The following is a 41,965-nucleotide window of genomic DNA, read 5'->3' as shown; positions in this document are numbered from 1 at the left end:
TTCGGGCGGCCTCGAACGCGACCGCCGCCGGGTTATGGGGGGTCGGGGGGGCGGGGCTATGGCGGCCAACGCCTCCGGGGCGTCCGCGGTCGCGAAATTGAGGCCCTGGGCCCGCGCCTCCGCCGAAAGCGCCTCCCGCAGTGTGGAATCGGCGCCTTCGTGCAGCAATGCCTTGGTCTGGGCGAGCGCGACCGGCGGTCCGGCCGCCAGGCGCGCAGCCAGATCGGTGACGAATCCGTCGATGTCGTCCGCGGCCGCCACCCACGTCACCAGCCCCAGCTCCCTGGCCTGCTCGGCGTCGATCGTCTCGGCCAGCAGCGCCAGCCGCTTGGCCTGCTGCATCCCCACCAGCCTGGGCAGCAACCAGGAGCCACCCAGATCCAACGACAGCCCCCGCCGCGAAAAGATCTGCGCGAAGGTCGATTCCGGTGTCGCGACCACGAGATCGCAGCCCAGCGCCAGATTCCACCCCGCACCCACCGCGACACCGGTGACCTTCGCGACGGTCGGCTGCGGAAGTTCGTGCAACAGCGCCGCGACATCGGTGAGCGCCCGCATCCGATAGATCGGATGGCTGTTGTCCGGCACCGAAATATCGGCACCGGAGCAGAACGCGCCGCCCGCACCGGTGATCACCACGACACGCACCGAACGATCGGCGGCCACCCCGCGCAGCTCCTCGGCGAGCGCCGCCCACAGTTCCGCGTCGATCGCATTCCTGCGTTCCGGCCGATTCAGCGTCAGCGTCCGCACCCCGTCGCGATCGTCACGCAACAACACGTCCCCGCCGGTCATCGCCACTCTCCCCGCCGCAATGTCCTACTTCTCATCGACGCTCCCTATCACGCCGGTATCGCGAAGTTGCGCGAGTTCCCCCGGGGTGCAGCCGAACTCGGTCAGCACCGCATCGGTGTGCGCGCCGAGGGCCGGGACGGGACCCATCGGTGGGTCGTAGCCCTCGAGAACGGCGGGTGGCAGGAGGGAGGGGATCGGGCCGCCGGGGGATTCGATGGTGCGCCAGCGGTTTCGCTCGATCAGCTGCGGGTGGTCCAGCACCTCGCTGGGACGGTTGTAGCGGGAGTTGCCGATCCCGGCGTCGTCGGCGGTCTTCTGAATGTCCGCCAGGTCGTGCCGTGCGCACCACGCGCCGATCGCCTCGTCCAGTTCGGCGCGGTGCCGGACCCGGCCGGGGTTGGTCCGGAAGCGTTCGGCGGCAGCGAGATCCGGGCGCCGGAGGATGTCGGTGGCCAGCCGCTGCCATTCGCGGTCGTTGGTGGTGCCGAGCACGACCGTGTGCCCGTCGGCGGTGGGATAGGCCCCGTAGGGCGCGACGGCGGGGGAACTCATCCCCAGCGGCTTTTGGTCCACGCCCGCGTGCCGGGCGTAGGTCAGGTGGTAGCCCATCATCTCGGCCATGGTGTCGAACAGGCTCACCGAGAGGGTGCCGCCGTGGCGTGTGCCCTGCGTGCGACCGTGCAGCGCGGCCAGGATCGACAGGGCCGCGTACAGGCCCGTGGTCACATCCGCGACCGGGGGGCCGGGCTTGGCCGGGGCGTCGGCGGTACCGGTCACCGCGCACACGCCCGACTCGGCCTGCACGAGCAGGTCGTAGGCCCGCTTGTGCGACAGCGGGCCCCCGGCACCGAATCCGTCGATCTCCACCGCGATCAGGTCCGGATACCGCGCGGCGAGGTCGACGGGCGCCAAGCCCAAACGCGCGGTGGCTCCGGGCGCGAGGTTCGACACCAGCACGTCGGCGCGCGCGAGCAACCGGTGCAGAAGTTCCACTCCCGCATCGGATTTCAGGTCTAGGGCGACCGACTCCTTGCCCCGGTTCACCCATACGAAGTGGGCGGCCTGCCCGTGCACGACCTCGTCGTAGTGGCGGGCGAAGTCTCCGCCGACCGGATTCTCCACCTTGACGACCCGGGCGCCGAAGTCGGCCAGGGTGCGGGTGCACATGGGCGCGGACACCGCCTGCTCCAGGGCGACGACCGTGATCCCGGCCAGCGGTCCCCCGGTGGGCCCCGCCATCAGATCACCGTGCCGCCGTCCACCGGCAGCACCTGCCCGGTGATGAACGACGCGGCATCGGAGGCCAGGAAGACGAACGCGCCCGCGACCTCCTCCGGTTCGGCCCAGCGGCGCAGCAGGATTCGGTTGAGCATCTGCTCGGAGAACTTCTCGTTGGTGCGGATGGTCTCCGTCATCGGCGTGGCGGCCAGCGGGGCCAGCGCGTTGACCAGAATGTTCTTGCGCGCCAACTCCTTTGCCAGGGATTTGGTGATTCCGATGATCGCCGCCTTGGCGGCCGAGTAGTTCACCTGTCCCAGGGTTCCCACGATCCCGGCGGCGGAGGTCACGTTGATGATCCGCCCGGTGCCGTCGGTCGGAACGAACGGCAGCGCGGCCTGCGTGCAGTTGACGGTGCCCAGGGCGTGGATGTCGAACAGCCGCCGCACCGATTCCGCCGTGGTGTCGGCGAACATCGCGGGCGCGGTGACACCGGCATTGTTCACCACGATGTGCAGCGCACCGCCCGCCAGGCCCGCGGCCCGTTCGGCGGCGGCACCCGCCGCCTCACGATCGGTCACGTCCAGCGCGAAATGCGCTGCGGTACCGCCGTTTCCGGCGATCTTCTCCGCCACCGCGGCCGCCGCGGCGCCGTCGAGGTCGGTGACGAGCACCGCCGCCCCCGCGGCGGCCAGCGCCTGCGCGACGGCCGAGCCGATTCCCCCCGCCGCCCTGGTGACCAGGGCCGACCGGCCGGTGAGATCGAACAGTGTCTGATTCGCCATCAGTAGCTCCTCGGCAATCCCAGGGTGTGCGAACCCAGGTAGTTCAGGATCATTTCCTGGCTGACCGGGGCGATGCGCATCACGCGCGCCTCCCGGAAGTAGCGCGAGACGTGATACTCCTCGGAGTACCCCATCCCGCCGTGGGTCTGCAGCGCACGGTCCGCGGCGGTGAACCCCGCGTCGGCGCACAGGTATTTCGCCGTATTCGCCTCGCGCCCACAGGGTTTGCCGTTGTCGTAGCGCCAGGTCGCCTTGCGCAGCATCAGTTCGGCGGCATCCAGGCGGGCCAGCGAGTCGGCCAGCGGGAACTGGATGGCCTGGTTCATGCCGATGGGACGGTCGAAGACCACGCGTTCCTTGGCGTAGCGCACGGCCCGGTCCAGCGCGACGCGGCCGAGTCCGAGCGCCTCGGCCGCGATCAGCATCCGCTCCGGATTGAGACCGTCGAGCAGGTACCGGAATCCCTCGCCCTCTTCGCCCACCCTGTCCCGCACCGGGATTCGCAGATCATCGATGAACACCTCGCTGGAGGTGACGGCATTGCGGCCCATCTTGGCGATCGGCCGGATGTCGACGTGGTCGCGATCGAGATCGGTGAGGAACAGCGTCATCCCGTCGGTCTTCCTGGTGACGTCGTCGTAGCTCTGCGTCCGGGTCAGCAGCAGGATCTTCTCCGACTCCACCGCCTTGGAGATCCACACCTTGCGGCCGTTCACGAGGTAGTGGTCGCCGTCGCGGCGCGCGAAGGTCTTGATGCGCGGAGTGTCCAGTCCCGCACCGGGTTCCGTCACCCCGAAGCAGACGTGCAGATCGCCGGTGGCCACCCGGGGCAGCGTGCGCCGCTTGAGCTCCTCGGACCCGTGCACGACCACCGGATGCATGCCGAAGATCGACATGTGGATGGAACTGGCGGCGTTCATGCCGCCGCCGGAGCGGGAGACCTCCTCGGCCAGCAGGGTGGCCTCGGTGATCCCCAGGCCGTGACCGCCGTACTCCTCGGGAATGGTCAGGCCCAGCCAGCCGCCGTCGGCGATGGCCTGGTAGAACTCGGACGGAAATTCGTGCGCGCGATCCTTCTCCATCCAGTAGTGGTCGTCGAACTTGCGGCACAGCTCGGCCACCGACGCGCGGATCAGCTGCTGATCCTCCGACAGGTCGAAGTTCATGCCTTCGGCATTCGTGTCCTCGGACACCTGCACACCTCCCTCTCCCCGGCTCACGGCGTCGAACCGACACCGTCCAGCCGAATCTCGCTGCCCACCACCCGATTTCCGAGCTCGTCCAGGTCGTGGGACTGCCGTGCCAGCCAGAACCGCAGGAAGTTGGTCAGCGAATAGCGCAGGAACAGCGCCGATCCCACCACGCTCACCGCGACCCCGCCGAGGGCGAGCGTGATGGCGTCGCGCTGGGCCAGCGGGTCGGTGGTGCCGTGCGCCAGGAAATACGCCAGCACGGCCACCACGGGCCCGGCCACCATCAGCGCCACCCCGAGCCGCAGCCACAGCGCCGAACGCCCGGCCGCCGGATCGGGGATCTTCAACTCCTGCAATTCGCGGACGAACCGCTCCGCGCGGGTTTCACTCATGTCGAACTTCCTAGGTAGAGGGCTGCCAATTCGTCGCGGATTCCGTCCGGACTGCCGTCGCGCCGGACCTGGCCGCGCACCAGCACCGCCGCGCGGTCGGCGATATCGAGGACCGCCGCGGCGAACTGCTCGACCACCAGCACCGCGACCCCCTGGCGGGCGATCTCGGCCACCTCGTCATAGAGCTGCCCGACGACCAAGGGCGCCAGGCCCATCGACAGCTCGTCCAGCAGCAGCACGGCCGGGTCGGTGGCCAGCCCGCGGGCCAGTGCCAGCATCTGCTGTTCGCCGCCGGACAGGGTGCCCGCGATCTGACCGGAACGCTTGCCCAGCACGGGAAACCGGCCGAACGCACGCTCCTCGATCTCCGCCCGCGACCGTCCGGTGAACGTCATCATCAGCAGGTTGTCGCGCACGGTGAGATTCGGAAACACCCCGCGCCCCTCCGGAATCAGGCACACCCCCGCCCGGGCCAGATCGCGCGGGTCGGCACCGGTCACATCCCGCCCGCCCAGCACCAGCCGCCCGGAGGTCACCGGATGCACGCCCGCAACGACCTTCAGCGCGGTGGTCTTGCCCGCCCCGTTGGGCCCCAGCAGCGCCACCACCTGCCCCGCCCCGACCTCCAGATCCACACCGTGCAGCACGGTGATCCCACCGTATCCCGCCCGCACCGCACGCAGGGCCAGCAGGCCGGGCGCCGCCACGTCGGCTGCCGCCGTGACGGTTTCGGGTATGTCACGCACGCTCACGCCGCTCCCTCCGGTCGGTCATATGTCCCCCAGGTACGCCGCCCGCACGACCTGGTCCTCGCGGATGACCGCGGGCGGACCCGAGGCGATCACTTTGCCGAGGTCGAGCACGTACACCTCGTCGCAGACGTTCATCACCAGGCCCATATCGTGTTCGACCAGCAGTACCGCGGTGCCGTCGGCGGCCAGCGAGCGCAGCAGGTCACCGAACAGTGCCGTCTCGCTGTGGTTCTGGCCCGCGGCCGGTTCGTCGAGCAGGATCAGGCTGGGGCGTGCCGCGATCGCGCGACCCACCTCCACCAGGCGCGCGGTGCCGGTCGGCAGCGCGTCGGCGGAGGTGTCGGCCACCTCGTGCAGGCCGAGCCGATCGATGATGCCGGTGACGATCCCCGCCGCCTGCCGCCGATTCCCGCCCAGCTCCGCGGCCACCAGCAGGTTGTCGCGAACGGTCAAGCGCCCGAACAGTTCCAGGCGCTGGAAGGTGCGGGCCAGCCCGTGCCGGGCCCGGCGCGCCGGGCCGCACCGGGTGACGGCGCGGCCGGCGCTAGCCCCCCCCCCCCCCCGCCCCCGGCGCTGGACGGGGCGCGCCCGCCCGCGCGGGGCCCGGCGCGCCGGGCCGAACCGGGTGACGTCGCGGCCGTCGATCGCCACCCGCCCGCCGGTCGGCCTGCGCAGCCCGCAGACGACATCGAACAGCGTGCTCTTACCGGCGCCGTTGGGCCCGATCAGCCCGGTCACGGCCCCGCGTTCGGCCCGCAACCCGGCGCCGTCGAGCGCCCGGTTGCCGCCGAAGACGACGGAGACATCGTCAACTTCCAGTAGCGACGGCACGGTCGAGCACCTCCCCGTCCTTCGCGGTCCACGGGCGCGTGATCCCCCACCACTCCACGGGCACGTCGGCCGGTCCCGACCGCGTCCGCGCACCGTGCCAGATGCGGCCTGCCACGACGGCTACCACCGCACCGAAGGTGAACTGCCACCCATCGATGGCGTCGAGCACGCGCAGCCCCCACAGTCCGAGTATCGCCAGCACGAGCACCGGCGTCACGATCCGATCCCGCAACATCGGGAACCACTCGCTGCGCATCGGCGCGATCGCCCCCTCCCGCAGCACGCCGCCGCCGAACGCGATGCCGCCCAGCGACGGCAGCACCTGCGCCAGGTTCTGCAGCCCGGGCCACAGCACGGGAATCACGTTGAGCGGACCCGCGAATACCAGTCCGGTGAACATGCCCGCACCGACCGCGCCGAGCCCGGCGATGGTCACGATCAGGAAGATCGGCAGCCCGGCAACCAGATTGAACTGCTCCGGCGCCACGGCCCGCAGCTGCATCCCGTACAGCGCCCCGCCCAGCCCCGCGATGGCGGCCGCCAGGGCGAAGACCAGCACCCGCGCCGCGATCAGGCTGCCGCCGAGGGTGGCATAGGCGGCTTCGCTGTCGCGCAGCGCGATCAGGCGCCGCCCGAACCTGCTGCGCCGCAACGCCGCAACGGCCAGCCCCACCACCGCCAGGCACACCGCGGCGAAGACGGTCACCTCGGCGGTGGAGTCCAGGGCCAGCCCGAACAGCCGGGGCCCGGCCAGGGATATGGAACCCTGGTCGAACAGCGCGACCCGCACCCCGAGCAGTTCGAACGACGGCAGCGTGAAGATCCACCGATCCAGCACCACGGCGAAGGCCGCCGTCGCCAGCGCCATGTACACCCCCGAAAGCCGCAGCGCCGGAACGGCGATCACCGCGCCGACGATCCCGGCGATGCCCATGGCCGCGAGCAGGGCCCACCATTGACCGTCGGGCCCAAGATGCGCGTAGGCCACCGCCCCGATCCCGGCCAGGCTGAGCTGGCACAGCGAGATCTGCCCGGCGAACCCGAGCAGCGGCACGTAGGACAGCGCGATCATGCCCCAGGCGAACATCGCGCCGTAGGTGATCAGATCGGCCTCGCCGAGCATGGTGGCGAGCATGAGGCCGAGCACCACGACCGCGGCGGCGAAGGCCACCGAGCCGTTGACCGACGGCAGCGGAACCGATTTCAGCGTCCGGTCCCGGCCGCGCAGCCGCCCGTGCGGAAATACCAGCAGCGCCACGAACAACAGCAGCGCGGGCGCCGCCAGCCGCAGACCCGGCAGGTACTCGTTCTGCGGGAGGTACCCGGTGAGGTAGCTCTCCAGCAGCCCGACCACCACCGCGCCCGCGAAGGTCATCGGCAGGTTCCGCAGCCGGCCGAAGATGGCCGCGGTGTAGGCGCTCACGATCAGCAGCGACAGCTGCGCGGCGTCCAGCGCCACGGTCGGTGCGATGAGGATGCCACCGATCGCGGCCAGCTCGATGCCCAGGATCCAGGCGATCCTGTTGGCCCGCCGCGGATCCGCGCCGGTCAGCCCCGCCAGGGCGCGATCGTCCACGGTCGCCCGCATCTCGGCGCCGGTTCTGGTGCGGTACAGCAGAATTCGCAGGCCGACGGCGACCGCGACGGCGACGGCCATGGTGAGCGCCTGATGCCAGGTGATCGTGACCGGACCGACATCGATCGACGGCCGATCCGCGAAGAACCGTGTCAGCGACCGTGATTCGTTGGGGTCCCAGATCCACCGCGCCAGCACGATCAGGCCGCTGAGCAGCGCGATGGTCATCACCAGCTTCTCGGCGTCACCGAGTCCCTGCGTCGGCGCCAGCGCCTTGCCGAATACCAGGCCGAACAGCGGCGCGAACACCAGCAGCACCGCGACGATCGCCATCGGCACCGGCCAGTCCCAGCCGACGGTCAACTGCCAGTACACGAATGCCGAGATCATGCCCGCCGCACCGTGCGCGAAGTTGAACACTCCGGTCGTGGTGTAGGTGAGCACCAGCCCGCTGCCGATGACGGCATAGATCGCCGCGGTGCTGAGACCGACGATCCCGAATGCGAGGAACTGCTCCATCAGTGGGACTACCCCGTCACTTCAGATCGCTCATGCTCTTGCCGACATCGGCCAGGGTGGTGGGCTTGCCGAAGTCGCGCGTGTACCTGTAAGCGGTGTAGCCGCAACGGAATACGCCGTTGTTCGGCTTGAAATCGGCGGCCTCCCAGCCGTCCGGGGTCGCCTTCTGCACATTGAAGCAGCGGGTCTGTTCCGACAGCGGCCGGGACAGATCGACGGGCGCCTGCAGGCCGCCACCGGTCCACGCCGTCTCCTTGCTCGCGGCATTGAAAACGCAGGAGCGCGTGAGATCGTCGCCGCAGCTGCTCGCGGACTTGGCGAACAGCAGCCAGGACTGAAAGGCGCGCAGCACCTGGAAGGTGATGTCACCGTCCGGGGCATACTGCTCGAACAGGTCCTTCAGCTGCTGTATCGCGGGGACCTGCGCGGCCGCGTCGAGCGGCGCGGTGCCGCTCATGTCTAGCACGTTGTTCTGCGAAGCCAGCGAACTCTTCACCGCGTCGAGGAACATCCCGTTGTAGGAGTTGGCGTTCGCGTCGATCCAGTCCAGCTTGTAGTTCATGCTGGTGAGCACGTCCTCCAGCTTCGCCAGGTAGCGGAAGTCGCCGAAGAAGATGAGACCCTTGACATTGTTGGCCTTGATCGCCTGCGCGTAGGGAGTCCAGTCCGAGACGCCCGCGATCGGGTACAGCTCGTTGTAGACGATCTTCGCGCCCGCCGCCGTGAGGGATTCGCTCAGCTTCTCGCCCATGACCTTGGTGATGGGTGAGTCGCCGTTGATCATCCCGACCGCACCGGCCGAACCCGGGTATGCCTCCCTGATCAACCACTCCTGGAAACCGCTGTACGGATTCACCGGCTCCGCGGCCGAGGATCCGGCGCCCAGCTGCAGGTCCGATCCGGTGTTGGCGGTCTGGCTGACCTGCGCGGGGAACTCCGGCAGCAGACACGACAGCCGGTCCTTCACCCCCAGCCCGTCCAGCGCCGCGCTGCCACCGACCAGGAAGAAGTCCTCGCGGCACGCGTCCAGCATGCGCTGACGGACCTCCATCAGCTTGGTGTCGCGCAGGTTGGTCACCAGCTTGCGGCCGTTGATCCCGCCCGCCGCGTTGCACCAGGAGGTGAACACCTTCCCCGCGTCGACGAAGTCCGGGTTCTTCGTGAAGCCGATATCGGAGAACATGCCGATCTCGATCTCGGAGGCCGTAACGCCCTGCGCGGAGGCGCTTTTCGCGCTCCCCGGACCACAGACCCCGGACAGGGTGCCGAAGTCGCCCGTCGCGGCGGGGCCCGCACCCTCCGGGGTTTCGCGGGTGCCACCCTCACGACCGCAGCCGGCGGTCACCAGCAGCGCGACCGCCAGCAGGGCAACAACTATGCGGTGCCGTTTCACCGTGGTTCCTCCTCCGTGAGCCGTGCGGGCGATGCCGGTCGTGGCCGTCGCGCCGCGGCCCTATGGAAACTATCTTCTCAGAATTGGATAATCAATGTATGCGTTCTGGAGAGCATGATCTACGCATGCTCATCGGCGGCGCGGCGCCCAACTCACGACGTCGTCGGCCGACCGGAGCGTTGACACCACCCCGGTGGCATGGAAATCTGATAGTTGAAATGTGAGAATGGTATTCTCGCAGGCGGTGCGGCCCGTCGGCCCCGGTGCCCGTCACCTCGCGCGCAGCCGCCGGACTACGAAAGGCAATCCCTTGGCACACTTCACCAAACCAGCGGCGGGGAGCTGGACGCAGAACTATCCCGAGCTGGGCACCGAGCCGGTCGACTACACCGACTCGATCGATCCCGCCTTCTACGAGGACGAACGCCAGGCGATCTTCCGCAAGAGCTGGCTCAACGTCGGCCGGGTCAACCGGTTACCCAAGACCGGCAGCTACTTCACCAAGGAGCTGGCCTGCGTCGGCACCTCGCTGATCATCGTCAAGGACACCAAGGGCGTGGTGCGGGCGTTCCACAACATCTGCCGGCACCGCGGCAACAAGCTGGTGTGGGACGACTATCCGGGCGAGGAGACCGCGGGTACCTGCCGCCAGTTCACCTGCAAGTACCACGCCTGGCGCTACAGCCTCGACGGTGAGCTGACCTTCGTCCAGCAGGAGAAGGAGTTCTTCGACCTGGACGCGAGCAAGTTCGGCCTCAAGCCCGTGCGCTGCGAGGTGTGGGAGGGCTTCATCTTCGTCAACCTCGACCCGAACGCCAAACCCCTCACCGAGTACCTGGGCCCGTTCGCCAAGTCGCTCGAGGGCTACCCGTTCGACCGGATGACCGAGGTGTTCAGCTACCGCGCCGAGATCGGCAGCAACTGGAAGCTGTTCATCGACGCCTTCGCCGAGTTCTACCACGCCCCGATCCTGCACATGAAGCAGGCGGTCAAGGACGAGGCCGACAAGCTGGCCAACGTCGGCTACGAGGCGCTGCACTACGAGATCGCCGCGCCGCACTCGATGGTGTCGTCGTGGGGCGGGATGGCCCCGCCCAAGGACCCGAACATGGTCAAGCCGATCGAGCGGGTGCTGCGCAGCGGGCTGTTCGGCCCGTGGGACCGGCCCGATATCGAGGGGCTGGACCCGCTGCCCGAGGGCATCAACCCGGCCAAGCACCGCGCCTGGGGCGTCGACGAATTCGAGTTCTTCCCGAACTTCTCGCTGCTGTTCTGGGCGCCGGGCTGGTTCCTCACCTACCACTACTGGCCGACCGCCGTCGACCGGCACATCTTCGAGGCGAGCCTGTACTTCGTCCCCGCGACCAACGCCCGCGAGCGGCTGGCGCAGGAGCTGGCGGCGGTCACCTTCAAGGAGTACGCGTTGCAGGACGCGAACACCCTGGAGGCGACCCAGACCATGGTCGCGACCCGCGAGATCACCGAATTCCCGCTCAACGACCAGGAAATCCTGCTCCGCCACCTGCACAAGACCGCCCAGAGGATCGTGAAGGAGTACCGCAATGGCAACGGACGCTGAGACCGAAACACCGCGGCTCCCAGCCGAATTCGCCGATTTCGAGCCGTTCTCGGACTGGATCCTGCCCACCGAGCCGGAGCGCTACCGCAAGCGGCTCGAGTCCTCGATGGCACAGATGCAGCAGCTCTACGACACGGTGTTCCCCCGGCTGCAGGCGGCGCTGGACTACTGCGACAAGTACGACTGGAACGACCTGCCCGACGAGGTACGCAACCTGTTCCACCTGCTGCAGTCGCTGGTGATGGTGTCGTTCCCGGTCGAGGTGTGGAAGCAGCCGCGCGTCCCGGATTCCGGTGCGGCCTACCTCGATCTGGTCCGCGAGCCGGTGGTGTGACCGGTGCCGCCGGTGGACGAGCAGGTCGGCCGGTTCCGGTCGGGCCTGCGCGCCTGGCTGGATGCCAACGACCTGACGCCCGGCCTGGACCAGTCGCTGGACGGGCAGGTCGCGCAGCTGTCGCGGGTGCGGCGCGCACTGTACGACGCGGACTGGATGCGCTACGGCTGGCCCGCCGAGGTGAACGGGCTCGGCGGCCCCGCGGCGCTGCGCGCCGTGCTCGGTGAGGAGGTGGCCTCGCGCGATCTGGCCGAACCCGGCATCTACTCGATGATCGAGGTCCTCGCGCCGACGATGATCTCCTATGCGCGACCGGAATTGGCGTCCGCGACGGTGCCGCTGCTGCTGTCCGGGCGCGAGCAGTGGTGCCAGGGATTCTCCGAGCCCGGTTCGGGCAGCGACCTGGCGTCGCTGAGCACCAAGGCGATTCCGCGCGGCGACGACTGGATCGTCAGCGGGCAGAAGGTGTGGACGAGCCTCGCCCAGTACGCGGCGCGTTGCGTGCTGCTCACCCGGACGGGAGCCGGGCACGACGGCATCACCGCCTTCTTCGTCGATATGGACACACCGGGAATCACGGTGCGGCCCTTGCGCACCATGCACGGCGTGGACGAGTTCGCCGAGGTGTTCTTCGACGATGTGGCGGTGCCGGGCGACCGCATGCTCGGCACTCCGGGCGACGGCTGGCGGGTGGCGATGGATCTGCTGCCCTACGAGCGCTCCACCTGCTTCTGGCACCGGATCGCGTACCTGTTCACCCGGCTGGACCAGGTGCTCGAGCAGACCGCGATCACCGACGATGCCGCCCTCGGCGCCGCCTACCTGGCGCTGCACACCGTCCGCTGCCGCTCCCGCGCGACCCAGCAGCGGCTGGCCGACGGCGCCCGGCTCGGCGCGGAGACCTCGATCGACAAGGTGCTGCTGGCCACGGCCGAGCAGCAACTGTTCGACACCGCGCGCGACTTGCTCCCCGGCGCAGTCGAATTCACCGATCCGCACTGGCGCACCGAGTACCTCTACTCCCGGGCGGCCACGATCTACGGCGGCACCGCCGAGATCCAGCGCAACATCATCGCCCGCCGCCTCCTGGACCTCGGAAAGGAGTGACCGTGGCCGAGCTGGATGGGGCGGAGGTGGAGCTGTTGGCCGGGGCGCTGCGCAAGGCGATGTCCGCGGCCGCCGGGCCGGAACTGGACGCGGCACTGATCGAGCTGGGCTGGCCGGAGCTGCTGGCCGAGGTGCCCGATGTCGCGGTGCCGCTGGTGTTCCGATTGCTCGGCGAGACCGGTTCCCACGCTGCGGTTCTCGTCGATGTGGTCGGGAGTGATGCGCAGCCGGGCCCGGTTCCCGACGACGTCCGGCGGTCGGTACATCACTCGCAGCCGGGCCCGGTTCCGCTCCCGTTCGCCGGAGGGGCCTGGGTGGTTTGGGATCGCGAGGGTGGCTCCGGTGCGGCGGTGGACGAGGAGCTGCCGTTGCGGACGGTCGCGTCCGGGACCGAACTCCCGGACGCCGCGCTGGCCGCCGGACGCCGGGCGCTCGGCTGGTGGCTGCTCGGCACCGGGCACGCCATGCTGGCGCTGGCTCGCCGACATGCCTTGGAGCGCAAGCAGTTCGGCCGTGCCCTGGCCTCGTTCCAGGCGGTTCGCCACCGCCTGGCCGAAACCCTGGTCGCGCTGGAGGGCGCCGAAGCGGCACTGCGGACCGCCGACGGCGAACTCGGAGCCCTCCTCGCCAAGGCCGCCGCGGGCCACGGGGCGCTCACCGCCGCGCGGCACTGCCAGCAGGTGCTGGGCGGTATCGGCTTCACCGCCGAACACGACCTGCACCGCCACGTCCGCCGCACGCTCGTACTCGACGGATTACTCGGCAGCACAAGGGAACTGATCCGCGAGGCCGGTGCCTACATCCGAACGAACCGCACGGCCCCGCGCCTGGCCCAGCTCTAGCACCCCGGATCGACGAGGCGGCCCCGTACTCTCGTGTCATGTCCGCTCGCCAGCAGCACCTGACGATCAGCGAGGTCGCGGCGGCCACGAACCTGCCGACCTCCACCCTGCGCTTCTACGAGCGGGAAGGGCTGATCCAGCCCCTGGCCCGCAGCGCCGGAAAGCGGATCTACGCGCCCGACATCCTGTCCCGCCTGGCACTGATCGACCTGGCGAAGCGGGCTGGGTTCACCCTCGCCGAGACGGCCCGCCTGATGGATATCGGCACCGGAACGCCCCGCCCGGAATGGCGAGAACTGGCCGAACCGAAGCTGGCCGAACTCGACGAGCAGATCGCGTCCGCCCAGCAGGCCAAGGAGATCATCCGGCACGGATTGGAATGTCCCAGACCATCCTTCGCGGAGTGCCCGGTCTTTCAGGAGCTGATCCAGCGCCATCTCGAGACCATGCGGAGCTTGACTTGAAGTTCGGTTCAACGGCAATGCTCGGCGCATGGAAATCAGCAGCACCGATGCCGTGGCCGACGCCCTGGGCGAACTGCTCGACCCGGCGAACCGGCACGACCCCTACCCCCTCTACGCCCGCATCCACCGGGCCGGGCCGACCTGGCTGGAGCCACTGTCCGCCTTCATCGTCCCCGGATTCTCCGATTGCGAGGCGCTGCTGCGTGATCCGCGGCTGAGCGCCGAGCGCGGGACCGCGGACCGGGCATGGATCGAACAGATGCTGCCGCCGGACGCACCACCCTCGGTCCTGCGGCCCTGGTTCCTGTCCCTGGATCCGCCGGACCACACGCGCCTGCGCCGACTGGTCTCCGCATCCTTCACCGCGCAGCGTGTACGGCGGCTCGAGGCCGATATCGCCGAACTCACCGATGACCTGCTCGACGCCGTGGCCGGGCGCGGCGCGACGACCATGGACGTGGTGGCGGACCTGGCCCGCCCGCTGCCGATCACGATGATCTGCCGCATGCTCGGTGTCCCGGTCGACGACGAGCCCCTGTTCCGCGGCTGGTCGGAACGTCTCATCCGGCTCATCGACGGATTCGACACGGAGCCGGCGCGATCCGACGGTCCGCCGGACTGGCTGTGCGCACTCACCGACATGCACCGCTACATCCGCGACCTGATCGCGACCCGGCGCCGCAGCCCCGGCGACGACCTCATCTCCGAACTGTCGGCCGCGCAGCACGACGCGGACGCGCTCAGCCACGACGAATTGGTCTCCACGGTGGTGCTGCTGCTCGTCGCCGGGCACGAAACCACGGTGAATCTCATCGCCAACGGCATTCTCGCGCTGCTGCGCACGCCCCGGCTGCTCACCGAACTGCGCGAGCATCCCGAACTGGCCCCCGCGGTGGTGGAGGAGACCCTGCGCTACGACCCACCGGTGCAGTTGACCGCACGAATCCTGAAGCAGGACACCGCATTGTGCGGCCATACCGTCCCCGAGGGTGCCATGGTCAACCTTCTACTGGCCGCCGCCCAGCGCGACCCGTCGGCGTTCACCGCACCGGACCTGTTCGATCCCCACCGCCGGGACTCCCGCCACCTCGCCTTCGGCGGCGGGCCGCACTTCTGCCTCGGCGCACCATTGGCCCGCCTGGAGGGGCGTATTGCGTTCCGGCGCTTCGCCGAACGAGTCACGGACCCGATCGGGGTACAGGACCCACCGCCGTACCGGCCACACGTCAACCTACGCGGGCCGGAGTCACTCATCGTGCGCTACACCGAGATTCGGTGACTCGCCGAGCGGCCGTCAGCAGGCCGGGGAGGTGCCGCCCTGGATGGCCAGCAGGGCACAGAACGTGGAGGTGGCGACCTTCCACTGGCCGTTCTCCCGGACGGCCTGGCCGGTCTGGTCCGGCAGCATCGGGGTGCCGCCGACCGACAGCGTGTAGGTGACGTCGGCATGGTCGGGGTCGGTCGGCTCGACGGCGGCGACGGTCACCGACGTGCCCTGCGCCTGCGGATTGGCCGCCTGCGCCTCGAGGATCGGGCGGAAGACCTCACCGTTCTGCACCACCGCGGCCTTCTGCTGCGGCGGCGTAGCGCCATTGAAGAATGCCGTGTACACCTCGGTGACCGCCTTGGTGGTCGCCGGATCCGCCTGGGCGGCAGCGGTTCCGGCGGCCGCGGATGCGGATGTCGATGCGGGGCTGGGGGATTCGTCATCGGATCCGCATCCGGCGACCACGCCGACGGCGACAATCGCCGAACCGCAACAGACAGCGATCCGGCTCAGGATGGAGTTGCGCATGAAACTTCCTCGTTTCGGTGTGAGAACTGTGCTGGCACCGCGCGCGATCCGCGTCAGGCCTTCGACTCCGACTTCATCTCGTCCAGCTGCGCCAGGATCGGATAGCCGCTCACGCTGAGCGCGTTGCCGTGACCGGTCTGATGGACGTCGAACACCGACTGGATCGCGGCGTAGAAGCCCTGCACATCCAGCGTCTGGTTGACCGCGCGCTTGGCCTGTCGCAACCCGAACGGGGGCATCGTGGCGATCCGCTCGGCGAGCGCCCGGGTCTGCGCGTCGAGGTCGGCGCGCGGCACCACCTGATTCACCATGCCGACCTGCCGAGCCTCCTCGGCCGACACCGACCGCCCGGTGAACAGGATCTCCTTCGCCTTGCGCGGCCCGAGTTCCCATGTGTGCCCGTGATATTCGACCCCGCCGATGCCCATCAGCACCACCGGATCGGAGAACTTCGCGTCGTCGGCGGCGACGATGAGGTCACACGGCCAGCACAGCAGCAGGCCGCCCGCGATGCACCGGCCCTGCACCGCCGCGATGGACGGTTTGGGAATGTTGCGCCAGCGCAGCGAGTACTCCAGGTAGCGGCGCGCCTCGCTGCCGTAGATCAGCTCCAGGGTGATCTTGTCCACCTGCTGACCGCCACCGGACCGCAGGTCGTGCCCGGCCGAGAAGTGCTTCCCCTCCGCGCGCAGCACGATGACCGACACCTGCTCGTCGTCCCCCGCCCGGACCCACGCGGCATCGAGTTCGTCCAGCAGTTCCCGGTTCTGCGCGTTGGCCGCCTCGGGCCGATCCAGGGTGATGGTCGCGATCCGATCGGCAACCTCGTAGCGGATGTACACGTCGACTCCTCAGCTCCGAACCGGACACCTGCGCCCCCGGTGCGCCTGCGAGAATATCATTCTCATCAACGTAAGGCTAAATCTCCCAGATCGAGATTGGAACCCCAAGTTCGAATAATGTAACTATCATTCTCCGGTACAGTGCATTCATGTTCTCTCCATATGACCGAGGACCGAGGCACCGGTGACCACGTCGAGCGAGAAGCCCGCCTGGAAGCAGCGCGCCGTCGAACGCTCGCTGCGAACCGCGAAGCTGCGCGCCGAGCAGCGCGTGCAGCGGTTCCTCGACGCCGCCCAGGCGATCATCACCGAAAAGGGCACCACGGACTTCACCGTGCAGGAGGTCGTGGACCGCTCGCGGCAGTCGCTGCGCAGCTTCTACATGCAGTTCGACGGCAAGCACGAGCTGCTGCTGGCGCTGTTCGAGGATGCCCTGAGCCGCACCGCCGATCAGCTGCGCGCCACCGCCGACGGACAGCACGGTCCGCTGGACAAGCTGCGGGTGGCCGTCGAGTTGCTGTTCGAGCTGTGCCGGCCGGATCCGGCGGCCCGGCGCCCGCTGTTCACCGATTTCGCACCGCAGCTGCTGATGTCGCATCCCCGGCACGTCAAGATCGCCCACGTGCCGCTGCTGACCCTGTTCACCGAGCTGATGGACCTGGCCAAGGAGACCGGGGAGCTGCGTCCGGAGATCAACTCGCGCCGGTCGGCGGCCATGCTCATGCAGACCGTCATGTTCATCGCGCAGTCCGCCGGGGCCGCGGGCGAGGAGTCCGCACACCCCATCACCGCCGCCGAGACCTGGGAGTTCTGCGCGCACGGGTTCGCGGCCTCCTGACCGAGAATTATATTCTCTAAACCGAGAACATAGTTACACTCGAGGCATGTCCGAACTCTGGAATGACCTTGTCACCTGCCTGACCCTGTCCCCCGGCGGCTCCGACACCGCGGTCGAGGGCCGGAACCTGTCGCTGCCCTATCACCGGGTCTTCGGCGGCCAGGTGCTGGGCCAGGTCGTGCGCGCGGCGGGTACGGCGGTGTCCGACAAGGCGATCAAGTCCGTGCACGTGGTCTTCGTGCGCGAGGGACGCACGGACGAACCGATCCGGTACCGGGTGCACCGCCACCACGCCGGGCGCTCGTTCGCCACCGTGTCGGTGGTGGCCGAACAGTCCGGCGGTGTGGTGGCGACCGCGTCGGTGTCGCTGCACGCCGAGGAGCACGGGCCGCACCGGCAGACCGTCGACCCCGTGCCCGCCCTGTTGTCCGCCGAGCACAAGGTGCAGTGGAACCTGCTGCCGTGGGAGACCCGCGCCACCGTGGACCTGGACGACCTCGGTTCCGCACCACCGGAATTCGAGTTCTGGATGCGCACACCGGACGTCGCACCGGACCTGGCGCCCGCCCTGCTCGCCTATGCCACCGATCTCACGCTGATCGGCACGGCGCTGCTGCCGCTCGAGGGCTATGCGCAGACCGGCAACGGCACCGCGTTCGTCTCGGCGGTCACCTCCCACACCCTCTGGTTCCACCGCCCCTTCCGCACCGACGACTGGCTGCTCCTGCGCCAGCACAGCCCCCTGCTGGCGCACGCCCGCGCCTTCGGCCGCGGCGACGTCCTCACCGAAGACGGCACCCTGGTGGCCTCGTACGCCCAGGAGGCCATGGTCCGCATCCCCGAGCAGGGGAGTCGCGCTCAGCGTTCCGGGGGCACCAGCGCCGCGGCGGCGCGGTAGGCGTCGCACTCGCCCTCGGCGACGGCGGTTGCCAGCCGGTCCAACTCGGCGTGCGTGCGTAACCGGGTCTGAGCCAGCGAGAGAATCTGCGCCCGGGCCCGGGCCGTCCGCCGGGCCGGGGTGTCGGCACGGTGATGGGCCTCGATCGCGTCGATCAGTTCGGTGATCCCCTCGCCGCGGGAGGCGATCAGCGTGAGAATCGGCACGCCGGATTCGGCGCGCAGGTCACGCACGGTCTGCTCCGCGCCCTCCCGATCGGCCTTGTTCACCACCAGCAGGTCGGCCACCTCGAGCAGCCCGGCCTTCGCGGCCTGAACCGCGTCTCCCGCACCGGGATTGAGGATCACCAGGGTGGGATCGGCGACGGCGGCGATCTCGATCTCGGACTGCCCGACGCCCACGGTCTCCAGCAGCACCACGCCGAATCCGAGCGCCGCGAGCAGGCCGATCGCGGCGGGCACCGCGGCCGACAGCCCGCCCAGGTGCCCCCGGGTCGCCAGCGAGCGGATCAGTACGCCGGGGTCATCGATGTGCTGGGCCATCCGGATTCGATCGCCCAGTAGCGCACCCCCGCTGTACGGCGACGACGGATCGACCGCCAGCACGGCCACCCGCAGCCCCCGCTCCCGATACACCCGGACCAGCGCCGTGATGGTGGTCGACTTCCCCGCCCCCGGCGGGCCGGTCACCCCGATCACCCGGACGGGCGCCGGATCGACGGCAGCCAGCACCTCCCCCCGCCGCTCCCCCTCGACCAGGCTCAGCAACCGCCCCACCGCCCGAACCGACCCCGCCCGCGCCAGGTCGAGGAGTTCGTCGACACTCGCCGCGGCGCTCACGCAGCCGGGACCTCGATGACGGTCGCCGAGCCCATGCCTCCGCCCGCGCACATCGCCGCGATGCCGAAACCTCCTCCGCGGCGGCGCAATTCGTGCACGAGGGTGACGATCATGCGTGCGCCGGTCGCGGCCACCGGGTGGCCGAGGGAGCAGCCGCTGCCGTTCACGTTGACGATGTCCGGATCGAGGTCGAGGGCTCGGATGGCGGCGATGGGCACCGAGGCGAACGCCTCGTTGATCTCGATCAGCCGGACGGCCGACAGCGAGATGCCCGCGCGCGCAACCGCCTTCGTGATCGCCTCGATGGGCGCCATCCCGGTCTCCGCCGGATCCACCCCCACCGAGGCCCAGGACCGGATGTGGGCGAGCGCGGGCAGACCCAGCCGTTCGCTCGCGACCGCGAGCGCGGCGGCGCCGTCGTTGGCGCCGCACGCGTTCCCCGCGGTGATGGAGAACCCCTCGATCTCCGGGTGCAGCACCTTCAGCCGGGCCAGCTTCTCCAGGTTGGTGTCGCGGCGGGGATGCTCGTCGGTATCGAACAACCCGTGCGGGGTCTCGATCGGCACGATCTCCTCCTTGAACCGGCCCTCATCGATGGCCGCGATCGCGTTGCGGTGCGAACGCAGCGCCCACGCGTCCAGCTCCGCGCGCGAAAGGCCCGCGCGCACAGCGGCATTCCAGCCGACGGTGATGGACATGTCCATGGCGGGAGCGTCGGGGCGATCCGGGTGGCTCGGCGAGACCCAGGGGTCGATCCATTCGTCCTCACCCACCTTGAACCGCGCCCTGGGCGCGGTGGAATCGGAATTCACCCCGCCCGCGATGACGAGTTCGTCCATACCGGCACGGATTCCGGCGGCGGCCGTCTGCACCGCGGACATTCCCGCCGCGCAGTGCCGGTTCAGCGCCGCGCCCGCGACGCCGGTCAGGCCCGCGGTGACGGCCGCGTGCCGCGCCACCACCCCGCCGCCGTAGCGGCCCTCCCCCAGCACCACATCGTCGATGTGCGTGGCGTCCAGGCCCTCGGCGGCCGCACCCACGACATGGTCGGCCAGGTCGAAGGCATTGGTGTCGCGCAGCGTTCCCTTCCGGGCGGTACCGATGGGGGTCCGCACCGCGGACACGATCACGGCTTCGGGCATTCGATGGCCTCCAATTCGAACGGTGAGAATGTTATTTTCTCAATAGGAGAGTCATAGTTGCAAGATTGGATATCACATGCAGATCAGTGGAACCTCAGCACTCGTCGTCGGCGGGACCGGCGGGCTCGGCGAGGCCACCGTGCGCCGCCTGCACGCCGCCGGGGCCCGGGTGGTGGTCGCCGACGTCGCCGACGACAAGGGCAAACAGCTCGAGGCCGAGCTCGGCATCCGCTACCAGCACACCGACGCCACCGACGAGGACTCGGTGCGGGAGGCGATCGCGGTGGCGGAATCGCTGGGCCCGCTGCGGATTTCGGTCGACACGCACGGCGGACCCGCGACCGGCGGGCGGCTGGTCGGCAAGGACGGCGCCCCGCTGCCCCTCGACGGCTTCCGCACCACGATCGAGTTCTATCTGACCGCCGTGTTCAACGTCCTGCGCCTGTCGGCGGCCGCGATCGCCAAGACCGAACCGCAGGACGAGGGCGCTCGCGGCGTCATCGTCAACACCGCCTCGATCGCGGCGTTCGAGGGCCAGGTCGGTCAGCTCCCCTACGCCGCGGCCAAGGGCGGCGTGGTCGGCATGACCCTGGTGGCCGCCCGCGACCTGTCGCCGCTGGGCATCCGCGTGGTGACGATCGCACCCGGCACCGTCAACACCCCCGCCTACGGCCAGGCCGCCGACAAGCTGGAACAGTACTGGGCCCCGCAGGTGCCCTTCCCCAAGCGCATGGGCCGCTCCGCGGAGTACGCCCAGCTGGCCACCGCCATCATCGAAAACGATTACCTCAACGGGGAAGTCATCCGCCTCGACGGCGCTCTGCGCTTTCCGCCCAGGTGAGAGGTGAACGCGGGGCACGGCGGGGCGCCCCGCGACACCGGCCGCGCGTCACCGGCCCGCGGTGAGCCTGGTGATCACGGCGCGGAAATCCTCGGTCTGGAACGACAGGTCCTCGGCGGTCGTCGCGTAGTCCAGGGTCGCCAGCACCGCGCGCTCGAGATGCAGGTTCAGCAGGCGCTTGGTGCTCTCCACCGCCTGGCGGGGCAGTTCGAGCATGCGCTTGGCGCACGCCAGCGCCTCGCTCACCGGATCGGCGACCACATGGTTGGCCAGCCCCATCTCCCGCGCCCGTTGCGCGCTGATCTTCGCGCCGGTGAGCGCGTACTCCTTGGCCAGCAGCAGGCTGGTGTGCAGCGGCCAGGTCAGCGGCCCGCCGTCGGCCGCCACCAGACCCACCTGAACGTGCGGGTCCTTGAGGTAGGCGGTCTCGGCGAGATAGGCGATATCGCTGAGCGCGACCAGGCTGCAGCCCAGGCCGACCGCCGGACCGTTGACCGCCGCCACCACCGGCACCCGGCACCGCGCCATGCCGAGCACGATGTCCCGGCCGTGCGCGATCGTCTTGGCCCGCAACGCCGCATCGCGTCCCAGCTCGGCGAGATAGGCGAAATCGCCGCCCGCCGAGAACGCCGTCCCCGCACCGGTGAGCACCGCGACGCGGGCGTCCCGGTCGTCGCTCAGGCGCGGCCACAGCCGAGCCAGGCCGGTGTGCAGGTCGTCGTTGACGGCATTGAGGGCGTCGGGCCGGTTCAACGTGATGATCCGGAGCGGGCCGTCGGCCTCGACGAGAATTTCCTGGGGCAGGTCGTACATGGTCACACTCCTAGTCCGAGAATGCGTGCGGCGATGATGTTCTTCTGGATCTGCGAGGTCCCGCCCATCACGCTCTGGGCGCGGCTGTAGAAATAGCTGCCGAGCAGTTCATGGTCGCCGGTACCGGCGACGGCCAGCGCCGCATGCCCGACCGACTGGTCCACCCAGGTCATGAGCAGTTTGTCCAGCGAGCCGTCCGGGCCGTGCACGACGCCGTCCAGCTGTTCGGACAGGCGGCGCCGCACATGCAACCGCAGCATCTCCGTCTGCACGGCCGCCCAGGCCAGCTCGTCCGGCGGGTCGCCGTCGAGCCGGGAAGCCAACTGCCGCACCAATTTTCCGTAGCGCGCGGCGTAACCGAGCGTCGAGGGCTCGCGCTCGTGCCCGACCACGGTCATGGCCAGTTTCCAGCCGTCGCCGGGCGCGCCGACCATCTGATCGGCGGGCACCGTCGCCCCGTCGAAGTGCACCTGGCCGAACTCGCGCGTGACGCCGCTGATCATTTTCAGTGGCCGCTGCTCGACACCCGGCTGTTTCATCGCGATGATGAACGCCGAAATGCCCTTGTGCCGAGGCACTTCCGGATCGGTGCGGGCCAGCAGCAGGCACCAGTCCGCGACGTCGGAGTAGCTGGTCCAGATCTTGTGGCCGTGCACGACGTAGTGATCGCCGTCGCGGGTCGCCGTGGTCGTCAGCGACGCCAGATCGGATCCGGCGCCCGGTTCGCTGAACCCCTGGCACCAGCGTTCGGTGCCGTTGATCATGCCCGGCAGGAAACGCCGCTGCAGTTCCTTGCTGCCGTGCCGCCCCAGGCCCTGCACGAGATAGCCCAGGCTGGGCCGGGGCGGTGCACCGGCGAGAGCGAGTTCCTCGTCCACGATCACGTCGTAGACCGGCGGCAGTTCGTGGCCGCCGAATTCCCTGGGCCAGGACGAACCGAAGAACCCCGCCGCGTAGAGCGCCCGATGCCACTCGCCCTGGCGCGCCCAGTACTCGTCACCGGAGGTCGGGAACCCATCCGCCGTCTCGGTCAGCCAATCACGCAGGCGGGCACGGAATTCGGCCTCCTGCGGGGAATCACGAAAGTCCACGATCGATCTCCTTCAGTGCGACGGGGAACAGTTCGGTCGAGGCCAGCGCCCGGCGCAGATACACATGGGCGAGACAGTCCCAGGTGTTGCCGATACCGCCGTGCACCTGAATCGACCCCTCGCAGACGGTGCGGGCCATCCGCGCGGTGTAGACCTTGGCGATGCGCGCGGCCCGCAGCGCCGCCTCGGGGGCGAGTTCGTCGACCGCCCACGCCGCGTGGCGCAGGACGCTGATCGCGCCCTCGATCAGTGCCTGGTTCTCGGCCAGCAGATGCGCGACCGCCTGGTAGGAGCCGATCGTCTTGCCGTACTGCGCACGGACTTTGGCGTAGTCGACGGCCAGATCCTGGGCGCCGCGGGCGGTGCCGAGCAGGTCGGCGGTCGTCGCGGTGAGGGCCAGCGCGTGCCAGCGCCCCGACTCGTCCGCGGACAGCTCCCCGGCCTGCTCGAACTCGCCCGTCAGCGCGGCGGTCTGCCGGGTCAGGTCGACGCCGGGCACCACCCATCCGAGGGCGGCGGTCAGAATTCGCGCACCGTCGACGAGCAGTGCCCGGCTGCTGCCCCGGGCGTCGACGGCGCGGTCGCCGACCCCGATCGTCCAACCGCGCTCGTCGGCGGGGCGGGTGCGCAGGCCGTCGGCCAGCACCGGGCCGAGGAACGCGACATCGACCAGCCCGCGGCCGAATTCCTCGGCCACGATCGCGACCTCGACACCGGACGCGCCGTCGGTGCGCAGCGTGCGCCAGCCCGCGGTGTGCACCGCGCGCTCGAGCCGGGTCCGGCGCACCTCGTCGTCCAGGTCCGCGACCGATCCGGGGCCCAGATCATCGGCCAGTTTGGCCGCGGCATCGCGCAGCTGCCGCTGTTCGCTGCTCAGGCGCACATCCATGGCACTCCTCGGGGGCTCGGCGATCCGGTGGTGGAGAACATGTTGAGAGATCCTCTCGTGGATGAGAATATAATTCTCATCATAATAGAATCTACCTACCAGGAGGCCGCGGTTCATGGCGAGATCCTCGTTTTTCCAGCGGGCGACGGTGACCCGGATCGTGAAGGAGAGCGTCGATGCCCGCACGTTCGTGCTCGCACCGCACGACGGGCCGATCGCCTACCGGGCGGGGCAGTTCTGCACGTTCCGGGTGCCGGTGGACGGTACCGCGCTGTTCCGCTCCTACTCGATGTCCAGCGCGCCGGAGACCGACGACGAGCTGATGACGACGGTGAAGCGCGTTCCGGGCGGCAAGGTGTCGAACTGGATGCTGGACAATCTGGCCGAGGGCGACGAGCTGCAGATGTCCCGCGCGGCGGCCGGTCGATTCTGCCTGCGCGAGACCGACGTCCCGCTGCTCGGCTTCAGCGGCGGCAGCGGCATCACGCCCATCCTGTCGCTCACCAAGTGCGCGCTCGCCTCCACCCAGCGGCGGATCCGGCTGCTCTGCGCCGACCGGGACGCCGATGCGGTGATCTTCGGTACGGTGCTGGCCGAGCTGGCGCGGACCTATCCGGACCGGCTGGAGGTGGTCCGGCATCTCGACGCGGACCGGGGCTTCCTCGACGCCGCCGCCATCCGCGCCTTCGTCGGCGACGACGGCCACGCCGACCACTACATCTGCGGCCCCGAGCCTTTCATGGAAATGGTGGAGCTGGCACTCCCCGGTCCCGGCCTGGTGTTCAGCGAACGCTTCGGCGCACCCGCACCGGCGGTGAGCACCACGCAACCATCCGGAACCACCACCGTATCCGACTCTGCGGCAACGACGTCCGACCCAGCCGGGGCGGGCACCGTCACGATCACGCTGAACCGCAAGAAGAAGACGGTGCCGCGTAAGCAGGGCGAGACCCTGCTGGAAAGCGCCCGCCGGGCGGGGCTGTCACCACCGTTCTCCTGCGAGCAGGGCAACTGCGCCACCTGCATCGCCCGGGTGACCAAAGGCAGTGCGTCCCTGCGGCACAACGACGCCCTGACCGACGACGAACTGGCCGACGGCTACGTCCTCACCTGCCAGGCGGTCCCGGACACGGAGACCATCAGCGTCGACTACGACTGAGCTGCCGGGCCGGGCTCAGCCGAGCATGTCTCGGCCGTTGTGCTCACCCAGCCGGGGCGGTGGTCCGTACCGGGGACGGTATCCGGCGATCCGGATCGGGTTGCCTACCAAGCGATACTCCCCCGCGCCCACCACGGTGTCCGGACTGGATTCCAATGCCTCCGGGAGTTCGCGGACCGCCGCCGCCGGGATTCCGAGGGGGCGCAGCCGGGCTTCCCAGCCGGGCGCGGTATCGGCGGCCAGGGCGGCGGTGACCGCCGACAGCACCTCCGCGCGGTGCGCGACCCGGTCGGCCATCAGCTCGAATCCCGCGATACCGGCCTCGGCGGCGAAACTCTTCCAGAAGCCGTCGTGGGTGATGAACAGCGCCAGGTAGCCTTCGGCGGTCGGAAACAGCTGTGCGGGGACGTAATACGAATGCGCGCCGAACGGGCGGCGCTGCGGCCGCTTACCGTCGTTGAGGTAGGCGGCGGCGTGGTAGTTGAGCTGGGAGAGCATGACCTCGTAGAGCGAGACGTCGAGCTGCCCGCCGCGGCCGGAGACGATCTGGGCCAGCAGGCCCAGCGCCGCGGTCAGCCCGGTCGAATTGTCCGCCGACGAGTAGCCCGGCAGGGTCGGCGGTCCCTCGGGATCCCCGGTGAGAGCGGCGATTCCGGCGGCGGCCTGGATCACGTAATCGAAGGCCGGGTCGTCGCCGCCGTGCAGGCCGTAGCCGGTGATCGCCACGCAGACGATCCGCTCGTTGTATCGCCGCAGCGCGTCGTAGGTGAGTCCGAGCCGCCGGATCGCCGAGGGCTTCAGATTCACCAGCAGCGCATGCGACTCCGCGACCAGCTCGCCGAGCCGGGCGCGCCCGGGCTCACTACCCAGATCGATACGGACACTGCGCTTTCCGCGATTGAGGCTGGCGAAGTAGCTGTCGCTCACCTGCCGCGAGATATCGCCTCCCGCCGGTTCCAGCTTGGTGACCTCGGCCCCGAGATCGGCCAGCATCATGGTGGCGTACGGCCCGGCCAGCATGGTCCCGACCTCCAGCACCCGAATCCCGGCCAGCGGCCCGGATTCGTTGCGCCCCTGCCGATCCCCGGCCGCTACGGGTTCGTCCGATCTCACGGTGGCTCCTCGGTGTGACGACGACGTCCGGGCGTTGATCCCGGCCAAAAGCGCGCCGGGAAACAAGAAGCGGAACGCACCGGGAAACAAGAAGCGGAACGCACCGGGAAGCAAAGAGCGGAGCGCACCGGGAAACGAACAGCGGAGCGCACGGGGAAACAAAGAATGGAGCGCACCGGGACACAAAGAGCGGAGCGCACCGGGAAACAAAGAGCGGAGCGCGCCGGGAGACGAACAGCGGGGTGCGTCGGGGAGACGAGCGGGGGCATGCTGTTCAACGCAATTCGGTGGCCAGGTGGGCGATGGTGTCTCGGGTGCGGCGTTTGGAGGCGACGAGTTCGTCGCGAGTTTCGCCGATCGGGAGCAGGCGTATCGAGAGGTCGGTGGCGCCCGCGGCGGCGTAGCGCCGCATGCCTGCGGCGATGGTCTCCTCGTCGCCCGCGATGCAGAGGTCGCCGATGTCGCGGGCGTCGCCCTGTTCCAGCAGGCGCTGATAGTTGGGCGAGACCTCGGCCTCGCCGAGGATCCGGTTGGCCCGCGCCCTGGCCGCGTCGATTTCGCTTCGCGCGCACAGGCATACGGGGAGGCCCGCCACTATGCGCGGCGCCGGGCGGCCCGCGTCGGCGGCCGACTTGGTGATCTTCGGCGCGATGTGTTCGGCGATCGCGCGCTCGTCCGCCATCCACAGCACGGTCCCGTCGGCCCGCTCCCCCGCTATCCGCAGCATGACCGGCCCCAGCGCGGCGACCAGCACCGGCACCGGAGCGACCGGCCCCAGCTCGAGCGGATTGTGCACGGCGAAGGTCGCATTCTCCACGTCGACGGGTCCCGGACCGCGCAGCGCGGTGTTCAGCACGTCGAGGTAGTCGCGGGTGTAGGCGGCGGGGCGGTCGTAGGGCAGGCCGAGCATGTCGCGGACGATCCAGTGATGCGACGGCCCGACTCCCAGCGCCAGCCGTCCCGCGGCCGCCGCCTGCGCCGAAAGCGCCTGGCGCGCGAGGGCGATGGGATGCTGCGCCTGCAGCGGCACCACCGCCGTACCCAATTCGATCCGCGAGGTGCGCAGGCCCATCGCCGCGATCGTGATCAGCGCGTCGAAGTCGTTGGGCACCTGCGGAATCCACGCCGTGTCCAGGCCCGCCGACTCGGCCCACTCGATATCGCGCAGCATCCGGTCCAGCTTGCGCGCGGAGTCCCCCTTCTCCGGCCCGATCATCACTCCGATGCGCACTGTTCCTCCTGCCCGGTCAGCTTCCGGATCTCCGCGACGAGCGTGTCCAGCGGGGTGCTCGTCGGAAAGACCGCCGCCGCACCGGCTTCCAGTAGTTTCGGCACATCGGCGTGCGGGATGGTGCCGCCCACGACCACCGCGATATCGCTCGCCGAGGCGGCCCGCAGCGCGTCCACCACGCGCGTGGTCAGCGCGATGTGCGCCCCCGAGAGGATGCTCAGGCCCACCACCGCCACGTCCTCCTGCACGGCGATCGAGACGATATCCTCGACCCGCTGCCGAATTCCGGTGTACACCACCTCGAATCCGGCGTCGCGCAGCGTCCGGGCGACGATCTTCGCGCCCCGGTCGTGCCCGTCGAGACCGGGCTTGGCGACGAGGACCCGGACGGGCGCCGGCGCGGCCATCAGAACACCACCGGCTGCTGGAACTCGCCCCACACCGATTTCAGCGCGGCCGTGATCTCGCCGACCGTGCAGTAGGCGTTGGCGCAGTCGATCAAGTGGTGCATCAGGTTCGCGTCTCCCTCCGCGGCGAACGACAGCGCGGTGAGGGCGTCGCGCACGGCCGCGGAATCGCGTTCGCCCTTCACCCGGGCCAGCCGCTTCAGCTGCCGTTCGCGGCCGTCCGCGTCCAGTTCGTAGGTGCCGATATCGGGTGCGGGCTCGTCGGAGACGAACCGGTTCACCCCGACCACGGGCTGCTCGCCCGACTCCACCGCCTGGTGCAGCCGGTACGCCTCGTCCGCGATCAAACCCTGGAGATAGCCGTCCTCGATGCAGCGGACCATGCCGCCGTGCCGCTCCAGATCGCCCATGATCTCGACGATCCGGTCCTCGGTGGCGTCGGTGAGGGCCTCGATGAAGTAGGAGCCGCCGAGCGGATCGGCCACCCGCGTCACCCCGGTCTCGTAGGCGAGGATCTGCTGGGTCCGCAGCGCCAACGTCGCCGACTCCTCGCTGGGCAGCGCGAACGGCTCGTCCCAGGCGGCGGTGAACATCGACTGCACGCCGCCGAGCACCGCGGCCATCGACTCGTAGGCCACCCGGACCAGATTGTTCTGCGCCTGCGGGGCGTACAGTGACGCGCCGCCCGCCACGCAGCCGAACCGGAACATCGATGCCTTGTCGGTCGTCGCGCCGTAGCGCTCGCGCACGATGGTGGCCCACCGTCGCCGTCCCGCACGGTATTTCGCGATCTCCTCGAAGAAGTCGCCGTGGGTGTAGAAGAAGAAGGAGATCTGCGGCGCGAACTGGTCGACGGTCATCCGCCCGCGCGCGATCACGGTGTCGCAGTAGGTGACTCCGTCGGCGAGCGTGAAGGCCATCTCCTGCACGGCATTCGCCCCGGCGTCGCGAAAGTGCGCCCCCGCCACCGAGATCGCGTTGAACCGCGGCACCTCGGCCGCGCAGAACTCGATGGTGTCGGCGATCAGCCGCAGCGACGGCCCCGGTGGCCAGATCCAGGTACCGCGCGAGGCGTATTCCTTGAGGATGTCGTTCTGAATCGTGCCGGTGAGCTTGCCCCGCGGCACGCCCTTCTTCTCGGCGGCCGCCACGTAGAACGCCAGCAGGATGGCCGCGGTGCCGTTGATGGTGAAGCTGGTGCTGATCTCGTCGAGCGGGATGCCGTCGAACAGCACCTCGGCGTCGGCGAGCGTGTCCACGGCGACGCCGACGCGGCCCACCTCCTCGCCCACCTCGGGATCGTCGGAGTCGTAACCACATTGGGTCGGCAGGTCGAGGGCGACCGACAGCCCGGTACCGCCCTGCTCGAGCAGATAGCGGTAGCGCTGATTGGACTCCTCGGCGGTGCCGAATCCGGAGTACTGCCGGAACGTCCACAGCCGCCCCCGGTAGCCGGTGGCGAAGTTGCCGCGGGTGAAGGGATAGGCGCCCGGCGGGGGCGGATCACCGCGCCGGTCCTCCGGCCCGTAGACCGGCTCCAGCGGGATCCCGGAGGAGGTGTGCACCTTATTGTTCATCATCGAATATGCTACTTCCGAAAATGGAGAATGCCAATATCATAACTGCGAACGCCTGGTCACAGGCGAGTTCCGGACCGAGGAGTGCCATGTCCGACCTGCAATCACTGACCGATCGCACGATGGTGGTATCCGGCGCGAGCCGCGGCATCGGGCTCGCGATCGCCGTCGCCGCCGCCCGGCGGGGCGCCAACGTGGTCCTGCTCGCCAAGACCGCCGAACCACATCCGCGGCTGCCGGGCACCGTGCACACCGCGGCCGCCGAGATCGAGGCCGCGGGCGGCCGGGCGGCCGCCGTGGTCGGCGACGTCCGCGAGGAGGCCGACGTGCGGCGCGTGGTGGATACGGCGATGGAGCGGTTCGGCGGCATCGACCTGTGCGTGAACAATGCCAGCGCGATCGCCACCGAACCCACCGAGCGGCTGTCGGCCAAGAAGTTCGATCTGATACAGGACATCAACATTCGCGGCACCTTCCTGCTGACCCAGGCGTGCCTGCCGCAGCTGCGCGACGCCGCCAACCCGCACGTGCTGACCATCGCGCCGCCGGTGAACCTGAATCCGCGCTGGCTCGGCGCGCATCCCGCCTACACCCTGTCCAAGTACGGAATGACACTGCTCTCGCTGGGCTGGGCTGCCGAATTCGCCGCCGCCGGAATAGCTTTCAACTGCCTGTGGCCGCAAACATTCATCGCCACGTCGGCGGTCGCCAATCTCCCCGATGCCGAGCGCCAGCTCGCCGCGGCCCGCAGCCCCGAGATCATGGCCGACGCCGCCCTCGCCATCCTCACCCAACCCGCCGCCCGCGTCACCGGCAACTGCTTCCTCGACGCCGACGCCCTGTCCCTCTACGCCGGTATCGACGACCTCACCCCCTACGGCGGCGGCGAGCATCCCACCCCGGATTTGTTCCTGGACTGAAGCGGCACAGCGGCATTCGGCGTCAGGCCGACGATTCCGCGACGGGCAGTTCACTTCCCGGATGGATGGGGCGGTCGGTGGCGGACAGCGGCCGGGACGAACCGCCGCGCCGGATGGCCACGATCTCCGCCGCGATCGACACCGCGGTCTCCTCCGGGGTCTGCCCGCCCAGTTCCAGGCCGATCGGCGAATGCAGGTGCCGCAGTTCGTGATCGGAGAGACCGGCGGCGCGCAACCCTCGGCGGCGGTCGCGGTCGGAGCGGCGCGAGCCCAGCGCGCCCACATAGGCCACCGGCAGCCGCAGCGCCTCGGCGAGGACCGGGATGTCGAATTTCGGGTCGTGAGTCAGGACGCAGATCACGGTGCGCGCGTCGACCGGGGTGTGGCGCAGGTACCGGTCCGGCCACTCGCGCACCACCTCGTCCGCCTCAGGAATCCGGGCGGGGTCGGCGAAGGCGGGACGCGGCTCGCACACGGTGACGCGGTAGCCGAGCATTCGGCCCACCCGGCACAGCGCCGTGGCGAAATCCGTTGCGCCGAAGACGATCATGCGCGGCGGCGGCACGAACGACTCGACGAACACGGTGCGCTCGCGATCCGCACAGCCGACGACGCACACCCCCGTCATCCCGGCCTCGAGCATCGCCCGGGCCCGGCGCACCACGGCGGGATCGACCCGGCTCCCCGCGGCAATGCCAGGCCCCACCGCCACCAATGCCCCCGAATCCAGATCGCGCACCAGGGCCAGCGGGCCGCCGGGATCGAGCGCGGCCTCGATCGCCGGGTGGTGCTGGGCGGTGATCCGGTGCACGAAGACCTCCAGCTCACCCCCGCAGGTCAGGCCGACGGCGAAGGCATCGTCGGCGCTGTAGCCGAACCTCCGGCGCACCGGCCGGGCGGTGCCGAGCACCTCCCGGCACAGCTCGTACACCGCGCCCTCCACGCATCCCCCCGACAGGCTCCCCCGCGCATTCCCGAACTCGTCCACCGCCATCGTGGCGCCCGCCGGGCGGGGCGCGCTGCCGCTCACGGCCACCACCGTGGCGAGCGCGTAGGTGGTGTTCGCCGCATGCCATCGCAGCAGGTGTGCGCCCAGTTCCCGCATGGTGACCTCCCGGCAGTCGGCGACTTGCCTGCACATTGGGTGAGAATGCTATTCTCTATTCATTCTAACGTCATACTCACATTCGACATACGTATCGTCGGCACGCTGGCCGGTGTCGAATGAACGAAGGATCAGCCGAATGACTCCGATGACCGGGACCGAAGCCGCCACCGCACACGTCGTCGGCACCCGGGTCCCCCGCCTCGAGGACGCGCGCCTGGTGACCGGCGCGGGCACCTTCATCGACGATGTGACCCGGCCCGGCATGGCGCACGCCTGCTTCGTCCGCAGCCCGCTGGCACGCGCGCGGATCGGCGAGATCGACGTCGCGGGCGCGCTGGAACTCGACGGCGTGCTGGCGGTCTACACCGCGGCGGACCTCAATCCCGGTGCGCACCAGATCTCCTACGACCTGGATATGGCGGGCATGCCGCCGGTCCCGCGGCCGCCGCTGGCCGAGGAGGAGGCCCGGTTCGTCGGAGATCCGGTGGCCCTGGTGATCGCCACCGACCGGTACGTCGCCGAAGACGCCGTCGAACAGGTGATCGTCGACTACGAACCGCTCGAGCCCGTGGTCGACTACACCACCGCGGATACGTCACCGAACCTGGTGCACGCCGGATTCGCGGGCAATTCCGCGGGCGAGATGGGCGGCCGCCCCGCGGCGGATCTGCAGCCGATCTTCGACTCGGCCGCACATGTAGTGCGCCAGAGCATCTTTCAGCAGGCATACCTGCCGGTGCCGATGGAGACCCGCGGCATCGTCGCGGAATGGTCGGCACCGGCCGCGGAGATGACGGTGTGGAGTTCCACCCAGTCGCCGCACGAGGTACGCGCCTTCTGCGCCCGGCTGCTCGGCATCGACGAGCATCAGGTGCGTGTCATCGCCCGCGACACCGGCGGCGGATTCGGGCTCAAACAGCTACCGCTGCGCGAGGACATGTGCGTCCTGCTGGCCGCGCGCAAGCTCGGCCACGCCGTGAAATGGATCGAGGACCGCCAGGAAAACCTCATGGCTTCCGGCATGTCCCGGCACGAAAAGGCCGATGTCGCCATGGCATTCGACGCCGACGGCGCCATCCTCGCCGCATCCATCGCGCACGTACAGAACGCCGGCGCCTATCCGACGCCCTCGCCGATCGTCGGCGGCATCCCGGTCGGGATGCTGTTCCCGGGACCGTATCGGATCACCGACGCCTCCTTCACCGCGAAGTTCGTGTACTCCAATACCGTCGGACGGGTCGCCTATCGGGGGCCGTGGCAGTTCGAGTCCGTCGCGCGCGAGGTCCTGCTCGACCGGGCGGCGCGGCGGATGGGCGTGGATCCGATCGAGCTGCGGCGCCGAAACATGCTGCGCCGCGACGAATTTCCGCGCGCGAACGCGAACGGCATGCCGCACGACAATGTCTCGCCGCTGGAGACGCTGGAGCAGGCCGTCGAGATGCTGGACTACGAGGCGTTCCGCGAGGACCAGCGCCTCGCCCGCGCCCGGGGCCGCTACCTCGGCGTCGGCACCTGCACCTACCTCGAGCCGACCACCGGCGCCAGCCCGTTCCTCGCCACCGAGGGCGCCACCATCCGGATCGAACCGTCCGGCAAGGTCAACGTCTATGTCGCCGGTGGATCGGCGGGCAACAGCCTCGAGACGACCGTCGTGCAACTGACCGCCGACGCGCTCGGCGCGGCCCTGTCCGACGTGCGAACCATCCAGGGCGACACGGCGATCACGCCGTTCGGCGGCGGCACCGGCGGCAGCCGGTCGGGGTCGATGACGGCGGGCGCGATCGAGCAGACCGCCTCGGTGCTGCGGGACAGGATCCGCGCGATCGCCGCCCATCGGCTGAACACCACCCCCGACGAGATCGAGGTCTCCGGCAGCCGGGCGAGCGTGCGCGGCGCGCCCGACAGCGCACTCACGCTGGCGGAGATCGCCGATATCGCCTACTTCCAAGCCGACAGCCTGCCGCCCGGGATGCCGCCGGGGCTGGAATCCAGCGGCCGCTACAAGACCCCGCAGATCGCCATCTGGGCCAACGCGACGCACGTGTGCACCTGCGAGGTCGATGTCGAGACCGGTGCGGTGACGCTGCTGCGCTACATCGTCAGCGAGGACTGCGGCCCGATGATCAACCCGAGCGTGGTGGAGGGGCAGATCTACGGCGGGACGGTGCAGGGCATCGGCGGCGCGCTCTACGAGCATCTGGCCTACGACGACAGCGGCAATCCGGTCGCGACGACCTTCCTGGACTACCTGCTGCCGACCGCGTCGGAGGTGCCGGTCATCGAGGTCGGGCACGTCGAGACGCCGAGTCCCGGCCCGGGCAGTTTCAAGGGTGTCGGCGAGAGCGGTGCCATCGGCTCCACCCCGGCCGTGCTCAACGCCGTCGCGGACGCGCTCGCGCCGTTCGGGGTCGAGATTTCCGAGCTGCCGCTGTCCCCGTCGCGGATCGTGGACATGATCGACCGGGCGCGCGCCGCCGGGAAGGACAACCGATGAAACCGGCGGTCTTCGACTATCACGCACCGGCCACCACCGCGGAGGCGGTCGGGCTGCTGGCCGAATTCGGTGACGAGGCAAAGATTCTCGCGGGCGGGCAGAGTCTGGTGCCGATGCTGGCGCTGCGGCTCGCGGTGTTCGAGCACCTGGTGGACCTGCGCCGCGTGGCCGAGCTGCGCGGCATCCACGCCCAGGACGATGGCGTCCGGATCGGCGCGGCCACCACGCACGCGGCGGTCGGGGCGTCCGAACAGGTGCACCGGACGGTGCCGCTGCTGTCGCGGGCGACACCGTTCATCGGACACTTCCAGATCCGCAACCGGGGCACGATCGGGGGCGCCATCGCGCACGCCGACGCCGCGGGCGAGTATCCGGCCGTCGCGCTGACCCTCGACGCCGATATCGAGACCCTGTCACCGCGCGGGCCGCGCACCATCCCGGCCGCGTCGTTCTTCACCGGCATGTGGACCACCACACTGGCCGACGACGAAATGGTCACCGCGGTGGCCTTTCCGGCGTGGCACGGCCGGTGCGGGTTCGCGGTCGAGGAATTCGCCCGCCGCAGTGGCGATTTCGCGCTGGCGGGTGCGACCGTAGCGGTCCGGCTGGATGCCGATTCGCGCGTGGACCGCTGTGCGATAGGACTTTTCGGGCTGGCACCCACCCCGGTGCGGGCGCGCGCGGCCGAGGCCCTGGCGACCGGCCGTCCCGCCGCGGAGATCGCGGCCGAGGAGATCGGATCTACCGCGACGGCCGGGCTCGACGCGATCCCGGCGGACGTGCACGGATCCGCCGACTACCGGCGCCGGGTCGGTGCGGCCATGGTGAGGCGCGCATGGCGGCGCGCCGTACAGGAGGCGAGCAATGACTGACGTCGACATCGAGGTCCGGATCAACGGCGCCACGCGGCGCGACCGCGTGCCGCCGCGGCTGACCCTGGCCGACTATCTGCGCGAGCGCTGCGGCCTGACGGGTACGCATCTCGGCTGCGAGCACGGCGTGTGCGGTGCGTGCACGGTCCTGCTCGACGGTGCGGCCGTTCGCTCCTGCCTGACCTTCGCCGTGCAGGCCGACGGCGCCGAGCTGACCACCGTCGAGGGCATCGCGGGAGACGACGGCGAACTGTCGCCCGTGCAGGCCGCGTTCCGCGACGAGCACGGGCTGCAATGCGGTTTCTGCACACCGGGTTTCATCGTGTCGGTCACCGCGTACCTGCGCGAGCATCCGAACCCCACGGATGCCGAGATCCGGGAGGCGCTGTCGGGCAACCTCTGTCGCTGCACCGGCTACCAGGGCATCGTGCGGGCGGTGCGCGCCGCCGCGGAGTCCCTCGAAGCGCAATCGGCCGACACCCCCGAGCCCACCACGCAGCAGGCGTGAGCACGAAGGATTCCCATGAAGCTCGACAACACGTTCACCATTCCCGTCCCCGCCGCGCAGGCGTGGCCGGTGCTGCTCGACCTGGAGCGCATCGCGCCGTGTGTCCCGGGCGCCACCATCACCTCGCGCGACGGCGACGACTACCACGGCAAGATCAAGGTCAAGCTCGGCCCGGTCGGCCTGAGCTACAGCGGCGTCATCAAGGTCGTCTCCCAGGACGAGCGCGCCGGGATCGCGGTGCTCGAGGGCCGTGGGCGGGAGACCCGCGGCAACGGCACGGCGAAGGCGACCATCACCTGCACGCTCGTCGAATCCGGTGGCGCGACAGAGGTTTCGGTGGACACGGACCTGTCGATCACCGGGAAGCCCGCGCAGTTCGGGCGCGGTGCGCTGGCCGATGTCGCCGGAACCCTGATCGGCCAGTTCGCGACCAATCTGGCCGATGAGATCACCGGTGCCACAACGCGATCCGGTGAATCGGTGTCCGCATTTCCCGGCGCCGAAGAACACTCGGCACCGGCCGCGACCACCGCCCAGGCGGCACCGTCGCGGAGACCGGCCGAGCCGATCGATCTGCTCGCGGCCGCCGGGGCCGACAACGCCACGCGCTACGCCGGCCTCGCCGCCCTGGTACTCGCCGGACTACTGTTCGCGCTGTTCCGACGCAGGCGGTCGGCCCACCCGCCCTGCTGAGGGCGGGCCCCGGAGCAGCAACGATGCCGTTCACCACCGACCTCACGTCGGTCCGCGACCCCCGCGGGCCGAATTCCGCCGAGCCCCGGCGCATCCGGCACATCCGCATCGAAACCAACGCCTTCGCCCTGGACTATCAGGCGAGCGCCGAGCAGATCGCCGACATCGTCGCGGAGCTGGGCGCGAACGCGGGCATCGCCATCACCGTGGACGACCATGTCCACCCGGATCTGCCGCCCCTCCCCTGCGCCACCCTCTGGGACTGAGGTCCCGGGATTCAACGCACCTGGAAATGACATTCTCGCTTGCCGATCGCCATCGCCTCACCGGATGCACAACGAATATTCCTGGTAGAACATCCATCCAGGCATAGACGAGCCTCTATATCGACGACAGATCGCACCCTGAAAGCCTTGCGACGCATATCACTTGAGAGTAACATTCTCATTCACTGCAAGGGTAATTCTTGCAGGTGGACGGGCCTGAGAGAACGGAAGGTCAGCTGTGGGACGTGTCGAGGGCAAGGTCGCGTTCATTACCGGGGCCGCGCGGGGGCAGGGGCGCAGTCATGCGGTTCGGCTCGCCGAGGAGGGCGCCGACATCATCGCGATCGATCTGTGCGAGGACATCGCCACCATCGGATACCCGCTGGCGCGGCCCGAGGATCTCGAGGAGACCGCCGACCTGGTCGCCAAGACCGGGCGGCGCGCGGTCACCGCCAAGGCCGACGTGCGCAGCGCCGAGCAGCTGCGGGCGGCACTCGAGGAGGGTGTTCGCGAGCTCGGGCGGCTCGATATCGTTGTCGCACAGGCGGGTATCGCCGGTATGAAGGGCGAACCGCAGCTGCAGGCGTGGGTCGATGTCATCAACACCAACCTGATCGGCACCATCAACGCCATCCAGGTATCGCTGGAGCATCTCGGTGAGGGCGCCTCCATCATCGCCACGGGCTCCACCGCCTCCCTGATCGACATCTCGAAGGTCGACCAGCCGGGTAAGGATCCGGGCGGCATGGCCTACGTGCACTCCAAGCGGGCGCTGACGGCCTACGTGTACGAGCTGGCCCGCCAGCTGTCGCCGCGCGGCATCCGCGCCAATGTCGTGCACCCCACCAACTGCAACACCCCGATGCTGCAGAGCGAGCCGATGTACCGCTCGTTCCGCCCCGACCTCGAACATCCGACGCGCGCGGATGCCGAGCCTGTCTTCGGCGTGCAGCAGGCCATGCGCATTCCCTACGTCGAGCCCGAGGACATCAGCAACGCGGTGGTGTACCTGGCCGCCGACGAGTCCCGGTACGTCACCGGCATGCAGCTGCGCGTCGACGGCGGCGGCTATCTCAAGTCCTACGACTACCACATCTGATCTCCCGAATTCCGTGAGCAGCGGAGGAAGAACATCGTGAGCATCGACGAGACACTCGCCGACCGGGACCGTAAGAAGAACCGGTACCACTTCGACCGGCACACCCCCGAATACCGTCATCGGTTCGTGGAGATCACCCAGGAGATGCAGGCCGAGTGCCCGGTCGCCTGGAGCGATACCTACGGCGGGCACTGGGTCGCCGCCGGCAGCAGCGCGGTCTTCGAGCTCGCACGCTGCCCGCACGTGTCCAACGACCACGACCTGCACGGCGAACGCAAAGGCTACCAAGGCATTTCGATTCCCACGGCCCAGCGCACCCAGACCGTCCGGGGCGGCATCCTCGAGATGGACGACCCCGAGCACCGGATCTACCGGCAGGCCCTCAACCCCTACCTGTCCCCCGCCGCGGTCAAGCGCTGGGAGCCGGTCGTGGACGAGATCGTCCGCGCCGCTCTCGACGAGAAGATCGAGAGCGGGCATATCGACTTCGTCGACGATCTGGCCAATATCGTCCCGGCCGTGCTCACCCTCGCCATGCTCGGAATCCCGTTGCAGCGGTGGTCGATGTACAGCGAGCCGGTGCACGCGGTCGTGTACACCCCGGAGAATTCGCCGGAGGCGCCGCGGGTCGCGGAGATGCATCGCGCCATGGGCCTGGACCTGCTGAACAATCTGATCGAGATCAAGGCCAACCCGCGGCCCGGCCTGGTGGACGGCCTGATCAAGTTGCGGATCGACGGCGAGCCCGCACCGGATCTCGAGATCCTCGGCATGCTGGGCCTGATCATCGGCGGCGGCTTCGACACCACCACCGCGCTCACCGCGCACTCGCTGGAATGGCTGTCGGAGCATCCGGATCAGCGCGAGTTACTCAGCAACGAACGCGAGCACCTGCTCGACTCGGCGACCGAGGAGTTCCTGCGCTACTTCACCCCGGCCCCGGGCGACGGCCGCACCATCTCCGCCGATGTCGAGATCGAGAACACCCGCTTCAAAGAGGGTGAGCGCCTGTGGTTGTCGTGGGCGATGGCGAACCGGGACCCGCAGGTCTTCCCCGATCCGCACGAGGTCGTCCTCGACCGAAGGGGCAACCGGCACTTCAGTTTCGGGCTCGGGGTGCATCGGTGCATCGGGTCGAATGTGGCGCGCACCGTGTTCAAGTCGATGCTCACCGCCGTGCTCGACCGGATGCCCGACTACCGCTGCGACCCCGAGGGCACCGTGCACTACGAGACCATCGGCGTCATCCAGGGCATGCGCAAGCTGCCCGCCACGTTCACGCCGGGCCCGCGGCTGGGCCCCGGGCTCGGGGAGACCCTGGAGAAGCTGCAGCGGATCTGCGACAAGCAGGAACTCGCCGCGCCGGTGACGGAACGGCCGGAGCGGGCACGCATCGAGTAGGGGCAGGCCGTGCGAGAAAGGAGGGCACCGGAGTCCGACGACCCGGTGCCCTCCTTCTCTCGTCAATCGCTGGCGGGCAGGGGCTTGGCTTCCTTCAATGCCAGCGGGGTGCCGCCGATACTCAACGTGCCGGATCCGGCCTTGGTGACCAGGATTTCCGCGCCGGAGTCGTCGACATAGCGCTTGCCCAGCTGGTTGCCGTCGGCGAGGTTCGCGTCCAGCTGCGCGCCCGCGGCGGGCTCGTCCCCGATCGGAATCATCGCCACACCGCCCGCGCGCAGATCGTCCAGGCTGTCGGCCGCCCGCACCACGATCACTTCGGTGTCGCACACCTGGCTGCGCAGCCGAGTTCCATTGTTGACCATTTACCCATCCCTTCCCGGCGTCGGCTACTTTCCCGGCGCCGCATCCACCGCGCGGCCGTATTCCTCGACGAGGTTGCGCCGCAAGATCTTTCCGGTCGGGGTGGCGGGCAGGGAATCCCGGAGCACGACCCGGTCCGGCGTGCGCGAGCCGCGCAGTGCCGCGCGGACGTAATCGCGCAGCTCCTGCGCGCCCGGTTCCGTGCCGTCCGCGGGCACCACCACCGCCACGATGATCTGCCCCCACCGGTCGTCGGCCACGCCGATCACCGCGACCTCCCGCACCGCCGGATGTTCCACCAGCACGTCCTCGATCTCGGCCGGGGCGATGTTCTCGCCGCCGCGGATGATGGTGTCGTCGGAGCGGCCGCCGAGGAACAGATAGCCGTCGGCGTCGAGCATCGCGACATCGCGGGTCGGGAACCAGCCCTCGGCGTCGAGCACCGAGCCGATCCCGGCGTAGCGGCCGGAGACCTGCGGGCCGCGGACGTAGAGCTCGCCCGTCGCACCCGCCGGGAGCACGCGGCCGTCCTCGTCCCGGATCTGCAGCTCGATGCCTGGGACCGGCCGACCGACCGAGCCGAGCCGCCGTGCCAGCACCGGATCGGTCGCCGCGCGCGCGGCCCGGTGCTCCTCGGGGCCCAGCACCGCGATCGTCGAACTGGTCTCGGTCAGCCCGTAGGCGTTGACGAATCCCACCTCGGGCAGCAGGTCTATTGCCTTGCGCAGCAACGGAAGTGCGACCTTGGAGCCGCCGTAGGCGAGATTGCGCAGCGTGGGCAGGGTCGCACCGGTGCGCTCCAGCTCCGTCACGATGCGGTCGAGCATGGTCGGGACCACCGTCGCCGTCGTCACGGATTCGCTGCCGATCAGCGCGACCCACCGCGCGGCGTCGAAGACGGGCAGATAGACCATGCGGCGCCCGGCGTACAGATTCGACAGCGCCGCACCCACACCCGCGATGTGATAGGGCGGCACACAGATCAGCGCGGCGTCGGTGGGCGCGGCGGAGTCGAAGTCGACCGTTCCGGTGATGTAGCTCAACAGGTTCTGGTGCGACAGCTCGACGGCCTTCGGCGCGGAGGTCGTTCCGGAGGTGAACAGGACGACCGCCGGGTGGTCGGGGGCCGCGTCCACCGACATCGGATCGGCCGTCTGCGCCGCGGCGACGAACTCCGACGACCGCACCACGCGATCGCCGAATCCGGACACGATGTCGTGATAGTCGTTGTCGCACACCAGCAGCGGATCATCGAGCCGGTCGATCAGGTCGCGCAGGGCCTGCGCGCTGAGCCGATAGTTCAGCGGTGTCACCGGAACACCGGCACCGGCCGATGCGAAGATCAGCAGCGGCAGCATGTGCCCGCCGGTACCGACATAGGCCACGCTGCGGGCGCCGGACTTCGCGATCACACCGGCGCCGCCCCGGGCGAGCGCATGCAATTCCGCTGTGGTCCAGCGGGTTTCACCGCAGACGACCGCGGGCCGATCCGGCCCGCCGGACAGCGCCATATCGAGCAGCAGCGAAACCGTCACGACCGCACCCCATCCCGCGGCAGGCCGAGCACCCGCTCGGCGATGATGGTGCGCTGGATCTCCGAGGTGCCGCCCGCGATGGTGCCCGCGAAGCTGCGGACATAGCGCTCGAACCATCCGGCAGCGAAGCACTCCAGATTCCACGGGCTCGGTTCGGAACTCTGCGCGGGATGCGGGAATGCCTCCGGGCCAACGGAATTCAAGGCCGCCTCCGAGGCCGACTGGACGGCCTCGGAGCCCAGCACCTTGAGGATCGACAGGGCGGGAACATCCTGTTCGCCGCGCGCCTCCCGCGCCAGCGCCGCCGACCCCAGCAGGCGCAGCGCCTCGGAATCCATCACCAGGCGCGCGAAGGCATCGCCGTCGATCGCGTCGCGCGGCCGGAAATCGCGCAGCAGATCGTCCAGCCGCTCGGCGTAACTGACCCACAGCATCGCGCGCTCGTGACCGAGCGAGCCATTGGCCACCGACCAACCCTTGTTCAGCTCGCCGACCAGATTCTCCGCGGGAACCCGGACGCCCTCGAAGTAGACCTCGTTGAAGTCCCGGTCGTCCGGGGAGCAGATCGAGGCGAACGGCCGCCGAGTCACGCCCGGCAGATCGGTCGGGATCAGCAGGACACTGATACCGCGATGCTTCGGCGCGTCCGGGTCGGTCCGGACGAAGGTCAGCAGCACGTCCGCGTCGTGTGCGCCGGAGGTCCACACCTTCTGGCCGTCGACCACGAACTCGTCCCCGTCGCGCACCGCCCGGGTGCGCAGCGAGGCCAGGTCCGAACCCGCGCCGGGCTCGCTCATGCCGAGCGACGCGGTCATCTCGGCCCGCAGGATCGGCACCGCCCAGCGCCGCTTCTGCTCCTCGGTGCCGAACGTCAGCAGCGAGGCGGCGACGATCCCGACACCCTGCGGATTGAAGCTGTGGTAGATCCGCCGCTTGGACAGCTCCTCCAGGTACACATACTGTTGCAGCACGGAGGCATTGCGGCCGCCGAACTCCGGCGGATTGCCGGGCACCAGCCAGCCGTTGTCGAACAGCAGACGCTGCCAGCGCCGGGCCCATTGCGGCACATCGGAACTCGAATGCGCGCGTTCGGCCGTGTCGGCGGCGGGCGGCAGGTGCTCGGTCAGAAAGGCGACGAATTCGGCGCGGAACGCCTCGACGTCGGAATCAAACGTGAGCCGCACGGTACTCCTCGACGATCAGTGCCCGATGCCGGGCCGCGCCGCCGAGCATCAGCTCCCCGGCCTTGGCCCGCTTGAGCGCGAATTGCAGGTCGTTCTCCCAGGTGAAACCCATGGCGCCGAACAGCTGCAGGCCGTGGCGGAACACCACGGACTGGCACTCGCCCGCCGCCCCCGGGGGCCGGGGCGCCGCCCGGCGGCGGGGGGGGTCGTCGGCCGCCCCGGACCGGCCGGCGCAAAAGACGACGGCGCGGGGCCCGTCGGGGCCCG

Annotated in this window: 42 protein-coding genes and 1 pseudogene; 18 read left to right on the top strand and 25 right to left on the bottom strand. The window is 69.6% G+C overall.

Annotation, left to right across the window (positions count from 1 at the left end):
- The 9 genes from QH290_RS25125 to QH290_RS25085 all read right to left on the bottom strand — a co-directional run.
- On the bottom strand, window positions 1-795 hold a 795-nt coding region (locus QH290_RS25125; protein WP_280385527.1), incomplete at its 3' end, for an enoyl-CoA hydratase/isomerase family protein.
- 24 nt (window positions 796-819) lie between these two features.
- A complete protein-coding gene (locus QH290_RS25120) occupies window positions 820-2,034 on the bottom strand; it encodes a CaiB/BaiF CoA transferase family protein (protein ID WP_280264696.1) in 1,215 nt (404 codons plus the stop codon).
- Entirely contained in the window at window positions 2,034-2,798 is a 765-nt protein-coding gene (locus QH290_RS25115; protein WP_280385525.1) for an SDR family NAD(P)-dependent oxidoreductase, read from the bottom strand. Before QH290_RS25115 ends, QH290_RS25120 begins: the two co-directional genes overlap by 1 nt.
- A complete protein-coding gene (locus QH290_RS25110) occupies window positions 2,798-3,964 on the bottom strand; it encodes an acyl-CoA dehydrogenase family protein (RefSeq protein ID WP_280264711.1) in 1,167 nt (388 codons plus the stop codon). The genes QH290_RS25115 and QH290_RS25110 overlap by 1 nt, the downstream gene beginning before the upstream one ends.
- Window positions 3,965-4,014: 50 nt before the next feature.
- The gene (locus QH290_RS25105) at window positions 4,015-4,383 is read right to left on the bottom strand and encodes a hypothetical protein (RefSeq protein WP_280385523.1); all 369 of its coding nucleotides are present in this window, start codon (window positions 4,381-4,383) and stop codon (window positions 4,015-4,017) included.
- Window positions 4,380-5,135, bottom strand: coding sequence for an ABC transporter ATP-binding protein (locus QH290_RS25100; RefSeq protein WP_280264699.1), 756 nt, complete (start codon window positions 5,133-5,135; stop codon window positions 4,380-4,382). Before QH290_RS25100 ends, QH290_RS25105 begins: the two co-directional genes overlap by 4 nt.
- 18 nt (window positions 5,136-5,153) lie before the next feature.
- Window positions 5,154-5,966 (bottom strand): ABC transporter ATP-binding protein, encoded by an 813-nt coding sequence (locus QH290_RS25095; protein WP_280385521.1) that lies wholly within the window; start codon window positions 5,964-5,966, stop codon window positions 5,154-5,156.
- The gene (locus QH290_RS25090) at window positions 5,944-8,061 is read right to left on the bottom strand and encodes a branched-chain amino acid ABC transporter permease (protein ID WP_280385519.1); all 2,118 of its coding nucleotides are present in this window, start codon (window positions 8,059-8,061) and stop codon (window positions 5,944-5,946) included. Before QH290_RS25090 ends, QH290_RS25095 begins: the two co-directional genes overlap by 23 nt.
- Before the next feature lie 16 nt (window positions 8,062-8,077).
- Window positions 8,078-9,454: an ABC transporter substrate-binding protein gene (locus tag QH290_RS25085; protein ID WP_280385517.1), complete on the bottom strand. Its 1,377-nt coding sequence runs from the start codon at window positions 9,452-9,454 to the stop codon at window positions 8,078-8,080.
- 310 nt (window positions 9,455-9,764) lie between these two features.
- On the opposite strand from QH290_RS25085, the gene QH290_RS25080 reads away from it, so the two are divergent.
- From QH290_RS25080 to QH290_RS25055, 6 genes are read left to right on the top strand one after another with little or no spacing between them, the layout of a single operon-like run.
- A complete protein-coding gene (locus QH290_RS25080) occupies window positions 9,765-11,033 on the top strand; it encodes an aromatic ring-hydroxylating oxygenase subunit alpha (RefSeq protein ID WP_280264712.1) in 1,269 nt (422 codons plus the stop codon).
- Window positions 11,017-11,367 (top strand): hypothetical protein, encoded by a 351-nt coding sequence (locus QH290_RS25075; RefSeq protein ID WP_280264703.1) that lies wholly within the window; start codon window positions 11,017-11,019, stop codon window positions 11,365-11,367. The genes QH290_RS25080 and QH290_RS25075 overlap by 17 nt, the downstream gene beginning before the upstream one ends.
- Window positions 11,368-11,379: 12 nt before the next feature.
- The gene (locus QH290_RS25070) at window positions 11,380-12,474 is read left to right on the top strand and encodes an acyl-CoA dehydrogenase family protein (protein WP_280385537.1); all 1,095 of its coding nucleotides are present in this window, start codon (window positions 11,380-11,382) and stop codon (window positions 12,472-12,474) included.
- Between the two features lie 59 nt (window positions 12,475-12,533).
- Window positions 12,534-13,316, top strand: a complete 783-nt coding sequence (locus tag QH290_RS25065; RefSeq protein ID WP_280385535.1) for an acyl-CoA dehydrogenase family protein — start codon at window positions 12,534-12,536, stop codon at window positions 13,314-13,316.
- Window positions 13,317-13,354: 38 nt separating this feature from the next.
- A complete protein-coding gene (locus QH290_RS25060) occupies window positions 13,355-13,780 on the top strand; it encodes a MerR family transcriptional regulator (protein WP_280264704.1) in 426 nt (141 codons plus the stop codon).
- 28 nt (window positions 13,781-13,808) lie between these two features.
- Window positions 13,809-15,059, top strand: coding sequence for a cytochrome P450 (locus QH290_RS25055; RefSeq protein WP_280385515.1), 1,251 nt, complete (start codon window positions 13,809-13,811; stop codon window positions 15,057-15,059).
- Between the two features lie 15 nt (window positions 15,060-15,074).
- Here the strand turns inward: QH290_RS25055 and QH290_RS25050 are convergent, their stop codons facing one another.
- Complete coding sequence (locus QH290_RS25050) at window positions 15,075-15,575, bottom strand: MTB12 C-terminal domain-containing protein (RefSeq protein ID WP_280385513.1); 501 nt, start codon at window positions 15,573-15,575, stop codon at window positions 15,075-15,077.
- Between the two features lie 53 nt (window positions 15,576-15,628).
- Window positions 15,629-16,417, bottom strand: coding sequence for an enoyl-CoA hydratase (locus QH290_RS25045; RefSeq protein WP_280264707.1), 789 nt, complete (start codon window positions 16,415-16,417; stop codon window positions 15,629-15,631).
- 184 nt (window positions 16,418-16,601) lie between these two features.
- On the opposite strand from QH290_RS25045, the gene QH290_RS25040 reads away from it, so the two are divergent.
- Together QH290_RS25040 and QH290_RS25035 are read left to right on the top strand one after the other, a co-directional pair.
- Window positions 16,602-17,255: a TetR/AcrR family transcriptional regulator gene (locus tag QH290_RS25040; protein WP_280264708.1), complete on the top strand. Its 654-nt coding sequence runs from the start codon at window positions 16,602-16,604 to the stop codon at window positions 17,253-17,255.
- A 46-nt stretch (window positions 17,256-17,301) separates the two neighbouring features.
- On the top strand, window positions 17,302-18,153 hold the full coding sequence (locus QH290_RS25035; protein WP_280385511.1) for an acyl-CoA thioesterase: 852 nt from the start codon (window positions 17,302-17,304) through the stop codon (window positions 18,151-18,153).
- Here QH290_RS25035 and meaB read toward each other — a convergent pair.
- Together meaB and QH290_RS25025 are read right to left on the bottom strand one after the other, a co-directional pair.
- The gene (gene meaB, locus QH290_RS25030) at window positions 18,114-18,992 is read right to left on the bottom strand and encodes a methylmalonyl Co-A mutase-associated GTPase MeaB (protein ID WP_280264710.1); all 879 of its coding nucleotides are present in this window, start codon (window positions 18,990-18,992) and stop codon (window positions 18,114-18,116) included. The two genes, QH290_RS25035 and meaB, sit on opposite strands and share 40 nt — an antisense overlap.
- Window positions 18,989-20,134, bottom strand: coding sequence for a thiolase family protein (locus tag QH290_RS25025; RefSeq protein ID WP_280385509.1), 1,146 nt, complete (start codon window positions 20,132-20,134; stop codon window positions 18,989-18,991). Before QH290_RS25025 ends, meaB begins: the two co-directional genes overlap by 4 nt.
- 76 nt (window positions 20,135-20,210) lie before the next feature.
- On the opposite strand from QH290_RS25025, the gene QH290_RS25020 reads away from it, so the two are divergent.
- Window positions 20,211-20,975 (top strand): SDR family NAD(P)-dependent oxidoreductase, encoded by a 765-nt coding sequence (locus tag QH290_RS25020; RefSeq protein WP_280265554.1) that lies wholly within the window; start codon window positions 20,211-20,213, stop codon window positions 20,973-20,975.
- A 48-nt stretch (window positions 20,976-21,023) separates the two neighbouring features.
- On the opposite strand, the gene QH290_RS25015 is transcribed toward QH290_RS25020, so the two are convergent.
- The 3 genes from QH290_RS25015 to QH290_RS25005 are packed head-to-tail and all read right to left on the bottom strand — an operon-like array spanning window position 21,024 to window position 23,768.
- Entirely contained in the window at window positions 21,024-21,788 is a 765-nt protein-coding gene (locus tag QH290_RS25015; RefSeq protein ID WP_280265553.1) for an enoyl-CoA hydratase/isomerase family protein, read from the bottom strand.
- A 2-nt stretch (window positions 21,789-21,790) separates the two neighbouring features.
- The gene (locus QH290_RS25010; RefSeq protein ID WP_280385507.1) at window positions 21,791-22,879 is read right to left on the bottom strand and encodes an acyl-CoA dehydrogenase family protein; all 1,089 of its coding nucleotides are present in this window, start codon (window positions 22,877-22,879) and stop codon (window positions 21,791-21,793) included.
- Complete coding sequence (locus QH290_RS25005; RefSeq protein WP_280385505.1) at window positions 22,866-23,768, bottom strand: acyl-CoA dehydrogenase family protein; 903 nt, start codon at window positions 23,766-23,768, stop codon at window positions 22,866-22,868. Before QH290_RS25005 ends, QH290_RS25010 begins: the two co-directional genes overlap by 14 nt.
- Before the next feature lie 115 nt (window positions 23,769-23,883).
- Here QH290_RS25005 and QH290_RS25000 point away from each other — a divergent pair, with 115 nt between their 5' ends.
- On the top strand, window positions 23,884-24,927 hold the full coding sequence (locus tag QH290_RS25000) for a 2Fe-2S iron-sulfur cluster-binding protein (protein WP_280385503.1): 1,044 nt from the start codon (window positions 23,884-23,886) through the stop codon (window positions 24,925-24,927).
- Between the two features lie 15 nt (window positions 24,928-24,942).
- Here QH290_RS25000 and QH290_RS24995 read toward each other — a convergent pair whose 3' ends face one another.
- The 4 genes from QH290_RS24995 to QH290_RS24980 all read right to left on the bottom strand — a co-directional run bounded on the left by QH290_RS24995 (window position 24,943) and on the right by QH290_RS24980 (window position 29,255).
- Window positions 24,943-26,040, bottom strand: a complete 1,098-nt coding sequence (locus QH290_RS24995; RefSeq protein ID WP_280385502.1) for a CaiB/BaiF CoA transferase family protein — start codon at window positions 26,038-26,040, stop codon at window positions 24,943-24,945.
- A gap of 274 nt (window positions 26,041-26,314) precedes the next feature.
- Window positions 26,315-27,271 (bottom strand): TIGR03564 family F420-dependent LLM class oxidoreductase, encoded by a 957-nt coding sequence (locus tag QH290_RS24990; RefSeq protein WP_280385498.1) that lies wholly within the window; start codon window positions 27,269-27,271, stop codon window positions 26,315-26,317.
- Window positions 27,256-27,678 carry a cobalamin B12-binding domain-containing protein gene (locus QH290_RS24985; RefSeq protein WP_280269715.1) on the bottom strand — a complete coding sequence of 141 codons (423 nt, stop codon included), beginning with the start codon at window positions 27,676-27,678 and terminating at the stop codon, window positions 27,256-27,258. The genes QH290_RS24990 and QH290_RS24985 overlap by 16 nt, the downstream gene beginning before the upstream one ends.
- Complete coding sequence (locus QH290_RS24980; RefSeq protein ID WP_280385533.1) at window positions 27,678-29,255, bottom strand: methylmalonyl-CoA mutase family protein; 1,578 nt, start codon at window positions 29,253-29,255, stop codon at window positions 27,678-27,680. Before QH290_RS24980 ends, QH290_RS24985 begins: the two co-directional genes overlap by 1 nt.
- Before the next feature lie 89 nt (window positions 29,256-29,344).
- Here QH290_RS24980 and QH290_RS24975 point away from each other — a divergent pair, with 89 nt between their 5' ends.
- Window positions 29,345-30,175, top strand: coding sequence for an SDR family oxidoreductase (locus QH290_RS24975; protein ID WP_280385497.1), 831 nt, complete (start codon window positions 29,345-29,347; stop codon window positions 30,173-30,175).
- Between the two features lie 22 nt (window positions 30,176-30,197).
- On the opposite strand, the gene QH290_RS24970 is transcribed toward QH290_RS24975, so the two are convergent.
- The gene (locus QH290_RS24970) at window positions 30,198-31,280 is read right to left on the bottom strand and encodes an XdhC family protein (protein ID WP_280385531.1); all 1,083 of its coding nucleotides are present in this window, start codon (window positions 31,278-31,280) and stop codon (window positions 30,198-30,200) included.
- 139 nt (window positions 31,281-31,419) lie between these two features.
- Between QH290_RS24970 and QH290_RS24965 the strand changes: the two genes are divergently transcribed.
- The 7 genes from QH290_RS24965 (at window position 31,420) to QH290_RS24935 (ending at window position 38,616) form a co-directional block, all read left to right on the top strand.
- Entirely contained in the window at window positions 31,420-33,777 is a 2,358-nt protein-coding gene (locus QH290_RS24965; RefSeq protein WP_425303650.1) for a xanthine dehydrogenase family protein molybdopterin-binding subunit, read from the top strand.
- Window positions 33,774-34,649 carry an FAD binding domain-containing protein gene (locus QH290_RS24960; protein ID WP_280269713.1) on the top strand — a complete coding sequence of 292 codons (876 nt, stop codon included), beginning with the start codon at window positions 33,774-33,776 and terminating at the stop codon, window positions 34,647-34,649. Before QH290_RS24965 ends, QH290_RS24960 begins: the two co-directional genes overlap by 4 nt.
- A complete protein-coding gene (locus QH290_RS24955) occupies window positions 34,642-35,157 on the top strand; it encodes a (2Fe-2S)-binding protein (protein ID WP_280385495.1) in 516 nt (171 codons plus the stop codon). The genes QH290_RS24960 and QH290_RS24955 overlap by 8 nt, the downstream gene beginning before the upstream one ends.
- Before the next feature lie 15 nt (window positions 35,158-35,172).
- The gene (locus QH290_RS24950; RefSeq protein WP_280385493.1) at window positions 35,173-35,850 is read left to right on the top strand and encodes an SRPBCC family protein; all 678 of its coding nucleotides are present in this window, start codon (window positions 35,173-35,175) and stop codon (window positions 35,848-35,850) included.
- Window positions 35,851-35,873: 23 nt separating this feature from the next.
- Window positions 35,874-36,116, top strand: coding sequence for a hypothetical protein (locus tag QH290_RS24945; RefSeq protein WP_280269710.1), 243 nt, complete (start codon window positions 35,874-35,876; stop codon window positions 36,114-36,116).
- Between the two features lie 238 nt (window positions 36,117-36,354).
- A complete protein-coding gene (locus QH290_RS24940) occupies window positions 36,355-37,215 on the top strand; it encodes a mycofactocin-coupled SDR family oxidoreductase (RefSeq protein ID WP_280269709.1) in 861 nt (286 codons plus the stop codon).
- 36 nt (window positions 37,216-37,251) lie between these two features.
- Window positions 37,252-38,616, top strand: a complete 1,365-nt coding sequence (locus tag QH290_RS24935) for a cytochrome P450 (protein ID WP_280385491.1) — start codon at window positions 37,252-37,254, stop codon at window positions 38,614-38,616.
- A 62-nt stretch (window positions 38,617-38,678) separates the two neighbouring features.
- Here QH290_RS24935 and QH290_RS24930 read toward each other — a convergent pair whose 3' ends face one another.
- The 4 genes and pseudogenes from QH290_RS24930 to QH290_RS24915 all read right to left on the bottom strand — a co-directional run.
- Entirely contained in the window at window positions 38,679-38,981 is a 303-nt protein-coding gene (locus QH290_RS24930) for a hypothetical protein (RefSeq protein WP_280269707.1), read from the bottom strand.
- A gap of 24 nt (window positions 38,982-39,005) precedes the next feature.
- Window positions 39,006-40,514, bottom strand: coding sequence for a class I adenylate-forming enzyme family protein (locus QH290_RS24925; RefSeq protein WP_280385488.1), 1,509 nt, complete (start codon window positions 40,512-40,514; stop codon window positions 39,006-39,008).
- Window positions 40,511-41,698 (bottom strand): acyl-CoA dehydrogenase family protein, encoded by a 1,188-nt coding sequence (locus QH290_RS24920; RefSeq protein ID WP_280385486.1) that lies wholly within the window; start codon window positions 41,696-41,698, stop codon window positions 40,511-40,513. Before QH290_RS24920 ends, QH290_RS24925 begins: the two co-directional genes overlap by 4 nt.
- Window positions 41,682-41,965 (bottom strand): annotated as a pseudogene (locus QH290_RS24915) (acyl-CoA dehydrogenase family protein); the annotation flags it as partial. The gene QH290_RS24920 and the pseudogene QH290_RS24915, both read right to left, overlap by 17 nt.

The sequence above is a fragment of the Nocardia wallacei genome (assembly GCF_029869545.1).
GTDB classification, from domain to species: Bacteria; Actinomycetota; Actinomycetes; order Mycobacteriales; family Mycobacteriaceae; genus Nocardia; species Nocardia wallacei_A.
This window is presented reverse-complemented; position numbering and strand designations above follow the sequence as displayed.

Bases quoted from the DNA above. Each gene is read 5' to 3' on its own strand.
- QH290_RS25120 (WP_280264696.1), bottom strand. From the start codon at position 2,034: ATGGCGGGGCCCACCGGGGGACCGCTGGCCGGGATCACGGTCGTCGCC.
- QH290_RS25115 (WP_280385525.1), bottom strand. From the start codon at position 2,798: ATGGCGAATCAGACACTGTTCGATCTCACCGGCCGGTCGGCCCTGGTC.
- QH290_RS25110 (WP_280264711.1), bottom strand. From the start codon at position 3,964: ATGAACTTCGACCTGTCGGAGGATCAGCAGCTGATCCGCGCGTCGGTG.
- QH290_RS25105 (WP_280385523.1), bottom strand. From the start codon at position 4,383: ATGAGTGAAACCCGCGCGGAGCGGTTCGTCCGCGAATTGCAGGAGTTG.
- QH290_RS25090 (WP_280385519.1), bottom strand. From the start codon at position 8,061: ATGGAGCAGTTCCTCGCATTCGGGATCGTCGGTCTCAGCACCGCGGCG.
- QH290_RS25075 (WP_280264703.1), top strand. From the start codon at position 11,017: ATGGCAACGGACGCTGAGACCGAAACACCGCGGCTCCCAGCCGAATTC.
- QH290_RS25065 (WP_280385535.1), top strand. From the start codon at position 12,534: ATGTCCGCGGCCGCCGGGCCGGAACTGGACGCGGCACTGATCGAGCTG.
- QH290_RS25060 (WP_280264704.1), top strand. From the start codon at position 13,355: ATGTCCGCTCGCCAGCAGCACCTGACGATCAGCGAGGTCGCGGCGGCC.
- QH290_RS25055 (WP_280385515.1), top strand. From the start codon at position 13,809: ATGGAAATCAGCAGCACCGATGCCGTGGCCGACGCCCTGGGCGAACTG.
- QH290_RS25050 (WP_280385513.1), bottom strand. From the start codon at position 15,575: ATGCGCAACTCCATCCTGAGCCGGATCGCTGTCTGTTGCGGTTCGGCG.
- QH290_RS25035 (WP_280385511.1), top strand. From the start codon at position 17,302: ATGTCCGAACTCTGGAATGACCTTGTCACCTGCCTGACCCTGTCCCCC.
- QH290_RS25025 (WP_280385509.1), bottom strand. From the start codon at position 20,134: ATGCCCGAAGCCGTGATCGTGTCCGCGGTGCGGACCCCCATCGGTACC.
- QH290_RS25020 (WP_280265554.1), top strand. From the start codon at position 20,211: ATGCAGATCAGTGGAACCTCAGCACTCGTCGTCGGCGGGACCGGCGGG.
- QH290_RS25015 (WP_280265553.1), bottom strand. From the start codon at position 21,788: ATGTACGACCTGCCCCAGGAAATTCTCGTCGAGGCCGACGGCCCGCTC.
- QH290_RS25005 (WP_280385505.1), bottom strand. From the start codon at position 23,768: ATGGATGTGCGCCTGAGCAGCGAACAGCGGCAGCTGCGCGATGCCGCG.
- QH290_RS25000 (WP_280385503.1), top strand. From the start codon at position 23,884: ATGGCGAGATCCTCGTTTTTCCAGCGGGCGACGGTGACCCGGATCGTG.
- QH290_RS24985 (WP_280269715.1), bottom strand. From the start codon at position 27,678: ATGGCCGCGCCGGCGCCCGTCCGGGTCCTCGTCGCCAAGCCCGGTCTC.
- QH290_RS24980 (WP_280385533.1), bottom strand. From the start codon at position 29,255: ATGAACAATAAGGTGCACACCTCCTCCGGGATCCCGCTGGAGCCGGTC.
- QH290_RS24975 (WP_280385497.1), top strand. From the start codon at position 29,345: ATGTCCGACCTGCAATCACTGACCGATCGCACGATGGTGGTATCCGGC.
- QH290_RS24970 (WP_280385531.1), bottom strand. From the start codon at position 31,280: ATGCGGGAACTGGGCGCACACCTGCTGCGATGGCATGCGGCGAACACC.
- QH290_RS24965 (WP_425303650.1), top strand. From the start codon at position 31,420: ATGACTCCGATGACCGGGACCGAAGCCGCCACCGCACACGTCGTCGGC.
- QH290_RS24960 (WP_280269713.1), top strand. From the start codon at position 33,774: ATGAAACCGGCGGTCTTCGACTATCACGCACCGGCCACCACCGCGGAG.
- QH290_RS24955 (WP_280385495.1), top strand. From the start codon at position 34,642: ATGACTGACGTCGACATCGAGGTCCGGATCAACGGCGCCACGCGGCGC.
- QH290_RS24950 (WP_280385493.1), top strand. From the start codon at position 35,173: ATGAAGCTCGACAACACGTTCACCATTCCCGTCCCCGCCGCGCAGGCG.
- QH290_RS24945 (WP_280269710.1), top strand. From the start codon at position 35,874: ATGCCGTTCACCACCGACCTCACGTCGGTCCGCGACCCCCGCGGGCCG.
- QH290_RS24930 (WP_280269707.1), bottom strand. From the start codon at position 38,981: ATGGTCAACAATGGAACTCGGCTGCGCAGCCAGGTGTGCGACACCGAA.